We start from the raw sequence: 57,671 nt of genomic DNA on the forward strand, positions 1-57,671 counted from the left end.
GTTGAGTGTGTCAATACAAAACGTAATGTTTACGATTTAATAACCAAAAAAGACAACAAGAAACCCCCTTTTCACTTTGAAAAGAGGGTTCTCCTGCTTACTTCTGTTTGATTAGATTCATTGAAATGGCTTCTCCATACATACCGTTCACTGGTTGGTAAACTCCACGATCATTCAGCTTCTGCTGCTCCACAAGTGGTGCTGGATGATTGTCCTTCCATGTAAACAGACTGTAATTCTTGCCAGTCGCGGTCGGCATCGTCACAAGGATGTCCGGGACTTGATCGTGATTGGCATCACCAATAAACAGCTTAGGGAGAATACCACTATTCTGCTCTCCGACTGAAACGACGATCTGCTGATTATGCTTTCCTTCGCGAACGACAATTCGCAGATCCTCGGCAACAATATTCATTGCGCTTCCCATTTTATCACCGATCAAAAAAACGTGATCCTTTACTCCGTCTCCCGTTACATCAGCATACTTGGTATCGAGCACGTAGGTAGTATCCCGCCTCATGCTAAATCCGCTGTTGATTTCAACGTCAGGCGAAGGCATATTGTCCCAATCTCCCTGGTTGACGGTTACGCCGAGAAGCTGCGGCTGATCATTCACGATGTTCCACACACTCGTTGCTACTGCAATCCGATCCTCGCCATTCACACCCCAAAGGGTTTGCTGACCCTTCCAGCGCAAATTGCCATTTGCATCCGTAAAAGGCACTAGCTGAACGAGCTTTTGCGCAAAACCAGTGGTGTTTTTTTGCAGCTTGCCATCTCCTTGATAAATACCCAAGCTGAGATACTCTGGTTTGTTGGCAGATACATCGAATGTATTTACTGCTTTTGTCCGATTATTCGTTACCTTTACCTTGAATCCATCAAGAAACTGTATGGAAAATGGAATGTTATGCTGAGATTGCAATAAGACCATCGAGGCATATGTTTGTGTTTTTGCTGTATTCGCAAGAGCTTTATCGACTCCCAAGCCAGAAGCAATCAGAAGCCCGCTACTACACAGGATAGCTGCCAAGGTTTTTAACCCTTTTTTCATAATATCGTCCTCCTTTTTTACTTCCCTCTCCCCACTTCTTAAACGGAAAAATCAGGGGAAATGTTGCTAGTAAATTTTCCTAAGTTTCTTAGCACTTTTTTACCGGTTTGCAACAACTTTCACGGATGGTCAGGCTACAATAGAGTCAAATGGATACATCTATGGAAAGGAACAGATCGAATGAAAAAGGCCTGGCTTTACTCTGCCGTGCTTCTCGCCGCGCTTCTTGGCGGATGCGGATTTACTGATACACCAAATGAATTGATGCGCGCTCCAACAGCAGATGGCGATCAAAAATCAATTAATCAAGCCGTTATGCAGTTTTTGCCTCCCGGCTCTCAATTGACCGTGCCGCTTCATCCCAGTGAGGCGAGCGCAGTTACTCTCCAGGATTTGACGGGAGATGGCAATCCAGAAGTTGTTGCCTTTTTTAAAACAGAAAAAACCGATTATGAGATCGGTGTGCTCGTGCTCTCTCAAAAGCAAGGCAACTGGGCAAAGCTCGCCTCTTTTACGGGAATAGGCAGCGAGCTGGACTACGTCACGTTTGAGGACCTGAACGGAGATCAATTGCCCGAAATGCTGATTGGCCTTGGCGGAGGAGAGAATCTGAACAAGGAGCTCTCCGTTTACTCCATTACCCAAGGACAGGTTCAAGAGCTGATCAAACAGCCGTATTCTGTCATGGCAGTAGGTGACCTCACAGGCAATGGCCTCTCTGACTTGGCACTTGTCCTGCACGACCATAATAACTTTACATCCAAAGTAGATATCTACGGAGCTCAGGACGGAAAAGTAGCGAAGCTGACAGAGCTGCCGCTGGAAGGCGCGATCAATGGATATGAACAGGCAATTATTGGAAAAGCCTCTCCTACTCAGAATGGGTTATTTATCGAGGCGGGGCTTGGCGCACATTCCGCTTCTACTGAATTGTTAGTGTGGGATGAGGGAAAGCTGCACAACCCGCTAGCCAAAATTGACGGAGAGATGGACCTGACTTTTAAGCCGTATTCCTTGTATAGTGAGGATATTAACGGAGATGGCATCATAGAGATTGGGGTAACGACACAGCCTCCGGGAACCGATGATTTGTCGATGGCCGAGATTCCATGGGTCTCTTCTTATTTTCAATGGGATCAAATGTCTGGACTGAAGCCGATTGAAGAGCACTACCAAAACTTCTTAATGGGGTATGATTTCCGCATTCCTGACAAATGGGAAGGAAAGTACACAATCACTTCCTCTGCCCAAGACCCGAATTCCATGCTTACACGTTTCTTTTTCTATGCCGATAACGGAAAGACAAAGGCAGAGCTGCTTACTTTGCAGACTGTCCCTACGAAAGAGTGGGCCAAATTCGAGAGCATGCTTAAACAAAAGCAGGTGCCCTATATTGTGCTGAAAGAGGCAACCAAGCAGGTGCTGGTAGCCATCCAGCCGCAAGTCACCCCTACTCTAGGGAAGTCTGCCAAGCAAGAGTACAAATCCCTGCTGCTGACACCTGATGAAGTTCGCAAGCATTACAAACCGGTAACCATGCCGATGTAATAACCGCTGGACGTCCTATAAGCACCTATGAAAATGACCGCAACCTACTCAATAGCAAGGGGAATCACGTATGAAGGTATTACTGCTGGAAGATGAAAAATCGATTCGCGACTTTGTCCGCATCAATCTAAAGCGGGAAGGCTACACAGTGGTCGAAGCAGCAACTGGCGAAGAAGCATTGGAGATCGCGGAGAGCCAAGCTGATATCGACATCGCGATTTTAGATGTGATGCTGCCGGGCATCGACGGCTTCGAGGTCTGCGGTCGGTTACGCAAAAAATATCCTCGTCTCGGGATTATCATGCTGACAGCCAAAAGTCAGGAGCTAGACAAAGTAATGGGATTGGAGTTTGGGGCAGATGATTATGTAGGAAAACCGTTTAGCCCAGCTGAGCTGCTGGCGAGAATCAAAGCGCTGCACCGCCGACTCGCTCCTGTGACGATTATCGCGGAGCATCGAAATGAAATCGATATCTCCCCTTTCACCTTGCTCTTGGATGAACGGAAGCTGATTCGGGGCGATCAGGAAATCGTTTTGACGCCAAAGGAATTTGCGATTATTAAGCTGCTCGCTGAAAATGCCAATAAAGCGATTAGTCGCGATGAGATTTTGACAGCAGTCTGGGGACAGTTCTTTATTGGCGATCTGAAAATTGTCGATGTGAATATACGGCGTATCCGTCAAAAAATCGAGCAGGACCCAGCCCATCCTGCCTTTCTGGAGACCGTTTGGGGGTACGGATACTTATGGCGAAAGGACACTCATGATGAAAGGAATTAGGACCAGGCTCGTTGTTTATTTCGGCCTGATCCTCCTCTTGATCGTTCTATTGCTCGAAGGATTGTTCTATTGGGCGGTTCACTCCTACTATTTTGGAACTGCTACCGAGGCATTAGTGACTCGTACCACGACTTTTACCAACTTTATCAATAAGTACACGACCAGCTATTCACTTAAAGACAAAGCACGATATATTCTTGAGAACGTTTCGAATCAAGAGTACGCCAAGGTTGAAGTATTGGACATTGATGGAAGGGTCCTCCTCAACTCGTACGGCTTTCAAACAGGCGAAATCATCCAAACTCCTGATGTCATTGATGCCTTGAAGGGTCAATCCGGACTTCATATCGGGAGGAACCCGAAAACAAAAGAGCGGATCATCGCTGTGTCCAATCCGCTCCTTTTTGCCAATGAGTACATCGGCGTATTGCGCTACACGATCTCTGCAGAACCGCTCTACCATGCAGTAAATCGGATCGCCATGTACGGTGCTGGAGTCGGGGCTGGCGTGGTCATCCTTGCCTTTGCACTCAGTTTATTGATTGCCAAGCGCATCGTAGATCCGATCAAGGATTTGACCAAGGCTGCGACGCAAATGGCAAAAGGCAACTTTACCACTCGAGCCACCAAACGCTATGACGATGAAGTCGGAACACTAGCTGATGCCTTCAATTACATGGCGGCTGAGATCGGCAAAAATGAAAAGCTGAAAAATGACTTCATCTCCTCCGTTTCCCATGAGCTGCGAACACCCCTAACCTCAATTAAGGGCTGGGGTGAAACGCTGATCTCCGGGGGTCTGGACGAACCGGAAGAAACCATGCTCGGGCTGGAGGTCATCTCCAAAGAAACTGATCGACTCATCGGCTTGGTCGAAGAGCTTCTGGACTTCTCCAAGTTTCAATCGGGAGAAATGAAGCTATGCCAGGAGCGAATGGATATACGGGATGTACTGGACGATTTGTATCTGCAATTTACTATTCGTTCCCAGGAAAAACAGGTGGACCTGCATCTGGAGCTTCCCTCATCACCACTACTTGTCATGGGCGATCCCAACCGACTCAAGCAGGTCTTTGTTAACTTATTGGATAATGCCTTTAAATTCACCCCACTTGGCGGCTCCATCACTGTTTCTGCCGAAGCTACCGGAGACAGAGCCATTGTTACCGTCACCGATACGGGAGAAGGCATTGACACCGAGGATTTGCCACACATCACCAGAAAATTTTACAAAGGGCGCTCAAAGCAGTCAGGAAGCGGTCTGGGGCTTGCCATTTGCAAAGAAATCATTCAGCTGCACGCTGGCCAATTTCACGTCAGCAGCTCTGTAGGTCACGGAACGAGCATCACAGTCGATTTGCCGATGGAAAAGGAAAAATAAAAACAAGGGTAGGATGAGCCGTTGCAGCTCCCTACCCTTCTTTTTTACACAGAACCGACTAGCCCCGGCTTTTTCCCTTTTAACGGGTTTGTTTTTTCAATCGCATACCCTACATTCAATACCGTTCCTTCCTGCAAGGCCGGTCCAAAAATTTGCAAGCCAACTGGCATACCGTCATGCAGTCCGCACGGAACCGTCAGCGCTGGGAGACCCGACAGATTGCCCGGTCCTGTAAAGCGAATAATATGGTCAATCAAATCAACCTTTTCTCCATTAATCACCGCTTCATTATCCCCAATGTTCGGAACGATGAGCGGCAAGGTCGGTGCCAGCAATACGTTTACTTTTTCAAAGATTTTTTGGAAGTCCTGTTTAATTTGTCTTCTCAGCTGTTGTGCCTGCAAATAGTCTACTGCCGATGGAATCTCACCCAGCTCGAACAAGAGGCGAATATCTGAACCGAAATCATCCGGACGCTTGAGCAAATCCCGATGATGGATAGCCGCAGCCTCTGACAAAATCGTGATCATCTCCGCATACTCCGCATATTTCAGCGACGGAATGCTGACCTCCTCTACTCTCGCGCCCTGATCGACTAGCGATTGGATCGCAGCTCTCACCAGCTTTTCGACGCCCGCATCTACATTTTTAAAGAAGTACTCTTCATTGACACCAATGACGAGATTGCTCACATCTCCCGTGAGCGCCGCTGTATATTGGCTGACAGGCGCATTGACCGAAGTCGGATCATTCGGGTCATAGCCTGCAATAATCTCCAGCAATCCTGCGGCGTCCCTCACTGATTTCGTCATGGGACCGATATGATCCAGGGACCACGCGAGCGGGAAGCAGCCGTATTTGCTGACACGACCATGCGTCGGCTTCAAGCCTACAATCCCGCACGCTGAAGACGGGATACGGATCGAACCCGCCGTATCAGTACCCAGTGTGGCTACACTCATATCAGCAGCGATGGCAGCACCTGATCCGCCGCTGGAGCCGCCTGGAATTCTTTCGAGATTCCACGGATTACGGCATGCTCCGAAGTGAGGGTTGTTGTTCGTGATCCCCCACGCATACTCGTGCATATTCAATTTTCCGGGAAAGACGATGCCCGCCTCTCTCATCTTTGCGATGATCGTCGCATCGTAGTCGGATACAAAATTCCGATGAATTTTGGAGGCCATCGTGGTTACTTCATTTTTAAAGTACAAATTATCCTTGATACCCATCGGGATGCCGTGATACATCCCGCGATATTTGCCTGCCGCTATTTCCTGATCTACCTTTTCCGCTGTTTCTTCCGCCTGCTGCCTCGTAAAGCTGATATAGGCATTCACTGTATGATTAAGCGTCTCGGCATGATCCAATACCGCTTGCGTCAATTCCAGCGAGGAGACCTCCCTCTTTTCAATCAGAGGCGCCAATTCTTCGACCGATTTGCCAACCAGCTCTTTACTCAATGTGATCACCTCCTGGAATGTTGCGCAGCGCGATATCGTAATCATCCAATAGCGCTTGCTCCGTTTCCCGTTTTAAGTCTTCAATCGCTTGCCAGCGCGTTGCCAGCTCATCCAGGTGCTCTCTCGGTACCGTCACACCTTTGCTTTCCAAGACATCAAGAATAAATAATTTCAATGCAAGTCCTCCTCCTTTTTGTGCGGTCGAAAACTTTTGAAAATATTATTCGCTGTCTTCTCTACTGAACCCGCCATCCTCCTTTCCCTTTGAAGCTATGGTAATCGCAACTATCATGCCAATTGCCCGCCTTTGACAGGACAAGCAGGGAAAATGAAACGGTGTTGCAATATAAAACATAAATAACAAATATTCTGATTTTTGTTATATGATAAATGTAGTTTGACTGCTCGTCCCAATGTGAGACGGCTTTCTCAAAGCGGGACAAGATGAAACGGAGGGATCACGTGCATATCAAAGTGGGGTTATTGTTTTCGTTAACAGGCACAACTGCGCTCACCGAAAAAGGACAATGTGATGCAGCTAGATTGGCCATCGAAGAAGGTAGCCATGGACCATACCAAATAGAAGCGATCGTTCGTGATATTTGTTCCGATCCGAGAAAAAGTGCACAGGAAGCAGAAGCGATGGCCAAGGAAGGCGTCCAGATCTTCATCGGATGCTACACATCTGCCTGCAGAAAAGCGATTCTACCGGTACTGGAAAAATACAATTGTCTTCTAGTCTATCCCACTTTATATGAGGGACAGGAATGTCATCCAAACGTGATCTATACCGGAGAATTACCGAATCAGCAGGTACATACGCTACTGGATTATTTGACATGCCATTATGGAAAACGGGTTTATTGCATCGGCACAGATTATGTCTACCCGCGTGAAACGAATCAGCAGGTACATTCATTTTTACATGCTCGCAACGGTGCAGTCGTAAAGGAGCATTACGTCCCTTTTGGACATCAGCATTTTCAAGACGTATGGTGCGATATTCTCTCCCAAGAACCGGATGCTATTTTCTCCACCCTTGTTGGAAAAAGCATTATTCCTTTTTACCGGGATCACCATCGCATAGGGGCAAAGCGTAAAAGAGTCCCGATTTTTAGTCCGATCACGAAGGAAACAGAGCTGGAAGCGATTGGCACTGAATATGGTGCTGGTCATTACAGCTCTGCCAGCTATTTTCAATCCCTTTCTACCGCGGAGAACCTGGCATTTATCCGTCGTTTTCAACAATTCACAGGAGAGAGACGCGCGATCTCCTCTGTCATGTATAACACGTATCTTGGAACAAAGATGGTTTTGGACACGATCGTGGAGGCGAAGAGTACCAACCATCGGAAAATTTATGAGCATATGAGCAAAAAAACATTTGAAACGGCATGCGGAACGATGCTGGTGGATGTTCCTCATCGCCACTTGTCACGCCCAGTCAAAATCGGGAAATCTCTTCCCAACGGTCAGTTTGAGATCGTGTGGGATTCGGAGCGAAACATATTGCCGAGGCCTTTTCCCGCAAGCAACAAGCCCTCCCCTCCCTTACATGAATTGGCGCTAAAAGCATGGGGGCAACTAAGCGAGGAGGCTGTACTCGTCGTATCTGACCAAGGAACCGTCATGTACATGAGCAGCAAGGCAGAAGAGCTGACTTCGTTTACCCTCGGGCAATCAGTCACGCCCGCTATGCTCCAAACGATGCATCAAGCCTTTTTGGTCACTGCCCATCGCGAGCAGCATTACCAGTTTTATTTGTTGAAGCCAAGAATGACCTCTGTGCTCCCTACTCTGCGAGCTTCTCGTTTCGGTCGTATCCAGACGGTACATCTCGGCTATCAACGAGAGCTGGAAATAGCCAAGCTGGCTGCACAATCCTCTGCCAATGTGTTGATTCTGGGTGAAACTGGGACAGGTAAAGAAGTAATGGCTGAATCGATCCATCGGGAAAGCGAGCGGAGAAATGGACCCTTCATAGCAGTGAACACAGCTTTATTGCCAAAGGATTTAATTGCAAGCGAGTTGTTTGGGTTTGTGGATGGGGCTTTTACTGGAGCTAAAAAGGGCGGGGCAATCGGGAAATTTGAGGCCGCGCATAATGGCACGATCTTTTTGGACGAGATTGGGGATATGCCGCTTGAGCTTCAGGTGGTGCTGCTTCGCGTGATTGAATCAAAGAAAATTGTGAGGCTCGGCGACTCCAGAGAGCGTGCGATCAACGTACGGATCATCGCAGCCACTAACCGCAACCTCCCACAGGAAATTGCCGTCAATCACTCGTTTCGTCCTGATCTGTTTTACCGGCTGAATGTGTTGTCGATCACAATCCCTCCCCTCCAGGAACGACCGGAAGACATTGAGCACCTCTGCCAGGAATTTATACACGAATGCTTCCTGACCTATGGAGATGGACCACAATCCTTTCAGAAAGAGGCGCTGCACTCCATTGTGCATTACCCATGGCCAGGAAATATTCGCGAGCTGCGTAATGTAATTGAACGTGCTTTTCTTTTAGCAAGGCAGGAACAATCGGAAATAACGCTGGAGCACTTGCCTCCCAGCATGAGAAGCGGCGATTACATTTCGCAGCAGCCTGCTCGATCCAACTCGTTGAAAAGCCTGGAAAGACAAGTCATCGAGCAAGCATTGCAAAAAACAAAATCAGTAACCGAAGCATCACAGTTTCTGGGCATCGCCAGAAGTACGTTATATCGAAAAATTAAAAGCTATTATTGATAACCAGCTGGTCCAGACCAAAACGGGCAGTCGGATGTGCCTGCACGCTTGCTTTTCCAACCGTCAGCATTAATGTTGGCAAAAAGCGGGACGGGATATTCAATTCCTTGATCAACGCATCACGGTTGTATCCACCCATTGGGCATGTGTCATAGCCTTTTGCTTTTGCTGCAAGCATCAGCTGCATCGCTGCATACGAAGAATTGCGGATGGCTTCGTCACGGGCAATCTCCGGGTTAGCTTTGTAAGCTCCTTCGATTTGCGCAATCATCGTGTCACGTACGGATTCGTTCATTAGACCGTTTGCAACAGCCTCGTCATAAACAGGACGTGCCGACTTGTCTGCTTCCAAATCGCCCAATATAATGATGGTGGCGTAGGCGTCCACTACTTGCTGCTGATTGTATGCGATCGGGAGCAATTTTTCTTTTATCGCCGGATCAGTCACTACGAGGAATCGCCAGTGTTGCAGGTTCCAGGAAGAAGGAGCACTTGCTGCCAGTCGCAAGATTTCGTTCAGCTCTCCTTGAGGAATCGTTGCTGTAGGATCGTATTTACGTACGCTATGACGCGCTTCCATTACTTGCTCGGTTGTCCATTTGAGTTCAGTTTGCATGTGTATCTATACCTCCTGCGAGTATTAGCATGTGAAATTGATGAAACTTACTTTAATATAGTTAGGAACGATTTGCAACTATATTTTTTGTCCATATAGCCTATTTTTATTGTTTGAAGGAGGATTCCATGAGATACACGGATAACATTGTCATCGTCACGGGTGCAGGTCACGGAATTGGCCGGGCTGTAGCCAATATGTATGCCTCTTGTGGCGCACATGTAGTAGTCGCCGAACGCAATCGTGATACAGGAGAGGCTATTGCTCACGAGATCAACTCGCAAACCTCTGACGGGAGCGCTACCTTTTATCAGATTGATGTGAGCCAGCCAAAAGAGATTGAACAGCTGATGCAAACGGTTTTTGAACGCCACGGCAGGCTCGATGTTTTGATTAATAATGCGGGTGTGACCAAATGGGAATCTCCCTATGATCTGACGGTAGACGCTTGGGATTCCATCCTAAATACCAATCTGCGCAGTGTGTTCCTCGCATCCAGGGAAGCTGCCAAAATCATGCGCCAGCAAAAACACGGCTTTATCGTTAATCTAACGTCAACTCGCGCCCATATGTCTGAGCCTAATACCGAAGCCTACGCTGCTTCCAAAGGCGGCATTCTCGCTCTGACACATGCGCTTGCTGTCTCCCTCGGTCCTGATGGCATTCGGGTAAATGCGATTTCGCCCGGATGGATTGAAACGGGTGACTACTCCCTCCTACGTCCCGAAGATCATGAACAGCATCCTGCTGGTCGTGTAGGCACCCCTGATGATATCGCTCGCGCTTGCTTGTTCCTGACGCAAAAGGATAATGATTTTATTACGGGAACAGAGCTTGTCATCGATGGCGGAATGACGCGCAAGATGATTTACCTCCCCTAAGAAAACCTTTATCGAAGCCTTCTCAGGGAGGAGCGACCGCGTTTTAGTGGAAGCTTTCCATGGGCTCCGGAATTCATAAGCGTCGCGCTTATTAATTCCTACACGTTAAAGCTAAACCAATGCCCCTCCTGTTGAATATCTTAGATATACCAAGAGATAAAGGAGGAGTAGTAGTATGCCTTTTGAAGAAGAAGATCTCAGGCTTATCGCACTCTGGTTGCTTGCTATCGGGTATCTGATTCTCGCCTTTACCGAATTGGCTGCCCTCAATTATTGACGCAAAAGAAAGCCACTCGTTTTTTACACGAGTGGCTTTCTACTATTTCATCCCCCGATGGATTACCACGTTTTAAATGGAGGCGAGCCCGGCGCCTGATGCTGGATTTGCTCCATAATCGGATAACCGTACGCCAAAATGATCAGGAATGCGACCAGTCCGATCCATACAGGCCAACGCTCCAGAATACGCGGTACTTCCTGCTTGGTTTCTGTCTCTCCAATCGGATACTCGGTATTCCCTTTTGGTGCGTAAAAGGTCAGGTACAGCAAAATCAGAATCATGAGAATCGCCGATACAAACAACAGTCCGCCACCGAAAGCCATTACGCGTTGGTAGTCCATCCAGCCAAGTGCCAGCGGATGATCCATGTATGTTGTGTAATCTGTACGGCGCGGCGCTCCTTGCAAGCCCATGGTGTGCATCGCCAGGGACATCAGGAACATCCCTACCGCCCAAAATACGGTTTGCACCATCGCCATGCGATTTGCCGTCTTGGTCAACGTGCGACCTGTCAGGGCTGGAACCAGCCAGAAGCTGACCCCGAAGAACGTCATGGCAACTGCGGCACCTACTGTGATATGGAAGTGACCTGTTACCCAGATCGTATTGTGAACGACAGCGTTGATCTGGTTACTTGCGTTAATAATTCCCCCTGCCCCACCAGGGATAAAGAACAGCATACCGACGAATGGAGCAAAGAAGCGAACATCAGTCCAAGGCAGCTTTTTGAACCAGCCAAACAGCCCAACTCCGCCCTTTTTACGTCCAGACGTTTCAAAAATCGCAAACATCGAGAAGGCTGTCATCAACGATGGTATAACGACGATCAGTGTGAGTGTTACGTGAATCATCTTCCAGCCTGCCGAGATACCTGGCTCCATCAGCTGATGGTGGAAGCCTACAGGGATCGAGAACAGCAGCAGCAAAATAAAGGCGAGACGGCTGAGCGAGTCACTGAATACGTGTCCGCCGATAATCCTTGGAATACATACATACCATGCCATGTAAGCAGGCATCAGCCAGAAGTATACGAGCGGATGTCCGAAGAACCAGAACAAGGTGCGGCTAAGCATGACGTTAATCGTTGGCGTGAGTCCAAGCGACCACGGAATGAGCTGAAACAATACTTCTGCAGCTACCGGAAGCGTAGCGATAATCCACATAATATAGGTGGTTACTGCCATGAACAGGAACAGTGGGGACATTTGCCCTTTGTTTTCCCGTCTCCATTTGCGATAGCTCGTAAAGACACTGATTCCCGCAATCCAGCTACCCACTACCAGCAGCGCTGCGCCGATGTAAAAGTAAGGCGACGCTTTTAGCGGTGCGTAAAAGGTGTATAATACCGAAGCTTCATTTCTTAAAATGGTGACGACAGCCATCGCTGTACCGACCACCATCATAATCCATCCAATCCAGCCCAGCTTCAAAGCTGTACCGTGCAAAGCACCGCCTGTCGTGCGAGCAACACCTGAGAAAATAAATCCAACGATGAAAAACGTGGTAAAAATAAGTGCCATCAATACGCCGTGCGCAGTCAAAATTTGATAGTAGTTCGTCCAGCTAGGCAGCTCCATGATGCCGCCCCGCACCATCCCTTGCAGCATTCCCGCCAATGCTGCGAGTCCGAATGCCACATACGCTACCCAGACGTAAGCCAGACTTAGCTTTGCTGTTGCTGGAGCGATCGGAGCATGTGAGATCTTTGTCTCTTCTTTTCGTGCGATTACCATCCATTATCACCTACCTTTTATTTCACAATAATTGTAGTCGCCATCACCTGATGACCTGCTCCACAATACTCGTTGCAAAGAATTAAGTACTCACCCGGTTTGTCAAACGTATAGGTGGCTGAGCTGATATGTCCTGGCAATACCATGAAGTTGACGTTTGTCTCAGGGATTTGGAAGCCGTGAATGACATCAGGACTGGTTACGTGGAAATTCACCGTGGAGCCAACCGCTACTTCCATTTTCGTGGGAGAAAAACCAAACGCGAAGGCTGTCATGTAGGCGTCAAATTCCTTTTCCCCTACCTGCTTTAAGCCTGGTTTATCAAAAGGAGGTGTCTCCATTACTTTTTCTGGATCAATCATCTCCATGTTACTTGGCGGAGCCATCCCCATCGCGAATGCATTGACGCACAATAAGACAATAAACAAGGCCAAGCCGCCTGCGCCAAGCATCAACCAAATTTTTTCAAAACGATGCAAATGCATAAGTACCCTCCTTCTCTATCCTCTTATGCCCGTTCCAGGAAAAGACCGAATACACCAAACCAACTGAGGAGAATAATACCTCCGACGATTAGCACGGCAGCAAACGTCCCTTTCAGGTTTTCCTCCGGCTGTGTCTTTTCTTGTTTGGATTTCTTAGTTTGACCCGGAGTGTTTGTTTGCGTCTCCATCGCGCTCTCCTCCTTTCCTAGTGCCCTTGTGGGGCGTGGTTACTTTACGCCTTCATTCTACCGCTGGGACTAGTTGGAAGTAATTCGGGGAAATCCCCTAAAATGGTCGGGGAAACTCCTGATATTCGGTGGTTTCGGACACAAGTTGGACATAAAGCCCCGGGGGGGCCGAACAGTAGTGGTGGGGAGGAAACGGGAGAAAACGCTACAGGTACTTGGGCCCCTAGCGCTGGGGATTGACTGGACGCCTCCATGGAAAAAGGGAAACCGCGTCCAAAGCAGACGATTTCAGGGAGCTTTTTCAAGGTGGACGCTTAAAAGCGTGTTTCCCTTTTTCCACTACGGCTCGGTCTGGGTCCCAAAGACCTTCGCTAATTTCTCCCGTTTCCTCTGCGAGCTGACACTTCTGTTCGTGACTTAAAAACATAAAAAAACGTCTGAAAGCATTTGCTCAGACGTTTTTCTACCTATTCTTATTCAAAATCTAGCCAGCCCTTTTTGATCGCATATCGCACGAGATCGGGGCGTGTACGCAGGTGCAGCTTTTCCATGATATGTGCTTTGTGTGATTCGACTGTTTTTACTGAGACAGTCAGCTGCTCGGCGATTTCCTTGTTGCTGAAGCCTTTGACGATGAGGACGAGCACTTCCTTTTCCCGGTCGGTGAGGATTTCGTATTTCGCCTGCTCTTCGCCGTTTTTGACCATCTGCAAAAACTCCTCAATCAAGGACTTCGTTGCAGACGGGTATAGATAAGCCATGCCGTTGTTCACCGAACGGATAGCAGCGATCAGGTCGAGGTCAGGTGCGCTTTTTAAAATATAGCCCGCCGCCCCTGCCTGAAGGACACGGAATAAATATTCCTCATCATCGTGCATGGTCAATACAAGCACTTGAATTTCAGGCGCTGTTTCCTTCAGTCTGGCTGTTGCCGTCAATCCATTTTCACCTGGCGGCATGCTCAGGTCCATCAGCACGACGTCGGGCCGAATTTCCCACGCTTTTTCACATGCTTCTTTGCCGTCAGCGGCATACGCGACAACTTCCATGTCTGCCTGAGCATTGATCAGCATGCCCAAGCCAGATCGCACGATGGCATGGTCGTCAGCGATTAACACGCGAATGGTCATCTTCTATCCCCTCCTTTGGCAACGGAATCCGCACAATTACAGTCGTACCCTCATTCGGCGCAGAACGGATATCTACCGTTCCGCCAAGCAGCTGGGCACGCTCCTTCATTCCGAATACCCCTAAGCCCTTGCCTGTATTGAGAGCTTTGTCTACCTCAAAGCCGATACCGTCGTCTACAACCGTAACCAAAATTTCTTTTTCCCGGTCCTCAAACACGATTCCAAGCTGGCTCGCCTGTGCGTATTTCGCGGTGTTGGTCATCGCTTCCTGCACAATCCGGTACAAGGCTGTCTCCATCGCTGCCGGATATCTTCGACGTGTACCTTGCGTATGCAGCTCTACCTGGATGTTAAAGCTCTTTTCCACTCGTTTCATCAGCGAACGAAGAGCCGGCAACAAGCCCAGATCGTCGAGAGCAGACGGACGCAGCTCCAGGGCCATCCGCTTTACTTCTTCCATCGCTTTGGATGTCATATGCAGCAGATCCGTTACGTGCTGTCTGATCGGATCGCTCAAATTTCCTTGCCCGACGACATTCAGACCGACCAAAATACTGTACAAGGCCTGACCTACCCCATCGTGAAGCTCGCGGGATATACGCTTGCGCTCTTCTTCCTGCGCCTGAATCGCAAAATTGGTCAGCTTATTTTGATAGCATTCCTTTTCAGCCCGTTGCTGTGCTGACATATCACGCAGAATCATTACCATTTTGCCGTTTGACTCTTTCGGCAGCTGCGCAGAGCTTGCCGCTACAGGGAACTCCTTGCCTTCCTTTGTGCGTAGTCGCATTTCGAAAGACGGCATTTGCACCTGCTTGAAAAAGCAGTCCGTACAAGTAGACTCTTCCATGCACGTCGCCATCCCGCGACATATCTCACATATGTGTTTGACCCCAACCAGCTCTTCTTCCGACCAGCCTGTCATCTGCTCCAACGCAGCATTCACTTTTACAATCAATCCATCACGGTCGATCACCAGGATCGCATCACTCACGTTGGCAAAGATGGACTGAATCAGAGAAATCGCTTCATTTGACGTACCCAGTTCTTCTTTCCACGTCCCCATGACGCTCCTCCTTGCAGACAATCATCTTAACGCTATTGTAGAGTTTACGCGCACGAAAGTGTATCAGGGAATTCCCTTAACCTAAGAGGTTTCAGCCGATTTTGAAGAAAACCTTTGCATAGTACAAAAAAACAGGACAGCCTGCGCCGTCCCGTTCTCATTATTATTGTTCTACAATCTCTACTACGATTTTCTCAGCAACACCGATTGGCGGCAAGCTGCGAGTCAGTTTAGGGCCATAAAAAGCGTAAACTTGCATGTCTGCTTTCAGCTCTTCTGGCTTCATCACCTTGTTGTCTCTTGCACTCACGATCACGGTATCCTTGTTAATGATCAGCGCTACCTTTTCAGGGGATGTCGCTGTCAGACCACGACCTTCTACCAGCATTTTGTAGGTGCCTTCCTGGTCTTTCTCGACGCTAACTACTTTGCCGGCTGTGCCTACTACTTCCTGAGCTTCTAGGCTATCTTTTACTACGATAGTGATCGCGCCAGTTTGCGGCGGCATGCTCATCGCCATGTATTTTTGGTGTGTTGCTTCGATCTCCATGCCCAGCTTCAAGTCTTCTGGCTTCAGCTCTTTACCCGCGGCATCTGTAATTTTGGTCTTCTCGTCCAGGTGCAAAACGATTCCAGTCTGGTATCCATCGATCAGAATCGACATTTTGCCATTCTCGGTTTTATTGATGTTTGTAATGGTGCCTGTACGTACAGGCGCTTTTTCAGCTTCTTCATCCACGACTGTCACCGCACTATCGGATACATTTACTTCTGCTTGCAGGATTTCGTCAACAAAGGCGACTGGTACATAGGTGCTGCCGTTTAACAGACGCGGTTCAGCTCCCAAAGTTTTGTACATTTTAGCGAATGGGTAGCGATCCTCTCCTGCCTTTGCATAGCTGGAAATCGCACCTTTTTGTACCTCTGCTGCTTTTACCTGCTCATTCCAGGCTACCTTGAATCCGAGTGATTCTGCTACTGGGCGAAGTGGAACCAGAACGGTTTGTTGCTGCTTATCGTAAATCGCTGCTTGTGTGATAGCAACTCCATTAATATTTACGGAGAGTTCTTTTACTGGTTCGGAGGTCGCCGATACTACGTTGGTTCCCAAAACGGCGAGTGCCGCCAAAGTCATCATACCTGTACGTATTTTTTTCATGCTGTTCCAGCCTCCAATATTTGTGTGTGTTTTAGTTTGTCTACTCCTTGGACGACAGCATTTCAAAAAACGTTTCAAAAAAATTTTATGGCTGTGTTTGCATCGTTGCATTCCGCGGCATCGGAACGTCCGGCTTCCCTGTCGGGTTGTTGTATAAATAGTTGGGAACCTTGCCGACGATCAGTGCTTCGGTAATCGGAATTTCCGTTGTAACGGTCTGCTGCTTGGTCGCAAACGGAATGATCACTCGCAGATCAACCTCGACATAAATGTAAACCGTCACCAGCACCATGTTGATTCCCGCCTGCTTAAGACGAGTCTCCAGCCGCGTCTTGACAGCCCCGATGGGGACAAACGATACCGGAATATCCGGTCCGAGGTGCTCCAGGAAAACGTTTTTGGTCGCCAAGCCGAGCGGTATCGTCGTTTTGACATTTTCCTGCTCGAATTCCTTTAGACGGTTTTGAATCCGCGCGGTCGTTTCACCGACGATGCGGGAGTACTCCTTGAAATTAAAATTGACCGCCTTGATGCTGCCTTCCCCGTCTTTTTCCATGATGACGATCTCGTTGAAATCTACGCCTTGCTGGGTCAGTCGTTTCGTCACTGCATCCGTAATCGCGAGCTTCGCCACCTGATCGGCCTTGGACTGGGCAATTAGCATAAGCGTTGGCTCAACCCGTTTTTCCGCAACAATAAACAGAATGAACAGACCAATGATCACGAATAGCGTAATCACTATGATCTTTCTGCCTCGACTTCGCCTACCCCCTCTTTTAAAGCGCACGTGTGACTCCCTTTCCCCCGCATTACGCTACGGCTTTTTCGTGAGTGATTTAGTCAGGACGAACCGTACGCATAGACGAGCGTTTTTGCTTGCTTGCGCGTGGGCGACCGCTCGTTAGCACTCCGCCAATTCCAGCCACAAACGTAGGGATACCGGATGTAACCAAAATCAATGCCCAATCCCGGAAATTCAGATCGGTCGTCTTAAAGATCGGCTGCAGTGCATCAATATAGACGACACCAAGCACCAGTACGAGTGAAGAAATAACCGCCCAGACGAGGTACTTGTTTTCAAATACATTTCGATGAAAAACGCTGTATTGGCTGCGGCAATCAAATACGTGAATGAGCTGTGCCATCACCAATGTGACAAAAGCTACAGTCTGTGCATGCACGAGGTCATTCGGGTCCTCGCGCAAGGTTAACCAGAAGGCAAGCAGCGTCATGGCTCCAATCAAAAATCCGCGACTAATAATTTTCCACCCTAAGCCGCGACTGAAAATATTTTCGGACTTGTTGCGCGGATGCTGGTACATCGTGTCCTTCTCCGCCTGATCCACACCCAAAGCCATTGCTGGCAACCCGTCTGTGACCAGATTGACCCACAAAATCTGAATCGGGACCAAAGGCAGAGGCATACCGAGAATCATCGCGAAAAACATGACGAGAATTTCACCAACGTTGGAAGCAAGCAGGTAGCGGATAAATTTTCGGATGTTGTCGTAAATGTTGCGGCCTTCCTCCACCGCTGCAACGATCGTGGCGAAGTTGTCATCACGAAGCACGAGATCAGCTGCTTCCTTGGTCACATCCGTGCCCGTGATTCCCATCGCAATCCCGATATCAGAGGTCTTGATTGCTGGTGCATCGTTGACGCCATCTCCCGTCATCGCTACCACATGCCCCTTGCTTTGCAAGGCACGGACAATGCGCAGCTTGTGCTCCGGGGAGACACGCGCGTAAACGGTTACCCGCTCAGCGTATTCTGCCAGCTGGGTATCGGACATGCTGTCCAGCTCACGACCTTCAAGCACTTCACCGTAGCCACGCATAAGACCGATCTGGCGGGCGATGGCTTCTGCTGTCACCTTGTGGTCGCCAGTAATCATCACGGTCTTGATGCCTGCTTGATGGCACAGGCTGATGGCGGGGCGCACTTCTTCACGCGGTGGGTCAATCATGCCTGCCAAACCGACAAATACGAGATTGCTTTCGACGGAATTGATCGGTTGGCCTGGTCGATAGCCTTGCAGTGTTTTATAGGCAAAAGCCAGCACGCGCAGAGCCTTACCAGCCATTCTCTCTGTCTGCTCCAGCACCTGATGGCGAAGCGTAGCCGACAACGGCTGCAGCTCCCCTTTCCAGAGAATGTGGGTAGACCTCGCCAGCACCGCTTCCGCTGCTCCTTTGGTCAACAGCGAGTAAACTCCATCTGTTCCCTTTTCCACAACAGACATCATCTTACGTTCAGAATCAAAAGGAAGCTCTTCTACGCGTGTAGACTGTAGTCCATCCTTTTTGCGATCTTGACTGCCTTGTTGTCCTTTTGCCGCCAAGACCTTGAGTGCTCCCTCGGTCGGATCACCGATGACCTGCCAAAAGCGACTCGTCTTCCCTACTCCTAATATATTTCGGGTGCTCGATTCCTCGCAGGTCAGACGGGCGTTGTTGCAGCGCTCTGCGATCCGCAGAATTTGGTTGAGTGCTCCATCCCGACCTACCGATACCGTCTTGCCCTGATAATGAAAAGAGCCTTCTGGTTCGTAGCCGCTGCCGCTCACCTCGTACATCGTATCGCTATGCCACACATGGGTAACAGTCATTTTATTCTGCGTGAGTGTCCCTGTCTTGTCAGAGCAAATAACAGAGGCGCACCCTAAAGTCTCCACAGACGGCAGCTTGCGCACAATTGCATTGCGCCGAATCATACGCTGTACCCCGAGTGCCAGAGCTACCGTCACGATTGCTGGCAAGCCTTCTGGAATTGCCGCTACTGCCAGGCTCACTCCGGCGAGGAACATGGTAAACAGATCATGCCCATGCCATACCCCTGCACCAATGACCACGATCGTCAGCAATACTGCGACGACTACGAGAATTTTGCCCATTTGCTCCAGGCGCATCTGCAGCGGCGTCTCCACTTCCTCTGCCGTGTTCATCAGATGAGCAATCTTCCCGATCTCCGTGCCCATTCCGGTAGCTACGACGATGCCGCTGCCTGTTCCGCCCGTCACCATCGTTCCCATAAAGCCGAGGTTCTTTTGGTCTCCCAGCGGCACCTGCACATCAATCGCATGCTCGATTGTTTTTATCGTTTTGCCGACAGGTACAGACTCTCCCGTGAGCGCAGACTCTTCAATCTCCAGCCGGTTTGCTGAGATAAGACGCATATCGGCCGGTACCCGGTCACCCGACTCTAAAAGCACGAGATCACCAGGTACTAGACGGGAAGCTGGGATCATCGCGAGGTGTCCATCACGCATGACACGGGCCATCGGCGAAGCAAGCTCCTTTAAAGCTTGCAGCGATCGCTCTGCCTTTGCCTCCTGAATAAATCCGAGAATGCCGTTAATGATGATGATTGCGATAATCGTAATCGCATCGAGGTATTCTCCGAGGAAGTAAGAAATCAACGTGGCGATGAACAAGATGAGAACCATGAAATCCTTGAACTGGTCAACGAAGACCGCGTAGAGAGGCTTTCGCTTGGTCTCAGCCAACTGGTTGGCACCGTGTTTAGCCAGTCGCCGCTCTGCCTCCTGCTGAGTCAATCCCTGCGCCGCATCGCTATGAAGGGCATCGGTCACGTCGGCCGCTGCCAGCGTGTACCATTTTCGAATTGGCTGTGTATCCACCTACATCTCCTCCATCCACTTCTCACTCCTTCTCATGTGTATGCAGACGAGCCAGAAAATAAAACAACCCGTCCCTCTACTCTGGGACGAGTTCATGTAAAGATCATATTAAAGGCTTTTGACAAGCCCAATAAAAATTAACAGAATCGGCGGCAGCCAGGTCAAACGTGTCAGCCACTTCATTTTCCCCGCACGGCGTCCGAGTGCGAGACCCAGCGCCAAAAGCAGAGCTCCCATAACCGCTATGCAAATGGCGACGAGAAGCGGTGTATAGCCGAGAAAGGTAAGACTGATGCCTGCTCCAAAGGCATCGAGTGACAAGGCGAGACCGAGCATGACGGCCTCCCAGCCCATAATATGCCCGGAACGGTCGGCGTCGGCTTTAGCCGGGTCGCGCAAGATCTGAATCATTACGCCAAAAATGCGAAACTGAGACAAGACAGTGCGCTCTGCTTCTTCCTGCTTTTCTACAGCAACGCTTTGGGAATCCTGTCTGGACACAGCAAGCATATCTCCTGCTGTTTCACAGGCTGAGCTTCGACCCACTTCCCCTGCCAAGTCGTGTTCTGCTTGGGCTTTCGCCCGTGGCGAAACAAGTCTCCACAGCGTAAACAATCCCATGATAATTAACACGGCAGCACCGATTTGTTTTCCAATCTCGGGCGTCAGCCAGTACGTGAGCGACGAGCCCACCAGCATGACCCCATACACGACCACAAACGAACAACCCGACACGACAATAAGAGACAACAGCGGCATTCTCATGTTACGCAAACCATACGTTAATCCTACGCTGACACTGTCCATGCTGATGGCCAGAGAAACGAGCAGGAGTGAGAGCCATCCGCTCACATGTGGTCACCTCTTTCTCTACGTGTAAGAAAGCTTAAGCACTCAATTGCTGCGAGCATGCTGCTTAAACCTTCTGAAACGCATAACAAGCCTTTAACAAAAACGCTGTCGCTTTTTCCCTGAGAAATCCGCGACAAAAGTTTCTGTATTGCCTATTAGGTATACGCCAAATGCCCGGGATATGTGCTAAAAAAGCGTAAAGGAAGGGACAAAACGGAGAGTGGACATCAAAATGAAAAACGCCAAAGCTCCGTCTGACAGAGCCTTAGCGTTTTCACGATTCTTTCAACCACTTATTGTTGTACAGGAGCTGCTTTCAAAGCTTCTTCTGGAACTTTGATTTCGCCGACTTCGTTATGCTTTGAGAACGTGCTTGTCGTTTCCATCTCGAGAGAAATTTTTTGACCTTCTTGCTCCATCTCCATAGTCATGTTAACGACCGAGCGTGTAGGCAAATACGTTTCTTTGTTTACAGCGTTCTGGATTTTGAGACTTTTGATATTCATCGAGTCCAGCATAGCTGTAGCTTGCTCGCCAGCACCTGCGCCTGCTTGGCTCATCAGTTCCTTCGCGAGCTCCTTCACATTGTCGCCAGACAGTTCTGCCGATATGACGTAGTCGCTGCCATCTTCAGCAATTTTTGTATCGCTGACGATTTTTTTGAACTGCTCCATCTGCTTTTCTGGCGCCATGGAAGCCTTCATGCTAGCCACAATTTGATCTTTCATCTCGTTAGGCAGCTTCATCCAGGTACCATTCGTCTGGGTGTAGATGCCCTCATTTGTGATGTATTGCTTAACCGCTTGTTCTCCCTGCGGCATTTTCATTTGAATCTCTTGGTACATTTGCAATGGCTCTTTTACAAAATCTGATTTCATAGTCATGTCCACTTTTTGCTCTTGCTTCTGCTCGCCTTGTGACATCACCATGTTTTGGTTCACTTTCGAATCCATAGAGAAGCTTTTCAATTCAGCGCTTGCTTTTGCTGTTTTTTCAATCATCTCTTCTACAGTAGGTATCGCAGCAGCTGCTTGCTTCGCCTCGTTTGTTTGAGCATTGCTGTTCGGCTTCTCTGCTGAACCACATGCTGTCACGCTGATCGCAGTCGCAACTGCCAAGAATAAAACTGACCACTTCTTCACTCCATTATCCCCCTATATATTGAACTATTAACAAGGATATCCAAGTCTAAATAGGGACCAAAGAGGATTTAGTCCCTAATAAATAGGCACATTTTCCCTTTTACATACAAAAAATGCCTTTTATTCATCAAAATTGGGACTTCCAGCCTCAGGTGCACACAAAAAGGAGTATCCTAATGGCTACTCCTTTTTGCCGTCAAAAGACGAGGTTATCTTTTTCTTTTCAATCTACTTCGCAGTCGCTTGCGTTTTTCCAACAAAGCTCTTTGCTTCTGTGACGGTGCTTTGGGGACTTTTCGCACAAGCTGATCTGTTTGTCCCCTGGTTGGCAGCTCCACGCGACCAGCATCAGATTTTGATTTTGTCCTCGATTTGCTTCGGCTCGTACTCGCTGAGAGGGTGATCGTGTAGTTATTTCTGGGCGCCCCTACTTTGAACCTCCGAAACCCTACATTTCTACATGTGGTACAGCCTGTGTTCCAGCACCAGTGAAATGCTTGCTGCGGCACGTCAGTATAGTAAGCACCGGACCATCTGCGACCAAAAGCATCCTCGGCGTAAAAATAGTAGGTACGTCCCCCAACGTTCCCACTTCTCACCAGTCTTGTCTGGCCTGGATCAATCCGGTACCAGCCGCGGTTCGCATAGGTGACAGGTCCACAGTCGAAATTCAGGTAACCGTAGGCAACATATACGGTTCTGTTCGTATTATTGCGAAAAAAAAGACCCATCTCCTCACCTCTTATTCTCGGATGTTTGTCTTACGTTTTATGATATGAAAGAGGAAGTGTCTGGAAATGGACTAACGTAGACTAGCATGCAAATTTAGTGCATCTATAACCTCCCAATTTTTCAAATGCTCCTGCCAGTCAGGCTCATGCCTACTGTGTCTATTGTCTTCAACGAGCTAACAACCAAAAGGACGGGCCCTTCAGAAAAGCCACCGCCTGCCGAAATTCCAGCAAGCGATGGCTTTTATTTATGCGTTTTCTTACAGATCCTCGTCAAAACCTCCGAAGTCGAAATCTGTGTCTTCGCCTTCTCCAGCTCCAGTGTCCTCCGAAGCCATTTCCTCGTCACCTGACATCAGGTCGCTGAGCAGCATTCCGCCGAGGACACCTGCTGCCATCCCCCCAAGCATACCACCCATACCACCACCGCGATGTCCGTGATGACCGTATTGTCCCTGCTGATAAGAGGCAAGCGACACGTATGGGATCGATTGTGGATCGTTGGCATAGCCGGTTATCGTCTCGATCAGATAGCGGGATAGCTCCTCCTCTTTTCCGTCTGCGAGCAAGTCTTGTGGGACAATGACTTCTGCCTTGTACTCTTTGTCACGACGCAGCAGCCCGGAAGCCAGGTCCAGATCTACGAGCAAACGAAGCTCTTCTGGAGCTGTGAAGAAGATAACCTCCAGCTCCTTGAGCGGAATACCCAAATCCGCGCCTGGGAAAAAGGAGAATTCCTGACCGTATTGCGTCAATTTGCCCGAGTCAGATTTTTGGCGCAGATTCAAGCGATCGAGTGCCTTCAAAACGCGTTCTACAGGTTCTGACGGCAATACCTCTACTCGATCAAAATCGGTCGGATCAAGCGCCATTTCAACATCCAGCTTGGTGTGAAGCGCATATTGAACGGCTGGAGTCGAGATCGGCAAGCCCTCTGGCATGACGAATGAAAAAGGAATCTCCTGCACGAATGGCTTCGGCTGTACAGTGAAATTGCGGCTGATCGGGAAGGCCTGTACCTGCCTGGTCACTTCCTGTCCTCTGAGCGTCACGCGCATCAGCATCAGGGCGCTTAAATCAGAAATGCGCTGCTCTACATTTCCACCCTCTATTCGAACAACACCCGTCATCGTTTCACCCAATCGGTATCCCGGGCGATCAAGCTTCAAATCAACCTTGGCTGCCCCTACTCCAAACTTAGCCATTAACTTTTTGAACACAGGCCTCTCCTCCTCATATAACCAATCACTTATATATTATAGCAAAAAGAGAAGTAATACACACTTCTGGGCACCTCGACATAGGCTAAGAACGGTAATAAGGAGGGACTCAAATGAATGAAGCTATCCGTGAAAGTGTATTGTTTGAGAATCGTTTTTGGCTGCAAATTCTTGGCGATCACTCCCGTTTTATTTTTCAATCGTTAGCACCTAATGAGCAAAGCGAGATTGAACGAGCCCATTACTTTATCCACTCTTTTGACAACCTGCTGGAATTTGCTCGAAATAATTTGTCTGACGAAGAAATCATGACTTTAAACCAACAGGCAAGCATTCAGACACAAAGCTTGCGCGATTTTAAACTATATCTTCTTGAAAGACAGCTAATCGGAAAAATTTCTCTCAGCCTTTCTCCTACCTTTATAAACCACATGGTAAACGAGCTAGAAGAATATGAGCGGATATTAAATGCTTACCTATCAGGAAACCTGCCTCCTGCCTCTAATCCAGTTGACATTCATCTGCTATGGCTCTCAGATGCTGCTGGTCATGCTGCTACCATCACTTCCTTGTTAGATATGGTCGAGTTCGACACGCAAGAGAAAAGCAAACGTTTTACCAATCAATTCGAGCATTTTTATCTAAAAGCAGTAGAGTTAGCTGGGTATCTACGAACAAACCTGCAAAATTTCCCTGCCTTAAACCGTTTTAATCATCAAGCGGAAATGGAAATAAAGCTGTTTCAGGTGTTCCTACATGAATTGGAAGAAATGCGGATGAACGATGAGTTGCTGGGGGTTCTCACTCCATTAATGGCTGATCATATGTCTAGAGAAGAGTGCTATTACTTAATGAAACTATCTGAAGTCTCTGATGTAAAAGCCCCTGATTGTTATCCGACCAAGCCGCGTAATGAATAGACGCAGCTTAGGAGTGACCCCAAATAGGTGTCACTCCGTTTTGCGATGTATGCCAAAAGAAAGCTAGCTTTGTGCACGAATTTGATTTGCAACAGCAGAAGAGATCAGCTGCACAAGTCTTTCCGCCTGTTCCCCGTCCGTATCCCGAAGCGCGGAGAACTCTGTCACTTCCATACCGACCACACGTGAATCACTCAAAACAGTATCGAGTACAGATTGTGCTTCCTGCAAGGACAAGCCCGTTTCACTCGGAGAATAAGCCGCAGTCATGGCCTGTTTATGCATCACATCGACATCTAAGTGTACCAATATTTTGGCATCTGCTGGGATCGATCTCATGACAGTTGTAATGCGTTCAACCAGATGATTACCGGACAGCTCATCCAAGGTTAATACATCCACACCATACGTCACTTCCGGCATCCGTTGACAGCCGATCACCTTTATCCGATCTGAGGTCCAGCCGCTCGGCATAATCCATGTGCCCGCGTCCTGCAGTAAAAACCAGAGTCCCATCCCTGCTGCCCCAATCGAACGCGAAGCAACTGGAATAACTGCATCAAAGTGACCGTCAATAACAACAAGATATGCCTTTTCTCCATATCGCTCCTTGTGAGCCAGAGCCGTTCCGACAATAGTACTGCAATCCCCGCCAAGCATCACGACAAAATCTTTGGAATCAAACCACTCATACGCTTCTTTTTGCAACAAATCCCATAGCATGCGCGGAGCAGGCCAATTGCGAACTGGCGGCATATTGTGCCGTGGCAAATACTCAGGAAGACGCAGATTGCCTATGTCCTCTACATCCAAACCGTACTTCTGTAGCTGCGTGATGAGTCCTGCCTTGCGCAGAGCATCTGGAGAAAGCTCCGTTCCCGAAACCAACGCTCCCACATAGTGAGGTATACCTACAACTTTAACTGGAATAGCCAGTCCCTCCTGTAACTTCGGTTTTGTGAATATAGCTAGTATATCACAGCCTACGTTCCAAAAAATGGATGATCTCACATACCGAAGGACGCAGCCAACGATCTGGCATGCTCACCGACTCCCCTCGGATTAGCTGGGTTGCGAGAGTATTGGGATGGACGTCAGCACTTAAAAAATAGAGCTGCTCCCAAGGCTTCGGGATCGCATCCATGGCTTCCACACATTTGCCTACATAGACTTGTAGTGCATCGCGATATGCGGGAGTAGTCAGCGCAGTCCCACTCCACACGTCTACTCCCGTCAATGCCTTGGCATGAGCAGCATCCAGACTTTTGGCGAGGGAGAAGACAACAAACAGCAACTGCTCAGGCGCTAGCTTGTAGCGTTTTTGATACTGCTTGGCAAAACGGGCGATGGTTGCATTCCACGAAGGTGTATCATAACTGCCCAGATCGGGAATGCATTTGAGAACCCCGACGAGCTGCTCACCCCTTTTGACAAAAAGCAGGCCATCCTGCATCTGAAAAGACAGTCTTGCCAATCGCTCAGCCAAAAACTCTCCTACTCGCTCATGTATAATCCGAGAAATACGTTGTGATGATTTTCGCTTCAGCTTTTGCCTCACCCGAACCTCTTCCTCCTCCAGATAGACGCGGGTCAGCTCAGAAAATAAAAGCGCCTCCATACACGGCTCAGCCTGCTCACCACAGTTGACGCTCTCTTTTGTCAGGCACTCCAAGCGGCTATAGGCCTCTGCCAAGCTTTGCTCCCATTGCCCTTTATTTGCTGTGCCCATGCCTTGCCCCCCTCAATTCGTATCTGGCACGTGATCGGCGACGACTAGCACATCCATATGCCGCACTTCTCGCAGCAGCCTTTGTATGACAGAGCCGTCTCGTATTTCCTTCCATCTCGTCCTCGCTGATTGACCTATTACTACTTGTGTCGCATGCTTCTCGTTCATGTGCAAAACCAGCTTGGTGAACACCTTTCGCTTGGATGCTGCTTCATATTGTTCAAAGCAGCCCCCCAGTCGCTCCGTCAATTTCTTCAGCTTTTCCAGCTGTATCCTCTCCTCACCGATTAGCGGCTGATGATCCTGGACATATGCGACGTGCCAGGATGCTTTTAACCGGTAGGCAATCCGAAATCCGCGCCGGATCAAGCGCTCACTGTCCGCTCGCAAATTGACACAGACAAAAATCACTTCCCGCTGCCGCCACGGTCCCCGCAGGGTTCGTCTCTCCCATGCTTCGAGTCGTTCATCGACGTCATCAGCCACCTCACGCAGCGCCAATTCCCGCAGGGCAATGAGATTCCCCGTTTTAAAAAAGTTGGCGAGTGACTGCTCTATTTTTTCCATGGCGTAAATGTTGCCCTCGCGCATTCGCTGCCGCAATGCCTTTGGTGAAATGTCAATCAGCTCGACCTCATCTGCCTGATGCAAAATCTGGTCGGGAACGGTCTCACGCACACGAATACCCGTAATTTGCTCCACACTGTCGTTCAGGCTTTCGAGGTGCTGAATATTCATCGTGGAAATGACCGAAATACCAGCGGATAAAATCCTCTCTACATCCTGATACCGCTTCTCCAGCTGGCTGCCCGGCACATTGGTATGCGCCAGCTCATCGACCAGCACCACGTCAGGGTTGCGCCGAAGGATTTCGTCTGTATCCATTTCATCCAGCGTCACGTTTTTATACGGGATTCGCTTCCGTGGAATGAGAGGAAGCGTGCCAACCTGTTCTGTCGTTTCTTTTCGTCCATGTGTTTCTAACAGCCCGATGACGACGTCTATGCCATTTTGCGCAAGCTCGTTTCCCTCACGCAGCATCGTATACGTTTTTCCCACCCCTGGCGCTGCCCCGACGTACACCTTCAAGCTGCCACGCTTGATCTTGCCGATTTCCTCCTGCATTTCCGCCTCGCTCAGGCGGCGAAAAGGATTGATGGGTGCAGCTCTGCGCTTTGTGGGCAACACTCGCTCTCCATCTCGCTCAGATCGGTCTGCCACGATCAAAATGTCGATGTTTTTCGTTTGGCGCAAAATTTTGTGGACGATGGAGCCGTACCAGATCTCTTCCCAGCGCGTTCTCTTGGACTGTCCCATGACGATTCTCGTTACCTTTTTGTCCATCGCATAGGCAACCAGCTCACTCGCAACTGCATGTGGCCGATGCAGAGACTGCTCCTCGAATACGCCCCCTACTTTGTCGACGAGCTTCAGGATCGCTCTGCGAAAAGTGGCTTCCTCCTTGGTCAGCTTTTTTCCTGCGAGACGGAAGCAGACAACCAGCAGTTCTCCCCCGAGCCTTTTGGCCACCTGCTGTCCCCGTCTGACCAATATCGAGCCGTTCCAATGATACTGAGCCGATACCAATATCCGTTCGGTTGCACCAGACGCGCCCACCATGCCATGTCTTTCCCGGTAGTCCTCCAGATCATCATTCACTCCGTTGGCTACAAAGCGCAGAGCGAGCTCGCGCAGCATGTGCAGATTGTCTCTGCGAAACAAAGGGTGCTTCGTACGCGACAGATTCCCCTCGTCCTCTTGCAATCGTTTGAGAATCGCCTCTGGTGTCACATCCAAAAGCTTAACCTCATCCGCCTGCGCCAATGTATCTTCGGGAACGCATTGCTCGATTTGTACCTCGAGCTTGGTTAATCGCTCTGCCAGCTCTTTCATGCAAGACAGCTCGTAAATATTGACCGTCGCAATGACACTAATATTGTGCTGAAGCAGCGTTTGAACATCCTCATACCGTGTCGCTCGCGGCGCATCCGGTCGATTCCGGTAGGCAAGACCGTCCACCAGGACCACTTCAGGTTCACGCGCGATCAGTGCGTCGACGTCCAGATCATGCCTCATTTGCCCGAGCCTGTTCCATTCAATAGACGGGAGTTGCTCCAGCCCTTCTCGCTTTTGCTCCAGCTTTGGATGCGTAGCCTCGCCTGTACGCACAAGCACAACATCGATCCCTTTTTTCTTCAGGCTTTGCCCTTCCATCAACAGGTGGTACGTTTTACCGGAGCCACTCACCGCCCCCAAAATGATTTTCAGCCGGCCCCGGTGCATTTTGGAGATAGACTGCAAGATTTCCTCCGGGGACTTCTTTCGAAACTGTTCGACCATCTTGCAGCCTTCCTTTTTTCCTGTCTTATTTCAATTGATCCAGAGCCAAATTCAGTTTGAGCACGTTTACCCGTGGTTCCCCAAATACGCCCATGCTTCTTCCCTCTGTCTGTTCCTCAATCAAGGTACGCAGCTTGGCAGGATCAAGATTTCTCTTGCTGGCGATCCGCTCTACCTGGATGAGTGCAGCTTGTGGAGAAATATGCGGGTCCAGCCCAGAGCCAGAGTTGGTCAGTAAATTGGCAGGAATGTCTTCCTTTTTCACAGCAGGATTCGCTTTTAAAAAGCTGGCGATGTCTGCTTGTGTACGCTCGATCAGCGCTGGATTAGATGGTGCATAGTTGTTGGAGCCTGACCCTGCTGCATTGTTATCAATAGAAGATACACGGCCCCAGAAATACTTCGGATCAGAAAAGGTTTGACCGATCAGCTCAGAGCCAACTACCTTTCCGCTTGCGTCTGTAATCAAGCTGCCGCTCGCTTTTGCCGGCATCGCGATTTGAGCAATTCCCGTCATCGCCAGCGGGTAGGCGAGACCACAGATCAACAGCAAGACCAAACTGAGACGCAGATTTGTAAGCAGCATATGCCTTCACCTTTGCTTTCTTTAAATATAGTTGGTTACACCAAATTCAACCCGACCAGCAACAGGTCGATCAGCTTTATCGCTACAAAAGGAACCACGATTCCACCCAAGCCGTAGATAATGAGGTTGCGGCTAAGCAGCTTCGTCGCACTCATCGGCGAATACTTCACGCCCTTCATCGCCAGTGGAATCAGAATTGGAATGATAATCGCATTAAAGATCAGTGCGGACAAAATCGCACTTTGCGGGGTTGCCAGCCCCATGATGTTCAATGCACTCATTTGCGGAATGGCAAGCATAAACATCGCGGGAATGATCGCGAAGTATTTCGCCACATCGTTTGCGATACTAAAGGTCGTCAAGGCTCCGCGTGTCATCAACAGCTGTTTGCCGATCGCCACGACCTCGATAATCTTGGTTGGATCGGAATCGAGATCGACCATGTTGGCCGCTTCCTTCGCCGCCACTGTTCCGCTGTTCATCGCCAAGCCGACATCCGCCTGTGCAAGGGCTGGAGCATCATTCGTTCCATCCCCGGTCATGGCGACCAGCTTGCCTTCAGCCTGTTCTTTGCGGATCAGCGCAATTTTGTCCTCTGGCTTGGCTTCCGCTACAAAATCATCCACCCCTGCCTCACGGGCAATAGTCGCCGCTGTCAGTGGATTATCTCCCGTACACATGACCGTCCTGATACCCATGCGGCGCAACTCTTCAAAGCGCTCACGCATGTCGGGCTTTACGGTGTCTTTTAAATAAATCAACCCAATTATATTTGCTCCAGCTGCTACAGCTAGTGGCGTACCTCCGGCAGTAGCGATTTTTGCCGCTTTTTCCTCCAAATCAGCTGGGATGCTTCCCCCTTGCGCCAAGACGTACTGCTTGATCGCGTCCACGGCACCTTTGCGGATACTCGCTCCATTCACCAGATTTGTACCGCTCATCCGTGTCTCTGCCTTAAATTCCACGCCCTCAGAACCTGGTAGCGCTAGCTCTGTGGCATCCACACCCAACTTTTTCGCCAGCTCGATAATCGAGCGTCCTTCTGGTGTTTCGTCGTATATGGAGCTTTGTGCAGCTGCTTTGTTCAGCTCTTCTCGTGTGGCTTTGCCTACTGCCACGAATTCCGCTGCCATCCGGTTTCCGAATGTAATCGTTCCCGTTTTATCGAGAATGATTGTATTGATATCTCCCGATGCCTCCACTGCTTTTCCGGACATCGCAATCACGTTGAACTGTGTGACTCGGTCCATCCCGGCAATTCCGATCGCGGACAGCAAACCGCCAATCGTAGTTGGAATCAGGCACACCAACAGGGCAACCAGTGTGGCGACAGGGATCGCTGCATGTACGTAGTTCGCGATTGGCGACAAGGTCGTGCAGACAATCACAAAAATAAGGGTCAGACTGACGAGCAGCGTATTGAGCGCAATTTCATTCGGTGTCTTTTGGCGCTTGGCTCCCTCCACTAGTGATATCATTCGATCGAGGAAGGATTCACCGGGATCTGTCGTCACACGTACACGGATACTGTCACTCACGACACGTGTTCCACCTGTGACAGAGCTGAAATCTCCCCCCGCTTCCTTGATTACCGGAGCGGACTCACCCGTAATCGCCGACTCATCGACAGAAGCGACACCCTCTATAATTTCACCATCGCTTGGGATCAGCTCCCCCGTATCAACGACGACTACATCCCCTTTTCTAAGTTCTGTCGAGCTTACCACCTGAATGGAGCCGTCCTTTGCGATTCTGCGCGCTTTTGTATCCTGCTTCGTTTTCTTCAGACTCGCTGCCTGTGCTTTGCCGCGTCCCTCCGCCAATGCCTCAGCGAAGTTGGCGAACAAAATCGTCACGAACAAGATGAGACTGACGACACCGTTGTAGATTGGAGCGGAGGCTCCCCCAAACAGACCGGGGAAAATCGTCAGCAATAAAGTAATCACAAATCCTACCTCGACTACGAACATGACCGGATTTTTCATCATCACACGCGGGTCCAACTTTTTGAAAGCCTCCACTAGCGCCTGACGGTATATATCTTTGGGAAGCGCAGCAGTGCGCGTTTTACTCATCGAACTATCTCCTTTGCCTCTAGTTTCATGGGAAAAGCCGTATCTATCGCAAGGTCAGCCACTCAGCGATCGGACCTAGTGCAAGTACAGGCAAAAAGGTCAGGGCACCCACAATCACAACGGTTGCGATCAGCAGCACCAGGAACACATTGTTATCGGTTCGCAGCGTTCCCATCGTTTCTGGCACCGGCTTTTTGACGAGCATTGAGCCTGCCACTGCCAGCATGGCGATGATGGAGACATACCGCCCAAACAGCATGACCAGTCCCGTCGAAATATTCCAGAATGGCGTGTTGTCGCCCAGTCCTTCAAAACCGGAGCCGTTGTTTGCTGCCGACGAGGTGAATTCATACAGCACCTGAGATATTCCGTGAAAGCCTGGATTGCTGATGCCAGCTGTCCCCATCTCGGTTGCCAGTGCAATCGCAGTAGGTGCCAGTATGATCAATGGATGGGCAAGAATCGCAATCGCAATCAGCTTCATCTCTTTGCCCTCAATTTTTCGTCCCAAAAATTCGGGTGTGCGCCCTACCATCAATCCTGCGATGAAGACTGCTAAAATCGCGTACATCAGGATGTTAACTGTACCTACTCCGTCTCCGCCAAATACGCAATTGAGCATCATTTCCCCGAGCGGCACCAAGCCGCCTAGCGGTGTCAGTGTATCGTGCATGTTATTGACGGTTCCAGTCGTTGCCGCTGTCGTTATCGCTGTAAACAGAGCACTTTGCGCAATGCCAAAGCGTACTTCCTTGCCTTCCATACTGCCCATCGCCTGAGACAAGCCCGCCTGCTCCAATGCCGGATTTCCATGAATCTCGCTGACATAAGCCGTAGTCAAAAAGACGAGAAACATTGCCCCCATCGCCCCAAAAATGATCCAGCCTTGCTTGCGGCTTTTTGCCATATGCCCAAATGCAATCGGAAGCGACGCCGGGATCAGAAACATCGAGAGCATCTCCAGCACATTGGTCCACGGTGTTGGATTTTCAAAAGGGTGTGACGAGTTCACTCCGAAAAATCCCCCGCCGTTCGTTCCCAAATGCTTGATCGAAACGAGAGAAGCAACCGGCCCGCGTGCGATTTGCTGCTCGGCACCGCTAATCGTGGTCGCAGTTGCTGTCTGCTCCAGCGTCTGCGGTACGCCCTGGGCTATGAGTAACAGTGTCACGACTATGGCCAAAGGCAGCAGAACCCGAGTATGCGCCCGAACCAGGTCAACAAAGTAGTTGCCGATGCTGCGCTGACCTGTCAGCCCTCGCATAAATGCCATGACTACCGCAATTCCCGTTGCCGGTGTCGTAAACATCAGGTAAATGATAACCATCATCTGCGACAGGTAGGACAATCCACTCTCGCCGCTATAATGCTGGAGATTTGTATTCGTTAAAAAGCTGACCGCCGTGTTGAACGAAAGCAGTGGGTCCATCGCAGCAATGCCGCTCGGATTACCAGGCAGCACCCCTTGAAGGCGAAGCAGGATGTACGCAATGGCAACCATGGCGATGTTGCTCATCAAAACAGCTACTGCGTACTGCTTCCAGGTCATGTCTGTCATGCGAATTCCGGACAGCTTGTAAATTCCTTTTTCCAGACCGCCGAAAACACGGTCCAGTCTTGTCGCATCAAGTGAAAACGCGTTAGCCAGGTATCGCCCCATCGGTATCGCCAGAATGAGCAGCACCACCAAAACCAACGATATTTGTAAAAAGTCCACAACCGCTCCTCCTAACATTCCTGCAAAATCAGTTCAAATCCGATGTATCGAGCCTCTATCATCACACATGCTCAATATTTTTCCGGGTAGATCAACGCATGGCCCAAATACACGGAAAGTCCAGCCACGATCACTAGCAGAACGATCATTTGTCTTTCCCTCCCTGTTCTCTGACCACCGCATCACAAAATTGGATGAGTGCGTAAAATACTCCGAATGATAATGCCAAGAGCAGTATGGAAACTACGTCCATCCCAGTTTCCTCCTTTTTTAAAAATTCACCCTTTATTTAAACCAAGCCACCACTATCGCTAAGGCGTCCCTCTCGCTTACCCTGTGCTCGTTTTCTTTTTGAAAAAACAAGCCTCCAGGTATAAAAAATAGACCAATGCTTACCCCTTCCCCGTAGATCAACACAGCTCACCAGCAAAGACGCATAGGCAAATACACTCGCCCACATCCAGCGGCAAAACGATCTTTTCTCGGAGAAAAAGTACTCATTGGTCTACCTAACGCCCAGCCGACAATGGCATTGCCTTCTTTGCGTTTTGTCTCCCGTTTCCTTTTTCGTCGCACATATATTCTGTTTTTGGGCAAAACGAAAAGACCTGCAAAATGATTTGAATCACACCTCTTGCCATCCGATGGGATAACAAAAAGGCCTCCTCAAATAGGCGGTCTTTAGACCTCCCTCGCTTTAGCCGACGAAGTTAGCTGACGGGTAGGATGGCGAAAGAGCTTCTCATCCCTTCCACAAATGATTCGTGGAATTAACCCCTACTGATTGGGTCCTCCGTTCCCGAGTGCCTCGGGATTTGGCCAGATTTGCAATTGTTAGTTACGAGTCTCATTATACGTCCGGCATAATCGGTTGTTAATGTCCTGTTTTTGTCTTTTTAGCACGATTTATTCATTCTTTATCGATGTAAGCGATTTAAAGCCAGTAAGCCTCATCCGCTCACGATATTTCATGGTTTCTCTTCTGTTTTCGCACAAGAGACTAGGTCGCTGACATGAGCTGAAAATCACCTGCCGGCGACCTTGTTGACAGCCCCACCAGTAGCTCGTTAAGATATAGCCATCTGAGCGCATAGCAAACCTATTGGCACAGGCAGGGCCTTCGATGTGCCCGATCAGACAAGGGAATGACACATGGGAGGAATATGGATTGGCCATCTCAAATAAAAAAAAGCTTGAAGCAGAAATCAGCGAAGCTTTTATCAAGTTCCAGCGCGATCTGATCGGCCGTGGACCGCAGGAGTCGAAAACGTACATAGTCGGAGACATGGTGATTGCCCGTTTTAAAGGTGTCCTCACCGTCGAGGAAAAGCACCTGTCCAGTCATGAAAAAGGGCGCCGTATCGTAAAAGAGATGCGTGAGCTGCTGCGTGAAATGTACAGCGAGGAGTCAGAACAAATCGTAGAGCGGCTGACCGGGTGCAAGGTATTATCCAGCCACAGCGACATCAGCACGAAAATGGGGGAACGAATCGAGGTTTTTGTGCTGGACAAGGATTTGGAAAAGCTACTTGGTGTGTAAACAACAAGCTCCGTCCCGGCAAACAGGCGGAGCTTTTCCTTTTGATCAAATTGTAGTTACACATGCACTTCTACAAGCACCTGCTCGTCGTAGGAAAACCGCTCATTCACGTCAGAGACGACCTCCCACTCCTCCTCACCTACCTGGATCGAATACAGCAGCTCCCGCCCTTGGAATTGGACATGAGTCACCTTTCCTACGACACCGTCCGATCCTTGGTGCCAAGCCTTTAGCTTTAGCTGATCCGGCCGCACCGGCAGTACGCGGTGAGCGTGAAACGAAGCATAGTCGCGCGACACCGGTATCGGCTGTGTCTGCCCCCCTACTTTGTCCAGCAAAAAGGTATGTGGATTCGACCAGCTGCCTTTTAAAAAGTTGGACCGTCCCACGAATTTGGCGACAAACAAAGACTCCGGTGCATAGTAAATCTCCTGCGGGGTACCCGCCTGCTCTACCCTTCCGTCCTTCATGACCACGATCTTATCTGCCATTCCTAGCGCTTCCGACTGGTCATGGGTGACATAGACGATCGACGTACCCAGCTCGCGGTGAATGTACTGAATTTCTTTTCTCATCTGCATCCGCAGCTCCGCATCGAGACTGCTGAGCGGCTCATCCATCAGCAGAAGCGTCGGATTAAACACGATGGCGCGCGCCAAAGCTACACGCTGCTTTTGTCCGCCTGACAGCTGGCTTGGAAATCGCTCCTCCATGCCACCAAGTCCGACCATTTCAAGCATTTGCGCCACACGCGCCCTCGGGTCTTTTTTATACGCATCGGGCACCTGCTTTTGATGGCGTAGAGGAAAGGCTACATTCTCGTATACATTCAGATGCGGCCATAGCGCGAATGACTGGAACACCATGCCAATCCGTCTTTCCTCTGGCGGTTTGCGTCCGTCTGCGTCAGCCACCCGTTCATGATTGATCCAAATTTCACCGCTCGTCGGAGATTCAAAGCCAGCGAGTAAGCGCAGCAGCGTAGTCTTTCCGCAGCCGCTCGGTCCCAGCAGGGCGACGAACTCTCCTTGCCCAATTTGCAAATCCAGATTATGAAGCGCAGTTACACTGCCAAATTTTTTAGAAACTCCTGCTACCCTCGCACTATTCATTGCTCTACCCTCCGCTGCCAATATCGTTTCCACAAGCCACCCGCTGTCAAAAGAAGCAGAATAGCTGCTACAATTAGCGTGGAAAGCGCCGTGCTGTAGGTCGTAGACCCCGCCTGCTCAAAGCCGAAAATAACGACGCCAATCGTTTCCGCGCCAGAAGTCCACAGGAGCGAGGACAGCGTCAGCTCAGTAAATGCCGTCAAAAAGACGAGGAACAAGCCCGTTGCCATTCCCGGTGCATAAAGCGGTACGAGAATTTTGCCCCATCTCGTCCAAAACCCACCACCATTGATTCTTGCCGCTTCCTCTACTTCCTTGCCTACCTGCATGATCGAAACCGTACTGCTCTTTACTTGGAGAATCAAAAACCGTGTCACATACGCAATCAAAATAAGCCAAACCGTTCCGTACAAACCGGGCTGCCAGCCGGGAATCGGCTCCATCCAGGTCAAAATCATCGCCAGACCAAGAACCATACCGGGCAATGCATACGGCAATGCCACAGCTCCTTCCATGATTTTGCCTGTAAACGAGGGGCGATTGACGCGCCAGTAGGCAAACCAAGTACCTGCGAGCACACACAAAATTCCCGTCAGACTGGCAAGCATCAGGCTATTTCGAATCGCATCCCGTGTCCCTGCATGGTCGAACAGCACAAACGCAAAGTGCTTCCACGTCAAATTTTCTGCGATAAACGGCAAGCCATACGCTTTTACAAAGGCAGTGGCAGCCATCGATAAGAGCGGCAATACGCCTGTTACCAGCATAAAGCCCCATACGCCCAGCTCCACCCAACCCCGTTTCGCACCCAGGTATCGCCGAATCGACTTGTCCTCCGCACTCGTCTGGTCAACCCGACTCTTGCGCAGCAAAAGCCACTGTACCCCGGTTCCAGCCAAAGCGACTACACCAAGCACAATAGACAGAACAGCAGCCTTGGCGAAAGCAGTCGGCCCGAATCCGATCACTTCTTCATAGATGAGTGTGCTGAGGACAGATATATTTTCTGGAATTCCTAAAAACGCTGGGATTCCGAAATTGTCGAGGCCGGAAATGAATGCAAGCAGCCCGCCTCCTGCGATGCCAGGCAATCCAAGCGGCAGCGTAACCTTGCGAAACACCGTGAGAGCACTTGCTCCAGAAGAGTGCGCTGCCCACTCCAGCTCCTTTGGAATCCGGTACAGAACAGACAGTGTCAGCATGTAAACCAGCGGATAATGGGTCAAGCCCATTACGACAATAATTCCGTCCAGCCCGTACACATTCCATATCTCTACAGGGGCTCCAGCCAGCCAGCTTGCTGCCCGATTGATGACTCCCTGCGGTCCCGCAAGCTGCGTCCATGCCAATGTCATGACGTAAGAGGGAATGAGCAGTGGCAATAGCGCGAGTACATGAAAGGCCGGCTTCCAGCGAATATCGGTATAAGCGCACAGCCAAGCCAATGATACCCCGATCACAAGCGAAATGATGGTTGATGCACCAGCAGCCGTAATGGTGTGACCAACCGCATCCCATGTACGCGCATGTGTCAGTACTTCTGCAAAATGAGCAAAACCGAGTCCTGTGTCCGTTTTCACACTGAGCGCCATCAGCTTCCACAGCGGATAGACAAAAAAGAAGGCGACTGGTACCAGCACCATCCATGTAGCCGCCTGTTCCATCGACAGAGAAGCGGCGAATTTACGCCGCTCTCCGATCTGCCGTTCAGTCACTACTGTCTGCCAGTTACTTGCCACCCATCATCTCTCCAAATTTCTTTTTATCCGCCTCACGGGATGCTTCTAGTTCATCTGTATTTGCTGAGAGCGCTTTGATCTGATCTTGGGCAAGCAGTCCTTCTGGTGCCGCAACGCCTTTACGAATCGGCGTGTAGCCCAGGCTTGATGCGAGCTTTTGACCTTCCTCCGAGAGCACAAAGTCAACGAATGCTTTTGCCGCGTCCTGGTTTTTCGAAGCTTTCAAAATACCGATTGGCTCTGTAATGACTGGCACACCTTCGCTTGGATAGATCAGCTCTACCGGTGATCCTTCTTTTTTCGCTCTGGCTACCAAATAATCGACGACCATGCCGTATTCTTTTTCGCCGCCCGCTACACTTTTGAGCACGGCGCCATTTCCTTTGGTTACGGTCATTTGATTGGTTTTGAGTCCTTGGATGAAATCCCAGCCAAAATCGCCTTGGCGGGTAAGTACACCGACGTTGTAGGCAGCTGCCCCGGAATAAAGCGGGCTTGGCATGATTGCTTTTCCAGCAGCCTCAGGGCTCGTCAGTACTTTCCAACTGTCAGGCTTTGTAGTTACCTTGCTTGTATTGACTGCGAGGACAGTCGCCATGACTTTCGTTCCTGTATAGACACCGTCTGCATCCTTCCAATCCGCAGGGATGTCAGCAGCTTCTGGAGAGTTGTAGCCCATGAGCAAGTCTTGCTTTTTCAAGCTGGCAAAGGTCGGCGCGTCAGCTACCAGCAGCACGTCTGCTTTGACCTGTCCTGCCTGTGCCTCAGCCTGTAGACGGCTGATGACCTCCTCTGTACCAGAACGGAACAGCTCGACCTTTACCTCCGGATACTTTTTCGTAAAGCTCTCGATCAAAGCCGCTGCATCTGCATCTGGCTGTGATGTGTAAAAGCTCAGATTCCCCGCTACTTTTGGTGCTGCCGCCTCAGTTGTGGCAGCTGTAGTTGTTGCTGCTGGTGTGGCTGGTGCCGGCTTGGCTTCTGGTTGCGGCGAAGTGGAAGTGGACTGTGTACCACATGCTGTCAATCCCAAAACTGATAGTGCTGTGAATAGAGAAAGAGTCCATTTGTGGAGTTGAACACGTTTCATTTTCTATTTCCTCCTAATCATGAGTGGGCATGCTATGAGCTTTGTTTCGTACCTTGAAACCACTTTCCAATCTTTGCTTTCATTGCCGTATTCGTCATATTCAGCTGAAGCGGTGTGATGGTGATGTAGCCATCTCGCAGCTTGTAATAATCAGATTCCTCGTCTTCAAAATGCAGCTCGGTCAAATGATCAGAGAGCCAGTAGCAGAGGTATCCCTGGGGATCATTCAAGCCGACATACTGATAGCGCAAAACGTCCATCGCAAGCGGCGTAACAGCGACTCCCTTTACCATTTCTTTTGACAGATACGGGAGATTGATGTTCAATACCGTTTCTGGAGTGAGCTTGTGCCTCAAGAGTGTCTCAAACACTTCATAAGCGAGCGGCTCCACGATCGAAAAGGATGGGTTCGGCTTCAGTGTCGCCAGAGAAATCGCAATCGAAGGAATCTGGTACATCGCGCCTTCGATTGCAGCTGAGATCGTTCCGGAGTAAAATACATCCCGCCCCAGATTAGGACCACGGTTAATTCCAGAAACAATGACATCGGGCTTTTCCTTGAGAATGACTTCAAGCGCCATTTTGACGCAATCGGCCGGGGTGCCATTGACCGCCCAAGCCTCTAATGAAGTATCGAAAAAGTTCACTTTATTTGCCTTTACAGGCGATTTCAGCGTAATCGCGTGACTGATTGCGCTACGTTCTTGATCGGGACAGACGATGGATACATTGCCAAATGGCTGTAAAGCCTGTGCTAAACAAAGTACGCCGTTGGAAAAGATCCCATCGTCATTCGTGACGAGAATATTCAATGTGTAATAAACCTCCTATCCAAATGAGACACAATCACCATGCTGTAGATACAACAGATTTTGCTTGAGTACACCTAAATCTCTCGCGTCATCGAAGCCTTCTACAACAACGGGTCTGTCTTTTTCAAACAAAAGCGGCCAAATTGTCTCAAGATCAATCTCACCTGTTCCGAGTGGCACATGCAGCTTGGATGCAGTAGCGTCACTCACGTGGATTTTATCCACCCCTTCCAGCTCCCGATAAAATTGCGTCAGGGAACAGGAGAGCGGGACATGGGCGATATCAAAGGTCGCAGTAGTCGGGTATGCGATTGCCGCTCGCAAACGATTGAGGTCTTGTGGCGTAACAATCATCTCCTTGGGGAGCGGTTCAATATGCTCAATCGAGAGGATACAATCCTTTTGCTGGGCTTCGTACGCCAGTTCATTTACGCTTTCAATCAAGAACTCCTCATGCATACCCCTGTTTTTGGAGGTTAAGGTAAAGCGTCCTGGATGGATCGTCACACTTTTGGCTCCAATCTCAGTAGCCAGAGCAATCGATCGCTTTATTTCTGCAATGGACTGCTGGCGTATTCCGCTATTCAGCGAGCATAGATTCAAATCCCAGCTCGCCGCATGCAGGGTCAGCTTCATTCCTACACGCTTCGCTGCCTGCTGAATCTCCCGTGCATTGCTCTGATGAAACCAGACATGCTCTGCCCATACTTCCATGCCGGTAAATCCATACTGCCTTGCAATCAGAATGGCGGCCTCTACCGGGTACGCCCACATTAGTGTTGATGAAACATACAGCATGTCCACCACTCCTTTACTTCACGCGGCATCGGAACACTTCCAACAGGTGTAGAGTTGCGAGAGCCATGTCCGTGAAAGTCACTGCCTCCCGAGCGAATCAGCTGATGCTTTTTTGCCTGACGCTCCCAAAAAGCCATTTGCGCTGCTGAATGCTTCGGGTAATAGACCTCGATCCCGTCAATCCCGTATTCAAGCAGGGCATCCAGCTTTACCTCAAAAGGATATATCCCTGGATGAGCGAGAATCGCTATGCCTCCTACCTCGTGCGTTACCTCGATAGCTTCCTGTGCGGAAAAGACCGGTCTTGGCACATACGCGGGTGCACCTTTTCGCAAATACGCATCGAATGCTGCCTGTGGTGTTGAGCTGTATCCACTCTCTACTAATACTTCCGCAATATGTGTTCGAACGATGATCCCGCCTTTTGCACGGACCAGACAATCCTCGATGGTAATCGCCAGCCCCAGCTTGTTGCAGCGCTCGACCATCTCTGTGGCCCAATCAATCCGCTCCTGCTGTCTGCGATCCATCAGATGCAGCAGACGCGGATCGGAAATATCAAAGCCGTAGCCCAGTATGTGCAGCTCGTCTTCCGGCCCTTCTGTATTCCATTCGATTCCGGGTATCACTCCGATCCCCAGCCGCGTGGCTTCCTCTCGCGCCAGTAAATAACCGTCCACTGTGTCATGGTCGGTAATGGCCAGATGAGTCACGCCCCGTTCTTTTGCCTCTAGCAGCAGCTCCTTTGGCGTGAGCTTACCGTCAGAAGCAGTGGTGTGCATATGCAAATCCACAATGACCACCTCTTTCACTTGCTTTCATTGTAGATTTGAATTTTTAATCCCATATAAAGCGCTGAACAAGGTTTGATAAAAAGAAAATGCTGTCGTGGCGGGTTTTTGTATGGCTAGGCACATGCATTGTTTAGGTTTGGTTAACGATTTACACAATCTTTACAAAACAGGTGGGGGGGAGGGAAGTGATGCGATTAGTTCGGGCTGTAGTGGAGGAGAGGAAAAAGGAGAAAAGGCTCCAGATTCTTGGAACACTTGCTTAGGGGTCATTCCTGCACAGCTACATGAAAAAAGCGAAACCGCGTCCAAAAGTGGCAGGTTCAGAATGTATTTCAGAGGTGGACGCTTAAATTGCGTGTTTCGCTTTTTTCATTTCGCTTCGGCTGTGTTCCAAAGATCTTCGCTTTTCTCCTTTTTCCTCTCGACAGCTGTTGGCTGTCCTCGCAGCACTTTTTGATGGGCGACAAAATAAAAAAGCTCTTACCCGTGATTTCCGGGCAAGAGCTTTCGTTATTTTCTACTGTTTATACTACGTCGTAGCCTTGTTCTTCGATGGCTTCTTTAATAGCTTCGAGGGTTGTGCCGTTTTCGTCGTATGTTACTTCTACTGTTTTGGCTGCGAGGTTTACTTTGCCTTCAGCTCCCAGCTCTTTCAATGTTTTTTCAACGGTGTTTACGCAATGGTTGCAAGACATGCCTTCTACGTTCAATGTGATGTTTTTCATTTCTCAATCTCTCCTTTTGAGCTTTATGTTTATAGGGTATGCGGACATGCCGCGTGTTACTTCTTTTATTGGCTGCAGGCGATTACAGCTTTACCCGTTGCAGTCGCAGTGCATTGAGGACTACGGATACGGAGCTGAATGCCATCGCTGCTCCTGCGAGCCAAGGAGCCAGGAATCCTAGAGCTGCGAACGGAATTCCCAAAGTGTTGTAGGCAAATGCCCAGAACAGGTTTTGCTTGATGTTCCGGATGGTGCGTTTGCTCATTTCGATTGCGTCAGCGACACTCGTGAGCTCGCCGCGCATGAGAGTAATATCGGCCGCCTCCATCGCCACATCTGTTCCTGTTCCGATCGCCATACCGATATCCGCAGTGGCGAGCGCTGGAGCGTCATTGATTCCGTCGCCGACCATGGCTACCTTTTTGCCTGCTGCTTGCAGCTTTTTCACTTCAGCTGCCTTGCCTTCGGGCAGGACTTCGGCAATTACGTGATCAATACCTGCTTCACGTGCGATCGCCTCGGCAGTTTGCCGGTTGTCGCCCGTCATCATGATGACCGTAAGTCCCATTGCCTTCATACGTTCTACTGCTTGCTTCGAGGTTGGTTTAATCGTATCGGCTACGGCAATCAGTCCTGCCAGCTTACCATCGACGACAGCGAGCATCGCCGTTTTTCCCGATTGCTCCAGGCGAAGCATCGTATCGGTAACAGCCTGATACGAAATCTGATTTTGCTCCAACAGTCGGCGAGTACCTACCAAAACTTCTTTACCCGCTACTACAGCTCGAATACCAAAACCGGGAATCGCTTCAAACGAAGTGGTGTCCGTCAAAGCAATGCCTTTTTCTGCTATGCCGCGAACAATGGCTTGCGCCAATGGGTGCTCGGAATTTTTCTCGGCAGCTCCGACAAGTGCGAGCAATTCCTGCTCCTCGATATCAAAGGTAATGACATCTGTCAGCTCAGGCTCACCTTTTGTAACAGTGCCCGTTTTATCAAGAACGATCGTATCCAGGTGATGGGCAGTCTCAAGATGCTCCCCGCCTTTGAACAGAATGCCCAGCTCAGCCGCACGTCCTGACCCTGCCATGATTGAGGTTGGTGTCGCAAGACCAAGTGCACACGGGCAAGCAATAACCAGGACCGCAATAGCTTTTTCCAATGCTTCAGCAAAATTGCCGGGCATGACTGCGAAATACCAGACCAGGAAGGTAATGATCGCAATTCCGACCACAATAGGAACGAAAATCCCAGAAATACTGTCTGCCAAACGTTGAATTGGAGCTTTGGTACCCTGTGCCTCTTCTACAACCTTGATGATTTGCGCCAATGCGGTTTCTTTTCCTACTTTTGTCGCCTGGACCTTCAAGAAGCCGTTTTTATTGAGCGTGGCACCGATGACCGTATCTCCAGCTGCTTTATCTACAGGAATACTTTCCCCAGTCAGCATGGATTCATCGACAGCTGATTGGCCTTCCAAAACAATTCCATCTACAGGTACTTTGTCACCGGGCTTCACATGTACGATATCGCCCAGTCGAACATCCTCTACGGGTATCGTCATTTCGACGCCATCCCGAACGACTACTGCTGTTTTCGCTTGCAATCCCATCAGCTTGCGAATCGCTTCTGATGAACGACCTTTGGCCTTTACCTCGAATAGTTTACCCAAGAGGATTAACGTGATCAAAACGGCGCTGGTCTCAAAGTAAAGCTCAAGCATATGGCCATGAGTACCAATCGAGGAAATGGCTACATACAAACTGTAAAAGTAAGCGGCTGATGTACCGAGAGCGACGAGCACATCCATGTTGGCACTCTTGTTACGCAGTGCTTTGTACGCTCCCACGTAAAACTGTCCCCCGATAATGAATTGAACCGGTGTCGCCAAAGCCAGCTGCACCCACGGGTTCATCAAAAATTCCGGCAGCCAGATGAACGAGGTGAAGGAAAAGTGACTTACCATCGACCACAACAGTGGCAGTGAGAGCACCATGGAAATCCAGAACTTCCTCGTCTGACGCTGAATCTCTGCTGCGCGGCGGTCTACCTTTTCCGCATCATTGCCCTCTTCCTTGCGAGCAGCCTGGTAGCCGAGCTTTTCAACCTTTTGGATCAAATCGGACACGCCGATATGGGATGAATCGTACTCGACTGTGGCCATCTCCAATGCGAGATTGACGTTGGCCTTGAGAACACCGGGCATTTTACTCAGCCCTTTCTCAATCCGGGTCGAACAAGCGGCACATGTCATGCCAGTGATATTCAGCTCTACCTTGTCGGCTGCGACTCCGTACCCGAGCGATTCAATTTTTGTGCGTATATCATCGAGGTTAGTTATTGCCGGGTCATAGACAACTGTCGACTTTTCCAGAGCCAAATTGACATTGGCAGTCTCTACGCCACCCATCTTCTTCAAGCCCTTTTCAATTCGAAGCGCACATGCGGCGCACGTCATTCCTGTAATCGGAACAGTCGCCTCTGCTGTTTTGGCACTCATTTTTATTCCCCCGTCACAGATACCCTTGCGGGGTATATTTTATCGTATTGTTCCCCTGCAGGTCAATTCTTATCACACCCTTATAATACAATACCCCCCCAAGGGTATATCAAGTGGTTTTTTGCCTAAAAACAAAAAAATCTCTCCATAAGCGGAGAGACTGGCCATTCCTACTGTGAGAACTCATCCAGCCACGCAGATAATTTCCCTAGAGGTTCTGTATTCAGCTCGTAAAATATTCGTTTTCCTTCGCGATGCTCCACGATTAAACCCGCCTGCTTCATTTCCTTTAGATGATAGGACAGCTTGGAGTCAGATAAAACCTCCATTTTTCGAAGAATATCTTTTGGGCACAAAGCTTGCGGATTTTGTAAGGAGGCAGGAGACTGGCATTCTTCATCTCTTCCCTTTTTTAAAAGATGTATGATTTTCAGGCGAATCGGGTCACTCAGGGCTTTGATAACTGAAATGATTAACAGATCGTCATTTGTATTCATGCTTTTATTATAGCGAGAGAGCATTGACATTTCAAATTATATTGAAATATAATCATTTCAACTTATTTTGAAATAAAGAGAAAAGAGATGGTCACATGCCATTTATCCTTCTTCTTCTTGCTGGAATGATGATGCCGGTGCAATCTGCTGCCAACGTTCAGTTACGCAGTGCCGTTGCCTCACCTTATCTCGCTTTGGCAATTGCTTATTTTATCGGATTTCTTCTGTTGACTGTCCTGTGCCTCACACAAAAAAATACCCTGTCTTCCCTATTTCACGCTTTACAAGCAAAGCCATCTTGGGCATGGCTTGGAGGGGCAATCGGCGTCATTGCGGTTCTGGCAAATTTGGAGGCAGTTCCTGTTTTAGGTGCTGCTCTTACGTTTGCTCTCATTTTGACAGGACAAATGGTGATGTCTATCGTTATCGATCACTTTGGTTTTTTTCACATGACCAAAAGAAAGATAAGCGCTGCGCGCCTTATCGGGATTGCTTCCGTTCTGGGTGGTATTTTGCTCATTCGATTTTTTTGACCGTGAAAAGGAGGCTCACTTCCCATGCTGTTTATCTGTTTCGTCATTCTTGCCGGAGCCACTTTACCCATCCAGGCAGCGGTTAATGTCCGTTTGCGCCAGCTTACTTCTTCCAGCTATTCGGCGGCAATGATCTCGTTTCTCGTCGGCACCTTGACTCTCATTTTGCTTACACTCACTTCTGAACAAATCAAACCATCAAATTGGCATCTCTTGACGTCTTATCCTTGGTGGATGTGGATCGGCGGTTTTATTGGCGTCATCATGATTTTAAGCACAACCTACTGCTTGCCCAAACTCGGCTCAGCCCTTACCTTTTCTCTCACTTTAATTGGTCAGATGCTCATGGCGGTGATCATAGATCATTTCGGTCTGCTTCGCATGCCAGTTCACGAAGCCTCTTTGCCGAAAATAGCAGGAATTATCCTGATTATTACGGGTGTCTTTTGCATCCAGTACAAAAATAGTGCTACCAGCAAACAAAAAGCCCTCGGTTGATCCCGAGGGCTTGGTCTATCCTTTATTATTTGCTTTCGTTTGCTTTTTGCTGGTAAGCAACCGCTACCTTCGCAGCTACTTCTGCATTGTGCTTCACCAGTGCAATGTTTGTTTGCAAGCTTTTGCCTGCTGTCAGTTCTTTCACTTTTGCAAGCAAGAACGGTGTCACCTTTTTACCAGCGATGTTGTTCTCTTTTGCTTCCGTGAGAGCTTGCAGGATTACTGCTTCAATTTCTTTGTGATTCAGAGCGTCAGACTCAGGCACTGGGTTTGCGATGATCATACCGCCCTTGAGGCCCAGATCCCATTTTGTATTCATCAAAGCTCCCACTTCTTCAGGAGTGTCCAGACGGAAATCTACGCCATAACCGCTTTCGCGAGCAAAGAAGGACGGGAATTCAGCTGTGCGATAGCCTACTACAGGAACCCCTTGTGTTTCCAGGTATTCCAGTGTGCGACCGATATCCAGGATAGATTTTGCGCCTGCACATACTACCGCTACGTTTGTTTGCGCCAGCTCAGTCAGGTCAGCAGATACGTCCCATGTGATCTCACCATCGCGGTGAACCCCACCGATACCGCCGGTTGCAAACATGTGGATGCCTGCCAGCTCAGCTGCAATCATGGTAGCCGCTACTGTTGTCGCACCGATTTTACCGCTGGACAGGATGTACGGGAAGTCACGACGGCTCACTTTTTCTACGGATTGGTTGGTCGCAAACTCTTCCAGCTCAGCCTCAGTCAAACCGATTTTGATTTTGCCGTTCATAATCCCGATGGTAGCTGGCACTGCTCCGTTATCGCGAATGATTTGTTCTACTTCTTTTGCCATCTCGATGTTTTGCGGATATGGCATACCGTGCGAAATGATCGTTGTCTCAAGTGCAACTACCGGCAAATTGTTCTCCAGTGCATGGCGTACTTCTTCAGTAAAGGTTAAGTATTGTTTCATTTCTTATCGCTCCTTTTCGTATTGTTCAACTGTCCGTTCCAGTTGATCTGCTTTGAGTAATGGGGATACCGATTGCTCCGTTTGCAAGGTCAGGGCAGAAGCTGCCAGTCCAAGGCGACAAGCTTTTTCGAACGTTTCTCCATTCACAATCCCGTACAACAGCCCAGAAACAAAGGCATCTCCTGCTCCCGTCACGTCAACTACTTCTGTTGGATACGGGGTCAAATGCTCCGATACGTTTTCCGATTGATAATAAATTCCTTGCTCACCCATGGTAACGATAACGTGTTTGACGCCTCGTTCCCTGATCTTGGCGCACGCCTCGGCACATTCCTCGATCGAGCCGATCGTCATGCCGGATAACAGCTCCGCCTCTTCGCGATTGGGCAGTATCGCTTCTACTCCGTCCAAGCGCTGTGGCAGCTTTTTTGCTTTTGCAGAAGAGACTGGGTCAATGAACAGCGCAATGCCTTCCTCTCGGCACCGCTCGATGATGTAAGCCAGACAATCCTCAGGTACGTTTGTATCGAGGAAAATCGCGCTGGCTGCTGCAATATGCGACCATTTCTCCGCGAACATTTCTGGCGTCAGTGCATCGTAAATATCCATATTGGCCAGCGAGACGACCATTTCTCCGTCGATATCCAGTAACGCCGTGTAGGTGCCTGTCCGCTGAGCCTTTAAACGCCATACCTGGCTAATATCTACATCGTACTTTCTCGTCTCCTGCACGATCCATTCGCCTTCCTTGTCTTCACCAATGCTGGTAAAAAGGGAAGTATTGCAGCCGAGTCGTCCCAGATTTTCGGCGATGTTTCGCGCCACCCCTCCGCACGACTCCATGATCGTAACCGGATTGGATGAGTGCAGACGCACCTTTTGCTTCCCTCGCGCTTTACGGTCCAGATTCGCTCCGCCGATGCAAGCGATCAAGCCTTCGTCGCGCAAAATATAGGCACGTCCTTTGATTTCGCCGCGCTTGGTTAGCTGGGCAATATAGCCTGCGACAGCCGAACGGGAAATCCCGATCAGGTCCGCTAGCTCCTGCTGGCTAATAAAAGGATTGTGCCGAATATGATGCAAAATCTGCATTTCTTTGTCCACAGTCATCCTCCTTTCTCGTTTGTTAGCATTCACAGCTTTCGTTTACAAACAAAAGTTTATCACAAGGACAATTGTTTGTAAAATAAAAAATCGTAAAGTGCACACTTCCTTGGACTGGATACGGATGTTATTTTGCATAGTCGCAAAGACTATTCCATGAAATAAAGCCAAGGGGGATTCTAATGTCTGAAAAGCGTACTTCCATGAAGCAAAATAAGCCAAAGGAATACTTCTATTTTGACCTGTCAGATGAAGGACATGAAAAACTTTTGCAAAAAGAACTCACCGAAGCAAACGATAATCCCCTAGGCCCTTTAGATGAAGTAACGAAAATTGAGTACTAACATCCCCGCTACCTTTCAAGTCCTGACGGCCACAATTGCCTCAGGTTTTTCTTTTTTCTGGACCCGAATTGACAAGTTCACTCACATCGTGTACGATTATCTTAAATTAAAGATATTTAAATTTCCTTTGATCTGAAAGGAGGGGCATTCATGTCGGAGCAATCGATACGTAATGACTCCCTTGATCTTTTTGTCGTTCTTTCACGTTCATATAACTGGGTGATGGCACATTCCAATCGCAATATTCGTCAGCATGGGCTTAATCCAACGGAGTTTGGTGTTCTGGAGGTTCTCTACCATAAAGGACCACAGCCTTTGCAGCAAATTGGGGAAAAGATCCTGATCTCCAGTGGAAACATCACTTACGTTGTGGACAAACTAGAGAAGAAGCAGCTATTGATTCGCAAGCCCTGTTCTGCGGATCGCCGTGTCATCTATGCAGAGCTAACGGAAAAAGGAAACCAGTTTTTGGCTGATATTTTCCCCTCTCATCAAGAGATCATTGAACAAGCGGTGAGCGGTCTTACTCCTGAGGAACAGAGACAAGCGACTGAACTGCTAAAAAAGCTGGGGCGTGCTGCGCAGGATAGCTATTAGAGTAAAAGTAAAAGCTGAAAGCGCAAAAAAGGTATTGACAAAATACCTTGCTCATAATAATCTTAAAATCAAGATTTACATTTTAAAAGTTAGTGACTTACAATTCGAAAGGGGAATATTTACTTCATGAGTAACGTACTTTTTATTAAAGCAAATGATCGCCCAGTTGAACAGGCTACTAGCGTAAAGCTGTACGAAGCTTTCGTTAAATCCTATAAAGAGACTCATCCTAACGATACAGTTACTGAGTTGGACCTGTTCGCAGAAAACCTGCCATACTACGGTAACGATCTGATCACTGCAATGTTCAAAGCAGGTCGCGGCATGGAGCTGACTGCTGAAGAACAAAAAGGTGCAGACTACGTTAACAAATATTTGAACCAATTTGCTGCAGCTGACAAAGTAGTGATCGCGTACCCAATGTGGAATTTCACCGTACCTGCTGTCCTGCACACATACATGGACTACCTGTCCCAAGCAGGCAAAACATTCAAATACACTGCTGAAGGTCCAGTTGGTCTGATGGGCGACAAAAAAGTAGCTCTTCTGACTGCTCGTGGCGGCGTATACTCCGAAGGTCCAATGGCAGCAATCGAGCTTGCTAGCAAATATGTGAAAACAATCCTCGGCTTCTGGGGTATCAGCAACGTGTCTGAAGTGGTTGTAGAAGGTCACAATCAATTCGCAGACAAAGCAGAAGAAATCATTCAAGCTGGTGTTGTAAAAGCAGCTCAACTGGCGGAAACTTTCTAAAGGCCCGCCAGCCTTTTTTTCACGTAATATCTCAAATTCAAAATACTATAATTTAAAATATTTAAGGAGAGATGAAAAATGATGGATCTTGGTTTGCTTATTATTCGTTTGGTGATTGGACTGTTGTTCGTCGGTCATGGTGCACAAAAACTGTTTGGCTGGTTTGGCGGTTATGGATTAAAAGGAACGGGCGGATGGTTAGATTCAATTGGTGTAAAGCCTGGTGTCGCTATGGCGCTCGTTGCCGGACTTGGTGAGCTTGTCGGCGGTCTGTTGTTCGCAACTGGTGTTGGATTCTGGGCGGGTGCGATTCTGATTGCGATTACCATGCTCGTAGCCATTGTAAAAGTACACGGTCAAAACGGTCTGTGGGCAACCCAAAACGGCTATGAATACAATCTTACTTTGATTGTTGTTGCTATCGGTCTTGCTTTGGTTGGACCTGGCGCATACGTTCTGTTTTAATAAATAAGCAGTGAAATCCCGAATACGATCGTAAACGCTAAGGGAGGAAATGACCAATGGATATTCAAGTCTACACGCAAGCTTATCAAGCACAAGGACATTTCGGAAACGGAGAAATCGTAGAATACAAACCGATTGGCTTTCCTCGCGAAGACTCTGTCGTCAAACGGGTTGGACCACTGTTCTACTGGGCTTGGGCCAAATCTTTAAAAACCTTTGAAATCCCTCTGCACCCGCACTCAGGCTTTGAAATTCTTTCTTATGTACTGAACGGAACCGTGGGTCATCGTGATACGCTAGGCAATCTGCAAGAAGTGACTACCGGTGGCGTGCAGATTATGCAAACAGGCTCTGGCGCACAGCACGCGGAAGAGCTGGGTAAAGATACAGAAATGTTCCAAATCTGGTTTGAGCCGCATCTGGCGAAGAGCACAAAGCTGCCACCGACCTACAATCAATACGATCACGAGGACTTTCCTACTGACGAGGTAAACGGTGTCATTGTGAAGAAAATCATTGGGCAGGCAGCACCGATTCAACTGATTACCGACTCTTTGATGAGTGATATCACGATCCCGGCAGGACAATCGTATGAGCTTGACTTGCCAGCAGATTATGCACACTCTGTTGTAGTTGTCTCAGGTGCAGGTACAGTCACAGATGGAAAGGCACCTACAGCACATGCCGTTACGATGAACAAAGGGGATTTCGTCGTCGCCTCAGCTGAGAAAAATAGTACTGCTGTTTATCAAGCCTCTGCTGATGCTCCGCTCCGTCTGGTACTGATTCAAGTCCCAACGGAAGTCGACTATCCGCTCTACCGCAAATAATCTCGTTTACAACCATGCAATTCTTCCCTCTATCTTTTATGTAAGACCGTTCCTCCTGGGACGGTCTTTTTTGCATAAATTTCCTTTTGGTTTGAGACATTATGTAAGGAACTTGAACATGTGAGCATCGATTTGGAAAGGAAGCGAAACGTGGAAGATATCGTAATGACCAGAGCTGCTTTTGGGACAACTATGGCTTTTCACATCATCTTTGCCACCCTCGGTGTAGGACTCCCATTGATGATTCTGCTCGCAGAAATTTTGTTTTGGAGGACCAAGGATCGCGATTATGAAACCATGGCCAAGCGTTGGACAAAAGCACAAGCGATCCTCTTGGGAGTCGCAATCCCCTCGGGTACGATTGCAGGTGTGCAGCTTTCTCTCCTATGGCCGGGGTTCATGGAGGTAGTCGGTAAAGTGATTTCGCTCCCCTTTCAAATTGAGATCTTTGCCTTTTTTCTAGAGGCTTTATTTATGTCGATTTACGTGTACGCTGCACATCGCCTCTCCCCTGCCATGCGCCTACTCAGTGTGTTTATGGTGCTGGTTGGGGCCACAGCATCAGCCATCCTGATTACCAACGTCCATGCCTTCGAGGGCACACCTACCGGATTTCGCATCGCCGATGGAGAGATTGTCGATGTAAATCCGTGGGCTGCTTTTTTTAATCCCAGCTTTTTCGTCACCGCCGGGCATGTCACGGTATCCGCGTATATGACAGGGGCCTTTGCGATCGCAGGTGTGGCAGCGTGGAAAATGCTTCGTGCTGAAAAAGGCGGGCGCGTCTATTCCTATCATCAAAAGGCATTGCTGGCAGGCCTCATCGTCGGGGGCACCTTCTCCCTTTTAACGGCATTAAACGGCCATGAGTCCGCACAGCTTTTGCATCGGTATCAACCTGAAAAGCTCGCTGCCGCAGAAGGACTATTTGAAACACAAGCGTACGCTCCGTTAGCCATCGGCGGCTTTACGGACCCGCAGACCAAAGAAGTCAAATATGCCGTGGAAATTCCGTGGGCACTCAGCTTTTTGGCAGCCAACCGATTTGACGAGGTGGTAGTGGGCCTAAATGATTTTCCGAAAGAATTATGGCCTCCTCTCTATATCCACACGTTGTTCAACGGTATGGTCGGCATCGGCAGCCTGTTGATCGTCGTAGGCTTTTTAGGCTTTGCCTGGAAAAAGCTATTGCGCCGCTCCCAGTTCCCCCGCTGGGTGCTATGGGTGTTCGTCGCAAGTGGTCCTCTTGCCCTGCTCGGAATCGAATTTGGCTGGATTTTCGCCTGTACCGGACGCCAGCCATGGGTCATCTACCGCGTCATGAAAACCGCGGATGCCGCTACCCAAGCAGCTGGCGTCTCCACTTTTTTCTGGATATTTCTCGCTATCTATCTGTTCCTTGGTATTGTCACACTGCTCGTTTTTCGCAGCTATTTTGGTCGCCATCCACTGGAGCTCGAGCCTCTTCCCCATCCAAAGGAACGCCATGCCGAGTAACAACTATCTACTAACGGAGGACCGTGATGACCGACACGATAATTGCGATTACGCTGCTTTGGATTTTCGTTGTAATCTACTCTGTTGCCGCCTCTTTTGATTTTGGCGCAGGCTTTTGGTCGATGATTTACTTGAATCACGAAAAAACCAAAGCCACCTCTATCGCGAACCGCTACCTTTCCCCCTCGTGGGAAGTCGTGAATGTGTTCATCGTCTTAATCGTCGTTGCCCTCGTTACGTTTTTTCCCGGTGCTACCTATACACTCGGCAGTGTTTTGCTCATTCCTGGCAGCCTGGTACTGTTGCTAATGCTGATTCGCAGTGCCTTCATGGTCTTTAGCCATCTGATCCATAAATACGACAAGACACTGAGCATCGTATCCGGGATTACAGGCATCCTGGTCCCGGCCCTGTTGATCAGCGTACTTCCAGTGACACAGGGAGGCTTCATCCGCTCAACCGACGGTGTTGAGAACTTGGACTGGGGCTTGTTTTTCACCAGTCCACATGTCTATGCCTACATCTGTCTGGCTGTTAGCAGCACCCTGTTCCTCTCCTCCCTTCTTTTGGCGGACTACTCATACATCGCAGGAGAAAAGCAGGCCTTTTCCGTTTATCGCCGGGACGCCACACTCCTGGGGCCGATTACGCTTTTGATGGCGCTTGTAACAGTAGTGACGATGAAAGTAGAGGCGCAGTGGCTATACAGCAGAATCATTACCTATTTGCCTTTGCTTTTGGCATCTGTCGGCTGTTTTTTCATCGGCTATATCGCGCTGCTCCTCCCGCAGAATCGTCGCTATGTACTTCATCTGCCGAGAATCGCAGTAATTGCGGTCACCATTCAGTATTTGCTCGCCAGCTACGTGTACGGCGCTGCGAGATTACCGTATATCGTTTATCCACATGTGACGATTGAATCGAGCTTTACGCATCCCGATACGTTTCATGCGCTGTTTATTTGCTATTTGGTTGGTTTTGCTGTTTTGATTCCCGGATTTATTTACTTCTGGCGTCTGTTTATGAAAGACGAGCACTATGTCAGGCAAAAGTAGAGAGCGCCAGATATCTGCTCGAGCCCTCCCAAATAAGCGAGGCTGCGTCCCTTTAACGGCGCAGCCTCGTTTTATTATTAAATGATTTTCTCTTCGCCAATCATCATTTTTTGCTCGAATGGAGCAGTCAGCACAATCAAAGTATACGAATTGCCGAAGTCACCTGTGCGCTCTGAAAACTGAACCAGCTCTTCCGTAGACGCCGTGACAACCTTTAGCATGTAATTGTACTCTCCACTGATTCGATACATATCCGTAACTTCTGGTGCCTGCTTGCAAAAATCAATAAAGGCCGTGCACTGCTTCGTCCGAAACATGACAAAAGCCGTTGTAGTTTTACCCAGCTTGGCCTGCGAGATCGAGGCATGATAGCCCGTAATAACCCCCTGCTCCTCCAGCCTGCGAACCCGCTCCTTCACCGCGGGCTGCGTCATCCCGATAATTCTCCCCATTTCAGCGAGTGGAATCCTTGAATTTTCGTGCAGCAAACTAATAATTTGATAATCAACCTGATCCACTTGCATCATCCTTTCAATTTCATAAGCACACACTTCAAAACATCTTGCATCTATAAACAAAGTATCTCTAAATACCTTGATTCATGTATGTAAATTATAAGAATTGTTTCGTAAAATGTCACTACATTACTTCTTCTTGCACCCGCGCGCAGGGCTAGACAAGAAAAGACTTCCGCACGAGGAGTGAATATTGCCATGCCCACCCATATTCTTATTTTGATTTTAGCTATCGGTGAATTTATGATCGGTACTACTGAATCGATCGTCACAGGTATTATCGGCATGGTCGCAGATGATACCGGAGTATCGGTTTCCCTCGCAGGGCAGCTTGTCTCGGCATTTTCACTTGCCTTTGCTTTTGGTTCGCCCCTATTGATCGCACTTACTGCAAGAATGGAGCGCAAAAAGCTCCTGCTCTTGACCCTGATCTTGTTTATCGCAGGAAATTTGCTCGCGTTTCTCAGCTCAGGCTTTTCGACACTGATGGTCTCCCGTGTTTTTCTGGGGCTGATTGGTGGTGTATATACGGTGGTAGCTCTGGCCCAAGCAGCAAACATGGCACCTCCCGAGAAAAAGGGAAGAGCAATCGCCGTGATTCTCATGGGCTTCAGCGTTTCTTTGGTACTCGGAGTACCTGCTGGCACACTACTAGGCGACGCTTGGGGCTGGCGTCCGATTTTCGCCATCATCGCAGCTGCGACTGTCATTCCTTTTATCGCTATTTGGCTATACATGCCCAAGCAACAAGCACAAAAATCAGTCCCGCTGCGAACACAGCTCGGCATTCTCAAAAACCGCCGCGTCCTGTTGGCACTCGGCATCTCCTTTTTCTTCGTCACAGGCTATTCAACCGCCTATACGTATATCACTCCACTTTTACAGACAGCAACAGGCATGACAACCGCCTGGATCAGCACGACCTTGCTTCTGGCAGGCGTGGCGAGTGTAGCAGGCTCACGTATCGGTGGAATGTCTACAGACAAATGGGGAGTTCGTCCAACGCTGTATATAAGCTTGCTGGCTCACGCTGTCATTTTGTTCGTCCTGCCCCTTTCCGCCCAATGGTTCATAGGGGCTATCATCAGCATCATGATTTGGGTCGGTGCTGTCCAATCCACCGTACCCGCCCAGCAGTATTATCTCATTACGCTGTCTCCTCACTCATCGGAGGTCGCTCTCAGCATCAACACCTCGATCTTTCAATTAGGCTTGGCAATAGGTGCTGGTTTAGGAGGGCTTATCGTCGAGCACACCTCTATCCTCAATCTGGGCTGGGTAAGCGGTATCTTGGTTCTTGCAGGACTTAGCTTTGCTTGGATGACCTTTTCCCAGCAAGAAAAAGAAAAGGCAGCAGTACTACAAGCTTGCTGTAATGAGTAAGTCGTTCACCACAACAAACCCGCCAAGGCAACAGACAGCCTGGCGGGTTCTTCATCTGTTCTATTTATACGAGAGCTGGTTCTTGCTCCAGCATCGTTCCTTCCTGTGCATAACGTACGTGCCAGGAAAAAGCTTTCTCCAATACATGCGGAGTATGTCCTCCGCGAGTGAGTGCTTCCGCGTAATAGGCACGCAGCTGATCACGATAAAGCGGATGAGCACAGTTGTCGATGATCTTCAGTGCGCGCTCACGAGGAGCCAGTCCACGCAGATCAGCAAGCCCCTGCTCGGTCACGATGATATCCACATCATGCTCTGTATGGTCCACGTGGGACGCAAACGGTACGATACTGGATACTTTTCCACCCTTGGCAATCGACTTGGTGACAAAGATGCCTAGTCGTGCATTGCGAGCGAAATCGCCAGAGCCTCCAATTCCGTTCATCATTTTTGTACCAGAAACGTTAGTTGAATTGACGTTGCCATAAATATCGGCTTCGATTGCGGTATTAATCGAGATCAAGCCCATGCGACGAATTAGCTCCGGATGGTTGGTGATCTCCTGCGGACGAAGCATCAGCTTGTCACGATAGGAAGAGAAGTTGTCCATCACTTGCTTCATCTTGTCTGCTGTGAGCGTGATCGAACAGCCCGAAGCAAAAGAAATTTTCCCTGCATCCAGCAAGTCGAACACCGCATCCTGCAGCACTTCAGAAAAAACAGTCAGATCGGTAAATTCCGATTCCATAAATCCGTTGAATACAGCATTGGCAACCGAGCCGATCCCGGATTGCAGTGGAGCGAGGCTATTTGGCAATCGCCCTTGCTTCACTTCCAAGCGCAAAAACTCGATCAAGTGAGCTGCGATTTGGGCCGTTTCCTCATCTGGCTCCGCAATCGTCGAAGGCGAATCCAGTTGATTGGTTATCACGATTCCTTTAATTTTTTCGATATCAACAGGAATACCTACGGTTCCGATCCGCTGATCCACAGTGGTGAGTGGGATTGGTCCACGCTCTCCTTGTCTGGCTGGCGTGTAAATATCGTGAACGCCCTCCAGCTCAGGCGATTGAGCCAGATTCAATTCGATAATGACATGCTTGGCATACTCAACGAAAATATTCGAATTCCCTACAGAAGTAGAAGGAATAATCATGCCATCCTCAGTAATTGCAACCGCTTCCACAACCGCGTAATCAATCGGTGCCATGACTCCTTCACGGATTAACTCCGCGGTGTGGGACAGATGCTGATCCACAAACATCAGGCTGCCATCATTAATTTTTTTGCGCATCACCGGGTCTGCCTGGAAAGGAAGACGCTTCATGATGATTCCTGCTTCAGCCATGACTGCATCCACGTCAGACCCGAGTGAAGCTCCTGTATATACGTTCACCCCGAAAGGCTTGTTCTCTTTTTTGGCTAACTCCGCTAATGCGAGTGTAACTACCTTGGCATCACCAGCACGCGTGAAGCCACTTAACCCGATCGTCATGCCATCCTCGATAAAGCCCGCTGCTACCTCAGCTGTCACGATTTTATCTGCCATTCGTTTATCGCGTAAGCGCTCCCACATCATTGTGACCCCCCTGCCAATTCTTTGTTGTCCTATACACTATCACATGAATTCTGAGCGGGCACTCGATTTTGGGTAAAGCAGAATATTTATGCGGCGAAGTAGCATTTTTGACAGCGAATCGTTCTCACTAGATGACTAATCAAAAGCCAAGCAGTTGCCGAAAAGCGCTGGCATAGGTCTGACTGACAGGCACACGCGTTTTTTGCTTATCCTTCATCTCCAGCATAAACGTCGAGTGAAAATGCGGATGGATAAAGCCGATGGATTCCATATTGACGAAATAAGAACGATGACAGCGCACAAACCGCTCCGATGGAAGCATGTACTCCAGCTCAGCCATACTGTACTTGTTGGCGAACGTACCGCTTGCTGTATGCAAAAGCGTTTTCCCTTCGTTCGAGCTGATGTACACGATCTCATTCAGTGGAATTGGCAGCCAGCCATCCTCCCCTTTGCCGATCAAAAACGGAAGGCGTGGTTCGGGATTTACTAGAGGCAT

The 57,671-nt window shown here is 49.1% G+C and carries 54 protein-coding genes and 1 riboswitch (1 of these 55 only partly in view); of the genes, 17 read left to right on the top strand and 37 right to left on the bottom strand.

Annotated elements, in window-relative coordinates:
- Positions 1-97: 97 nt before the first annotated feature.
- Positions 98-1,054 (bottom strand): hypothetical protein, encoded by a 957-nt coding sequence (locus C3B52_RS19755; RefSeq protein WP_103108123.1) that lies wholly within the window; start codon positions 1,052-1,054, stop codon positions 98-100.
- Positions 1,055-1,234: 180 nt separating this feature from the next.
- On the opposite strand from C3B52_RS19755, the gene C3B52_RS19760 reads away from it, so the two are divergent.
- The 3 genes from C3B52_RS19760 to C3B52_RS19770 all read left to right on the top strand — a co-directional run bounded on the left by C3B52_RS19760 (position 1,235) and on the right by C3B52_RS19770 (position 4,764).
- A complete protein-coding gene (locus C3B52_RS19760; protein ID WP_103108124.1) occupies positions 1,235-2,602 on the top strand; it encodes a hypothetical protein in 1,368 nt (455 codons plus the stop codon).
- 70 nt (positions 2,603-2,672) lie between these two features.
- Positions 2,673-3,383, top strand: coding sequence for a response regulator transcription factor (locus tag C3B52_RS19765; RefSeq protein ID WP_103108125.1), 711 nt, complete (start codon positions 2,673-2,675; stop codon positions 3,381-3,383).
- Positions 3,370-4,764: a sensor histidine kinase gene (locus C3B52_RS19770; protein ID WP_103108181.1), complete on the top strand. Its 1,395-nt coding sequence runs from the start codon at positions 3,370-3,372 to the stop codon at positions 4,762-4,764. The genes C3B52_RS19765 and C3B52_RS19770 overlap by 14 nt, the downstream gene beginning before the upstream one ends.
- A 44-nt stretch (positions 4,765-4,808) precedes the next feature.
- Here C3B52_RS19770 and C3B52_RS19775 read toward each other — a convergent pair whose 3' ends face one another.
- Positions 4,809-6,227: an amidase gene (locus tag C3B52_RS19775; protein ID WP_103108126.1), complete on the bottom strand. Its 1,419-nt coding sequence runs from the start codon at positions 6,225-6,227 to the stop codon at positions 4,809-4,811.
- Positions 6,220-6,402 carry a hypothetical protein gene (locus C3B52_RS19780; protein WP_103108127.1) on the bottom strand — a complete coding sequence of 61 codons (183 nt, stop codon included), beginning with the start codon at positions 6,400-6,402 and terminating at the stop codon, positions 6,220-6,222. The genes C3B52_RS19775 and C3B52_RS19780 overlap by 8 nt, the downstream gene beginning before the upstream one ends.
- Positions 6,403-6,689: 287 nt before the next feature.
- Here C3B52_RS19780 and C3B52_RS19785 point away from each other — a divergent pair, with 287 nt between their 5' ends.
- A complete protein-coding gene (locus C3B52_RS19785; protein ID WP_103108128.1) occupies positions 6,690-8,969 on the top strand; it encodes a transporter substrate-binding protein in 2,280 nt (759 codons plus the stop codon).
- Here C3B52_RS19785 and C3B52_RS19790 read toward each other — a convergent pair.
- On the bottom strand, positions 8,953-9,585 hold the full coding sequence (locus C3B52_RS19790; protein WP_103108129.1) for a nitroreductase family protein: 633 nt from the start codon (positions 9,583-9,585) through the stop codon (positions 8,953-8,955). The genes C3B52_RS19785 and C3B52_RS19790 overlap by 17 nt on opposite strands.
- A 128-nt stretch (positions 9,586-9,713) precedes the next feature.
- On the opposite strand from C3B52_RS19790, the gene C3B52_RS19795 reads away from it, so the two are divergent.
- A complete protein-coding gene (locus C3B52_RS19795; protein ID WP_103108130.1) occupies positions 9,714-10,466 on the top strand; it encodes a glucose 1-dehydrogenase in 753 nt (250 codons plus the stop codon).
- A gap of 339 nt (positions 10,467-10,805) precedes the next feature.
- Here the strand turns inward: C3B52_RS19795 and C3B52_RS19800 are convergent, their stop codons facing one another.
- The 12 genes from C3B52_RS19800 to C3B52_RS19860 all read right to left on the bottom strand — a co-directional run bounded on the left by C3B52_RS19800 (position 10,806) and on the right by C3B52_RS19860 (position 24,093).
- Positions 10,806-12,479 carry a b(o/a)3-type cytochrome-c oxidase subunit 1 gene (locus C3B52_RS19800; protein WP_103108131.1) on the bottom strand — a complete coding sequence of 558 codons (1,674 nt, stop codon included), beginning with the start codon at positions 12,477-12,479 and terminating at the stop codon, positions 10,806-10,808.
- 17 nt (positions 12,480-12,496) lie between these two features.
- On the bottom strand, positions 12,497-12,964 hold the full coding sequence (locus tag C3B52_RS19805) for a cytochrome c oxidase subunit II (RefSeq protein WP_103108132.1): 468 nt from the start codon (positions 12,962-12,964) through the stop codon (positions 12,497-12,499).
- A gap of 23 nt (positions 12,965-12,987) precedes the next feature.
- Positions 12,988-13,152: a cytochrome c oxidase subunit 2A gene (locus C3B52_RS19810; protein WP_103108133.1), complete on the bottom strand. Its 165-nt coding sequence runs from the start codon at positions 13,150-13,152 to the stop codon at positions 12,988-12,990.
- A 473-nt stretch (positions 13,153-13,625) separates the two neighbouring features.
- Complete coding sequence (locus C3B52_RS19820) at positions 13,626-14,282, bottom strand: response regulator transcription factor (RefSeq protein WP_103108135.1); 657 nt, start codon at positions 14,280-14,282, stop codon at positions 13,626-13,628.
- Positions 14,257-15,348 carry a PAS domain-containing sensor histidine kinase gene (locus C3B52_RS19825; RefSeq protein ID WP_103108136.1) on the bottom strand — a complete coding sequence of 364 codons (1,092 nt, stop codon included), beginning with the start codon at positions 15,346-15,348 and terminating at the stop codon, positions 14,257-14,259. Before C3B52_RS19825 ends, C3B52_RS19820 begins: the two co-directional genes overlap by 26 nt.
- 163 nt (positions 15,349-15,511) lie before the next feature.
- The gene (locus tag C3B52_RS19830) at positions 15,512-16,507 is read right to left on the bottom strand and encodes a copper amine oxidase N-terminal domain-containing protein (RefSeq protein ID WP_103108137.1); all 996 of its coding nucleotides are present in this window, start codon (positions 16,505-16,507) and stop codon (positions 15,512-15,514) included.
- 85 nt (positions 16,508-16,592) lie between these two features.
- Positions 16,593-17,294, bottom strand: coding sequence for a sporulation protein YunB (gene yunB / locus C3B52_RS19835; protein ID WP_103108138.1), 702 nt, complete (start codon positions 17,292-17,294; stop codon positions 16,593-16,595).
- Positions 17,295-17,343: 49 nt separating this feature from the next.
- The gene (locus tag C3B52_RS19840; RefSeq protein ID WP_103108139.1) at positions 17,344-20,148 is read right to left on the bottom strand and encodes a calcium-translocating P-type ATPase, SERCA-type; all 2,805 of its coding nucleotides are present in this window, start codon (positions 20,146-20,148) and stop codon (positions 17,344-17,346) included.
- Positions 20,149-20,256: 108 nt separating this feature from the next.
- Positions 20,257-21,000, bottom strand: coding sequence for a manganese efflux pump (locus C3B52_RS19845; protein ID WP_103108140.1), 744 nt, complete (start codon positions 20,998-21,000; stop codon positions 20,257-20,259).
- Between the two features lie 293 nt (positions 21,001-21,293).
- Positions 21,294-22,142 (bottom strand): DUF6612 family protein, encoded by an 849-nt coding sequence (locus tag C3B52_RS19850; protein ID WP_103108141.1) that lies wholly within the window; start codon positions 22,140-22,142, stop codon positions 21,294-21,296.
- 209 nt (positions 22,143-22,351) lie between these two features.
- Positions 22,352-22,873: a DUF1036 domain-containing protein gene (locus tag C3B52_RS19855; RefSeq protein WP_103108142.1), complete on the bottom strand. Its 522-nt coding sequence runs from the start codon at positions 22,871-22,873 to the stop codon at positions 22,352-22,354.
- 260 nt (positions 22,874-23,133) lie between these two features.
- Positions 23,134-24,093 carry a sporulation protein gene (locus tag C3B52_RS19860; protein WP_103108143.1) on the bottom strand — a complete coding sequence of 320 codons (960 nt, stop codon included), beginning with the start codon at positions 24,091-24,093 and terminating at the stop codon, positions 23,134-23,136.
- A 113-nt stretch (positions 24,094-24,206) separates the two neighbouring features.
- Between C3B52_RS19860 and C3B52_RS19865 the strand changes: the two genes are divergently transcribed.
- Positions 24,207-25,013 carry a DUF2935 domain-containing protein gene (locus tag C3B52_RS19865; RefSeq protein ID WP_103108144.1) on the top strand — a complete coding sequence of 269 codons (807 nt, stop codon included), beginning with the start codon at positions 24,207-24,209 and terminating at the stop codon, positions 25,011-25,013.
- Between the two features lie 63 nt (positions 25,014-25,076).
- On the opposite strand, the gene C3B52_RS19870 is transcribed toward C3B52_RS19865, so the two are convergent.
- The 7 genes from C3B52_RS19870 to C3B52_RS38215 form a co-directional block, all read right to left on the bottom strand.
- Positions 25,077-26,024 carry an arginase family protein gene (locus tag C3B52_RS19870; RefSeq protein WP_373419738.1) on the bottom strand — a complete coding sequence of 316 codons (948 nt, stop codon included), beginning with the start codon at positions 26,022-26,024 and terminating at the stop codon, positions 25,077-25,079.
- Complete coding sequence (locus C3B52_RS19875; RefSeq protein ID WP_103108145.1) at positions 25,990-26,742, bottom strand: hypothetical protein; 753 nt, start codon at positions 26,740-26,742, stop codon at positions 25,990-25,992. Before C3B52_RS19875 ends, C3B52_RS19870 begins: the two co-directional genes overlap by 35 nt.
- A 12-nt stretch (positions 26,743-26,754) precedes the next feature.
- Complete coding sequence (locus C3B52_RS19880) at positions 26,755-29,082, bottom strand: histidine kinase (protein ID WP_103108146.1); 2,328 nt, start codon at positions 29,080-29,082, stop codon at positions 26,755-26,757.
- A gap of 25 nt (positions 29,083-29,107) precedes the next feature.
- Entirely contained in the window at positions 29,108-29,668 is a 561-nt protein-coding gene (gene kdpC, locus C3B52_RS19885; RefSeq protein WP_103108147.1) for a potassium-transporting ATPase subunit KdpC, read from the bottom strand.
- A gap of 35 nt (positions 29,669-29,703) precedes the next feature.
- Positions 29,704-31,743, bottom strand: a complete 2,040-nt coding sequence (gene kdpB / locus C3B52_RS19890) for a potassium-transporting ATPase subunit KdpB (protein ID WP_103108148.1) — start codon at positions 31,741-31,743, stop codon at positions 29,704-29,706.
- A gap of 43 nt (positions 31,744-31,786) precedes the next feature.
- Positions 31,787-33,460, bottom strand: coding sequence for a potassium-transporting ATPase subunit KdpA (gene kdpA, locus C3B52_RS19895; RefSeq protein ID WP_103108149.1), 1,674 nt, complete (start codon positions 33,458-33,460; stop codon positions 31,787-31,789).
- A 71-nt stretch (positions 33,461-33,531) separates the two neighbouring features.
- Positions 33,532-33,609, bottom strand: a complete 78-nt coding sequence (locus C3B52_RS38215) for a potassium-transporting ATPase subunit F (RefSeq protein WP_103108183.1) — start codon at positions 33,607-33,609, stop codon at positions 33,532-33,534.
- 535 nt (positions 33,610-34,144) lie between these two features.
- Positions 34,145-34,291: riboswitch (cyclic di-AMP (ydaO/yuaA leader) on the bottom strand.
- A gap of 337 nt (positions 34,292-34,628) precedes the next feature.
- Between C3B52_RS38215 and C3B52_RS19905 the strand changes: the two genes are divergently transcribed.
- The gene (locus C3B52_RS19905; protein ID WP_103108150.1) at positions 34,629-35,000 is read left to right on the top strand and encodes a DUF2294 domain-containing protein; all 372 of its coding nucleotides are present in this window, start codon (positions 34,629-34,631) and stop codon (positions 34,998-35,000) included.
- A gap of 56 nt (positions 35,001-35,056) precedes the next feature.
- Here C3B52_RS19905 and C3B52_RS19910 read toward each other — a convergent pair whose 3' ends face one another.
- The 9 genes from C3B52_RS19910 to C3B52_RS19955 all read right to left on the bottom strand — a co-directional run bounded on the left by C3B52_RS19910 (position 35,057) and on the right by C3B52_RS19955 (position 45,097).
- The gene (locus C3B52_RS19910) at positions 35,057-36,112 is read right to left on the bottom strand and encodes an ABC transporter ATP-binding protein (RefSeq protein WP_103108151.1); all 1,056 of its coding nucleotides are present in this window, start codon (positions 36,110-36,112) and stop codon (positions 35,057-35,059) included.
- Positions 36,109-37,851 (bottom strand): ABC transporter permease, encoded by a 1,743-nt coding sequence (locus tag C3B52_RS19915; RefSeq protein ID WP_235615786.1) that lies wholly within the window; start codon positions 37,849-37,851, stop codon positions 36,109-36,111. Before C3B52_RS19915 ends, C3B52_RS19910 begins: the two co-directional genes overlap by 4 nt.
- Positions 37,841-38,941, bottom strand: coding sequence for an ABC transporter substrate-binding protein (locus C3B52_RS19920; protein WP_103108152.1), 1,101 nt, complete (start codon positions 38,939-38,941; stop codon positions 37,841-37,843). Before C3B52_RS19920 ends, C3B52_RS19915 begins: the two co-directional genes overlap by 11 nt.
- Positions 38,942-38,973: 32 nt before the next feature.
- Positions 38,974-39,753: a 5'/3'-nucleotidase SurE gene (surE, locus tag C3B52_RS19925; RefSeq protein WP_103108153.1), complete on the bottom strand. Its 780-nt coding sequence runs from the start codon at positions 39,751-39,753 to the stop codon at positions 38,974-38,976.
- Between the two features lie 15 nt (positions 39,754-39,768).
- Entirely contained in the window at positions 39,769-40,551 is a 783-nt protein-coding gene (locus C3B52_RS19930; RefSeq protein ID WP_103108154.1) for a sugar phosphate isomerase/epimerase family protein, read from the bottom strand.
- Complete coding sequence (locus tag C3B52_RS19935) at positions 40,527-41,345, bottom strand: PHP domain-containing protein (RefSeq protein WP_235615787.1); 819 nt, start codon at positions 41,343-41,345, stop codon at positions 40,527-40,529. The genes C3B52_RS19930 and C3B52_RS19935 overlap by 25 nt, the downstream gene beginning before the upstream one ends.
- A 524-nt stretch (positions 41,346-41,869) precedes the next feature.
- Positions 41,870-42,070, bottom strand: coding sequence for a copper ion binding protein (locus C3B52_RS19945; protein ID WP_103108156.1), 201 nt, complete (start codon positions 42,068-42,070; stop codon positions 41,870-41,872).
- Positions 42,071-42,152: 82 nt separating this feature from the next.
- Positions 42,153-44,570, bottom strand: coding sequence for a heavy metal translocating P-type ATPase (locus C3B52_RS19950; RefSeq protein WP_103108157.1), 2,418 nt, complete (start codon positions 44,568-44,570; stop codon positions 42,153-42,155).
- Between the two features lie 170 nt (positions 44,571-44,740).
- Positions 44,741-45,097, bottom strand: a complete 357-nt coding sequence (locus tag C3B52_RS19955; protein ID WP_103108158.1) for an ArsR/SmtB family transcription factor — start codon at positions 45,095-45,097, stop codon at positions 44,741-44,743.
- Between the two features lie 65 nt (positions 45,098-45,162).
- Between C3B52_RS19955 and C3B52_RS19960 the strand changes: the two genes are divergently transcribed.
- Positions 45,163-45,600 (top strand): DMT family transporter, encoded by a 438-nt coding sequence (locus tag C3B52_RS19960; RefSeq protein ID WP_103108159.1) that lies wholly within the window; start codon positions 45,163-45,165, stop codon positions 45,598-45,600.
- A gap of 24 nt (positions 45,601-45,624) precedes the next feature.
- Entirely contained in the window at positions 45,625-46,098 is a 474-nt protein-coding gene (locus C3B52_RS19965; protein WP_103108160.1) for a DMT family transporter, read from the top strand.
- Between the two features lie 25 nt (positions 46,099-46,123).
- On the opposite strand, the gene C3B52_RS19970 is transcribed toward C3B52_RS19965, so the two are convergent.
- Together C3B52_RS19970 and C3B52_RS19975 are read right to left on the bottom strand one after the other, a co-directional pair.
- Positions 46,124-47,050 (bottom strand): pseudouridine-5'-phosphate glycosidase, encoded by a 927-nt coding sequence (locus C3B52_RS19970; RefSeq protein WP_049742413.1) that lies wholly within the window; start codon positions 47,048-47,050, stop codon positions 46,124-46,126.
- 3 nt (positions 47,051-47,053) lie between these two features.
- Positions 47,054-48,154 carry a carbohydrate kinase gene (locus C3B52_RS19975; protein WP_103108161.1) on the bottom strand — a complete coding sequence of 367 codons (1,101 nt, stop codon included), beginning with the start codon at positions 48,152-48,154 and terminating at the stop codon, positions 47,054-47,056.
- A gap of 182 nt (positions 48,155-48,336) precedes the next feature.
- On the opposite strand from C3B52_RS19975, the gene C3B52_RS36540 reads away from it, so the two are divergent.
- The 7 genes from C3B52_RS36540 (at position 48,337) to C3B52_RS20005 (ending at position 53,695) form a co-directional block, all read left to right on the top strand.
- Positions 48,337-48,498, top strand: a complete 162-nt coding sequence (locus C3B52_RS36540) for a hypothetical protein (RefSeq protein WP_164684839.1) — start codon at positions 48,337-48,339, stop codon at positions 48,496-48,498.
- A gap of 150 nt (positions 48,499-48,648) precedes the next feature.
- Positions 48,649-49,095: a MarR family winged helix-turn-helix transcriptional regulator gene (locus C3B52_RS19980; protein ID WP_103108162.1), complete on the top strand. Its 447-nt coding sequence runs from the start codon at positions 48,649-48,651 to the stop codon at positions 49,093-49,095.
- Between the two features lie 126 nt (positions 49,096-49,221).
- Positions 49,222-49,848 (top strand): FMN-dependent NADH-azoreductase, encoded by a 627-nt coding sequence (locus C3B52_RS19985; RefSeq protein ID WP_103108163.1) that lies wholly within the window; start codon positions 49,222-49,224, stop codon positions 49,846-49,848.
- Between the two features lie 78 nt (positions 49,849-49,926).
- Positions 49,927-50,313, top strand: coding sequence for a DoxX family protein (locus C3B52_RS19990; protein ID WP_103108164.1), 387 nt, complete (start codon positions 49,927-49,929; stop codon positions 50,311-50,313).
- 56 nt (positions 50,314-50,369) lie between these two features.
- Positions 50,370-51,143 (top strand): pirin family protein, encoded by a 774-nt coding sequence (locus C3B52_RS19995; protein WP_103108165.1) that lies wholly within the window; start codon positions 50,370-50,372, stop codon positions 51,141-51,143.
- Positions 51,144-51,308: 165 nt separating this feature from the next.
- The gene (locus tag C3B52_RS20000; RefSeq protein ID WP_103108186.1) at positions 51,309-52,640 is read left to right on the top strand and encodes a cytochrome ubiquinol oxidase subunit I; all 1,332 of its coding nucleotides are present in this window, start codon (positions 51,309-51,311) and stop codon (positions 52,638-52,640) included.
- A gap of 26 nt (positions 52,641-52,666) precedes the next feature.
- Entirely contained in the window at positions 52,667-53,695 is a 1,029-nt protein-coding gene (locus C3B52_RS20005) for a cytochrome d ubiquinol oxidase subunit II (protein WP_103108166.1), read from the top strand.
- Positions 53,696-53,772: 77 nt separating this feature from the next.
- Here C3B52_RS20005 and C3B52_RS20010 read toward each other — a convergent pair whose 3' ends face one another.
- Positions 53,773-54,213 (bottom strand): Lrp/AsnC family transcriptional regulator, encoded by a 441-nt coding sequence (locus C3B52_RS20010; RefSeq protein WP_103108187.1) that lies wholly within the window; start codon positions 54,211-54,213, stop codon positions 53,773-53,775.
- Between the two features lie 195 nt (positions 54,214-54,408).
- Here C3B52_RS20010 and C3B52_RS20015 point away from each other — a divergent pair, with 195 nt between their 5' ends.
- Positions 54,409-55,593 carry an MFS transporter gene (locus tag C3B52_RS20015; protein ID WP_103108167.1) on the top strand — a complete coding sequence of 395 codons (1,185 nt, stop codon included), beginning with the start codon at positions 54,409-54,411 and terminating at the stop codon, positions 55,591-55,593.
- Positions 55,594-55,657: 64 nt separating this feature from the next.
- Here C3B52_RS20015 and C3B52_RS20020 read toward each other — a convergent pair whose 3' ends face one another.
- Both C3B52_RS20020 and C3B52_RS20025 read right to left on the bottom strand, forming a co-directional pair.
- Positions 55,658-57,169, bottom strand: coding sequence for an acetyl-CoA hydrolase/transferase family protein (locus C3B52_RS20020; RefSeq protein ID WP_103108168.1), 1,512 nt, complete (start codon positions 57,167-57,169; stop codon positions 55,658-55,660).
- A 142-nt stretch (positions 57,170-57,311) separates the two neighbouring features.
- On the bottom strand, positions 57,312-57,671 hold the 3' portion of the coding sequence (locus C3B52_RS20025) for a LytTR family DNA-binding domain-containing protein (RefSeq protein WP_103108169.1). It continues 312 nt past the right edge of the window; only the last 360 of its 672 coding nucleotides appear in the window; its start codon lies beyond the right edge, outside the window — the gene reads right to left on this strand; it ends in the stop codon at positions 57,312-57,314.

The organism is Brevibacillus reuszeri, assembly GCF_002897295.1.
Lineage (GTDB): Bacteria > Bacillota > Bacilli > Brevibacillales > Brevibacillaceae > Brevibacillus > Brevibacillus reuszeri_A.

Bases quoted from the DNA above. Each gene is read 5' to 3' on its own strand.
- C3B52_RS19960 (WP_103108159.1), top strand. From the start codon at position 45,163: ATGCCATTTATCCTTCTTCTTCTTGCTGGAATGATGATGCCGGTGCAA.
- C3B52_RS19755 (WP_103108123.1), bottom strand. From the start codon at position 1,054: ATGAAAAAAGGGTTAAAAACCTTGGCAGCTATCCTGTGTAGTAGCGGG.
- kdpC (WP_103108147.1), bottom strand. From the start codon at position 29,668: ATGCTGCTTACAAATCTGCGTCTCAGTTTGGTCTTGCTGTTGATCTGT.
- C3B52_RS19820 (WP_103108135.1), bottom strand. From the start codon at position 14,282: ATGACCATTCGCGTGTTAATCGCTGACGACCATGCCATCGTGCGATCT.
- C3B52_RS19955 (WP_103108158.1), bottom strand. From the start codon at position 45,097: ATGTCAATGCTCTCTCGCTATAATAAAAGCATGAATACAAATGACGAT.
- C3B52_RS19990 (WP_103108164.1), top strand. From the start codon at position 49,927: ATGATGGATCTTGGTTTGCTTATTATTCGTTTGGTGATTGGACTGTTG.
- C3B52_RS19825 (WP_103108136.1), bottom strand. From the start codon at position 15,348: ATGGGGACGTGGAAAGAAGAACTGGGTACGTCAAATGAAGCGATTTCT.
- C3B52_RS19995 (WP_103108165.1), top strand. From the start codon at position 50,370: ATGGATATTCAAGTCTACACGCAAGCTTATCAAGCACAAGGACATTTC.
- C3B52_RS20005 (WP_103108166.1), top strand. From the start codon at position 52,667: ATGACCGACACGATAATTGCGATTACGCTGCTTTGGATTTTCGTTGTA.
- C3B52_RS19950 (WP_103108157.1), bottom strand. From the start codon at position 44,570: ATGAGTGCCAAAACAGCAGAGGCGACTGTTCCGATTACAGGAATGACG.
- C3B52_RS19800 (WP_103108131.1), bottom strand. From the start codon at position 12,479: ATGGTAATCGCACGAAAAGAAGAGACAAAGATCTCACATGCTCCGATC.
- C3B52_RS19875 (WP_103108145.1), bottom strand. From the start codon at position 26,742: ATGGGCACAGCAAATAAAGGGCAATGGGAGCAAAGCTTGGCAGAGGCC.
- C3B52_RS19765 (WP_103108125.1), top strand. From the start codon at position 2,673: ATGAAGGTATTACTGCTGGAAGATGAAAAATCGATTCGCGACTTTGTC.
- C3B52_RS19855 (WP_103108142.1), bottom strand. From the start codon at position 22,873: ATGGGTCTTTTTTTTCGCAATAATACGAACAGAACCGTATATGTTGCC.
- C3B52_RS19965 (WP_103108160.1), top strand. From the start codon at position 45,625: ATGCTGTTTATCTGTTTCGTCATTCTTGCCGGAGCCACTTTACCCATC.
- C3B52_RS20015 (WP_103108167.1), top strand. From the start codon at position 54,409: ATGCCCACCCATATTCTTATTTTGATTTTAGCTATCGGTGAATTTATG.
- C3B52_RS19970 (WP_049742413.1), bottom strand. From the start codon at position 47,050: ATGAAACAATACTTAACCTTTACTGAAGAAGTACGCCATGCACTGGAG.
- C3B52_RS19910 (WP_103108151.1), bottom strand. From the start codon at position 36,112: ATGAATAGTGCGAGGGTAGCAGGAGTTTCTAAAAAATTTGGCAGTGTA.
- C3B52_RS19805 (WP_103108132.1), bottom strand. From the start codon at position 12,964: ATGCATTTGCATCGTTTTGAAAAAATTTGGTTGATGCTTGGCGCAGGC.
- C3B52_RS19830 (WP_103108137.1), bottom strand. From the start codon at position 16,507: ATGAAAAAAATACGTACAGGTATGATGACTTTGGCGGCACTCGCCGTT.
- C3B52_RS19980 (WP_103108162.1), top strand. From the start codon at position 48,649: ATGTCGGAGCAATCGATACGTAATGACTCCCTTGATCTTTTTGTCGTT.
- C3B52_RS19810 (WP_103108133.1), bottom strand. From the start codon at position 13,152: ATGGAGACGCAAACAAACACTCCGGGTCAAACTAAGAAATCCAAACAA.
- C3B52_RS36540 (WP_164684839.1), top strand. From the start codon at position 48,337: ATGTCTGAAAAGCGTACTTCCATGAAGCAAAATAAGCCAAAGGAATAC.
- C3B52_RS19930 (WP_103108154.1), bottom strand. From the start codon at position 40,551: ATGCTGTATGTTTCATCAACACTAATGTGGGCGTACCCGGTAGAGGCC.
- C3B52_RS20000 (WP_103108186.1), top strand. From the start codon at position 51,309: ATGACCAGAGCTGCTTTTGGGACAACTATGGCTTTTCACATCATCTTT.
- C3B52_RS19865 (WP_103108144.1), top strand. From the start codon at position 24,207: ATGAATGAAGCTATCCGTGAAAGTGTATTGTTTGAGAATCGTTTTTGG.
- C3B52_RS38215 (WP_103108183.1), bottom strand. From the start codon at position 33,609: ATGATCGTTCTGCTAGTGATCGTGGCTGGACTTTCCGTGTATTTGGGC.
- C3B52_RS19790 (WP_103108129.1), bottom strand. From the start codon at position 9,585: ATGCAAACTGAACTCAAATGGACAACCGAGCAAGTAATGGAAGCGCGT.
- kdpB (WP_103108148.1), bottom strand. From the start codon at position 31,743: ATGAGTAAAACGCGCACTGCTGCGCTTCCCAAAGATATATACCGTCAG.
- C3B52_RS19920 (WP_103108152.1), bottom strand. From the start codon at position 38,941: ATGAAACGTGTTCAACTCCACAAATGGACTCTTTCTCTATTCACAGCA.
- C3B52_RS19880 (WP_103108146.1), bottom strand. From the start codon at position 29,082: ATGGTCGAACAGTTTCGAAAGAAGTCCCCGGAGGAAATCTTGCAGTCT.
- C3B52_RS20020 (WP_103108168.1), bottom strand. From the start codon at position 57,169: ATGTGGGAGCGCTTACGCGATAAACGAATGGCAGATAAAATCGTGACA.
- C3B52_RS19985 (WP_103108163.1), top strand. From the start codon at position 49,222: ATGAGTAACGTACTTTTTATTAAAGCAAATGATCGCCCAGTTGAACAG.
- C3B52_RS19795 (WP_103108130.1), top strand. From the start codon at position 9,714: ATGAGATACACGGATAACATTGTCATCGTCACGGGTGCAGGTCACGGA.
- C3B52_RS19770 (WP_103108181.1), top strand. From the start codon at position 3,370: ATGAAAGGAATTAGGACCAGGCTCGTTGTTTATTTCGGCCTGATCCTC.
- C3B52_RS19760 (WP_103108124.1), top strand. From the start codon at position 1,235: ATGAAAAAGGCCTGGCTTTACTCTGCCGTGCTTCTCGCCGCGCTTCTT.
- C3B52_RS19945 (WP_103108156.1), bottom strand. From the start codon at position 42,070: ATGAAAAACATCACATTGAACGTAGAAGGCATGTCTTGCAACCATTGC.